Raw genomic sequence first — 56,535 nt, forward strand, 5'->3', positions numbered from 1 at the left:
GTCTTGGCGGTGCGCTCGCCGATGCGGTGAGCTGCAACGCCGTCGTCAAGAGTTTCGGCGCGGAGAAGCGCGAGGAGGCCCGCCTGGCGAAGGTGCTCCGGAAGTGGGAGAACCGCACCCGGCGTACCTGGTCGCGTGCGACGCTGAACGGCACGGCGCAAGGCGCGATGCTGCTGGTGGTCCGCGCAGCCATCATCGGTTCTGCCTTGCTGCTCTGGGCAAAGGGCGAGGCGAGCGCCGGCGACATCACCTTCGTGCTCACCTCCTTCTTCATCCTGCAGGGCTATCTGCGGGAGATCGGCATGGATATCCGTCACCTGCAGCGCTCGGTCAACGACATGGAGGAACTCGTCGCCATCCATGCCCAGCCGCTCGGCGTCGAAGATCGTCCGGGAGCACGGCCGATTCAGATCACCGACGGCAAGATCGAGTTCCGCAACGTGACGTTTCATTACGGAGCCCACCGGGCGCCGCTTTATGACGGATTCTCGGTCACGATCGGCGCCGGTGAGCGCGTCGGCCTCGTCGGACATTCCGGCTCGGGCAAGACGACCTTCGTCAAACTCATCCAGCGGCTGCATGACGTGAAATCGGGCCAGGTTCTGATCGACGGGCAGGACATCGCCGGCAGCATGCAGGCGTCGCTCCGCCAGCAGATTGCCATCGTCCAGCAGGAACCGGTTCTGTTCCACCGCTCGCTCGCCGAGAACATCGCCTACGGGCGGCCCGGTGCGACGCAGCACGAGATCGAGGGAGCAGCGCGTCTGGCGAGCGCGCACGACTTCATCTCCGGGCTGCCGAAGGGCTACGCGACGATGGTCGGCGAGCGGGGCGTCAAGCTGTCCGGCGGCGAGCGCCAGCGCGTTGCCATCGCCCGGGCCTTCCTGGCGGATGCGCCGATCCTGATCCTCGACGAAGCGACGTCGAGCCTCGATTCCGAATCCGAGGTGCTGATCCAGAAGGCGATGGAACGGCTGATGACCGGCCGCACGACGCTGGTGATCGCCCACCGGCTGTCGACCGTCAGAGCGCTCGACCGCCTGCTGGTGTTCGATCGCGGCCGCATCGTGGAGGAGGGCGATCACGACACGCTCATCCGCCTCAAGGGCGGCATCTACCGGAGCCTCTTCGAAAGGCAGGCGCTGGAACTGACGAAGGGCCTCGTCCTCAGCGATGGCTGAGCGGGGGCGTCGCAAGCGTGCCGCCGGCCGGGCAAGGGAAATTTTCTTGCCCGGCCAACGTCGCGAACTCGCGGCTGCCGTTCGGCTCGAAACCAGAGCATATCAATTTGACGCGGCGTCGACCCGGGGCGCCAGGCGGTAGATCAGGATCGTATCGTCGTCGACTACGCGTTCGGCGGTCCTGTCGAGGTGGGCTATCAGCGCTTTGTTGTATTCGATGAGCTTGCGCCGCTGCATGTCGCGCGCGTTCTTGGTGATCCCGAACCACGTGGCGTTTTGGGCGCGCAGCGCCTCCAGCGTCGGGATCGCGTCCTCATCCGCAAGCAGCATCGACCAGTCGTTTTCGCCGCCGCCCGGCGGGAAAACCCAGCCGCGGCGACGGCTGTAATAGATCGCCACCGGATCGCCGATCGTGGGGGTGGCGGTGACGACGAGATCGCCGGGTTGGCTGAGTTCGCTGAGCCGCTCGCCGAGCTTATGGCCGGAATCCGCATAGGGCGTCTTCATCAGCGTGAGCCCGGGTATGCTGCCGCCGACAATGACGACGGCTGTGATCGCCGCCAAACGCAGCGCGCGCGATCGAATACCCCCTGCCCGATCGCCGCCTATACTGCTCAACAGGATCAGCCCGCGCCCGGCAAGTGCGGCCATCGGCACGTTGAAGATGTGAAAGTTCCAGGGATTGGTCTTGATCTCGCGCGCGGCGAAGAAATAGACGAGCGCCGCGCCGGCGAGCCAGACATGGAAGAACCAGGCCGCGCGGCCGGGTGCCGTTTCAGGTGTCGTCGGCGGTGCGGCCAAGAGTGCGACGCCCGCAAGCATCATCACGGGCAGGGTGAAGAGCCAGTTGCTGGCGATCTTCCAAGTGGCGGGAATGTAGAACCCTTCGCTGACGAACTTGGCAACCCCATCGCTCCAGAGATAACCGCTGCCGGCGATGTGATAGGGCGGATAGTTGGTGCCGAGATAGTGGGCCCAGCGGTAGTAGACGAGAATGAGCGCTCCGGCGATGAGCGAGACAGGTAGGATTTGCAGGATACGGCGAAGACTGAGCTTGCCTCGCCGCTGCAGGATGAGAAATGTCGCATAGGTCATCGGCACGACGGCTGCGATACCCGGCAGCTTGGCAAGTACGCCGATGGTGGTGATCAGCCCGGCCGCGAGGAGCAGCGGTATTCGGTCGTTCTGCAGATAGGCCACATAGAGCCAGGCGCCGGTTGTCACCAGCGACAACATCGCCGGATCGGGCAGGAAAGAGCGGTCGATCATCACGGCGCCTGGCATGATCGACAGCAGAAAGGCGCCGGCATGGGCATGGGCAGCGCCCCAGATGCGTTCGATCAGCCGGTGCAGGGCGAAGACGCCCCAGACCCCGAAGGCGATGGCGACGAGCCGCCCGAACATTTCGTCCCAACCGAACACGGCATAAAGCATGGCGGTGATATAGGAGATCACCTGGAGCTCGCGACCCTGGTAGGCGGGTCCCGGCCCCGTCCAGCTCACCTCCGGAAAGAAGATGTTCCAGCTCCGCAGGAAGAAATTGTCAGCCATCATCGCCGTGCTGGCTTCGCGCCAACTGAAGGCGTCGACAAGTGGCTGCTGCACGTCGTGCAAACGGAACAGGGCCGCTAGCACCAGAATCGCGCCAAGAACCACGCCATTGCTGGGCCTGAGACCGAAACCCGACATATACCTTCACCGGCCGAACGATGCAAAACTCTGTATGCGACAGCTGACATTTGCGTGCCTCGCCGATTTGGAGCGGCAGCTTCGGTGTCCACAGTCGCGGACACTATAGTCAAGCAATCTCTGATTGTCGCCAGGGTAGCAGCAGAACGAATTGCCCTGGGGCCGGATCCTGGACCTTGTGTCACTGCGCTCATGGTGGAAGTGAATTTCGCTGAGGCGGTATCGAGCTTCACACACACAGAGAGACCTTTCATTTGGACATAAAAGGCTCTAAAAAACCGGCAGGTAACTCCCCGGTCGCAGCCTACCCGGTCAAAACAAGGACACCTGTCATGAAAACCATCGTAATCTGCTCCGGCGGATTGGATTCCGTTTCGCTTGCGCACGGGATCGCGGCGGAGCACGAACTGCTCGGCCTCCTGTCGTTCGACTACGGCCAGCGGCACCGCAAGGAACTGGACTTCGCCGCCGCCTGCGCCAGGCGCCTCGGCGTGCCGCACCAGATCATCGACATTCGCGAGATCGGCCGCCATCTCACCGGCTCGGCGCTGACCGACGACGTCGACGTGCCGGACGGCCATTATGCGGAAGAGACGATGAAGACGACGATCGTGCCGAACCGCAACGCCATCATGCTGGCGATCGCCTTCGGCGTTGCGGCTGCCCGCAAGGCCGACGCGGTCGCGGCCGCGGTGCACGGCGGCGACCACTTCATCTATCCCGATTGTCGGCCAGGCTTCATCGCTGCCTTCCAGACGATGCAGAACCATGCGCTGGAGGGATATGCCGACATCACGCTCCATACCCCGTATGTCAATGTCTCGAAGGCAGACATCGTCGCCGACGGCGCGAAACATGGAACGCCCTTTGCCGAGACCTGGTCCTGCTACAAGGGCGGCGCGCGCCATTGCGGCCGCTGCGGCACCTGCGTCGAGCGGCGAGAAGCCTTCCATCTCGCCGGCGCCGCCGATCCGACCGAATACGAGGATCCGGATTTCTGGATCGCGGCCACCCGCGCCTTCGCGGCCGAGGAGGTGCGATGATGTTCCGCATCACCAAGGAGTTCCACTTCTCCGCCTCGCACCAGCTGACAAGCCTGCCGCCCGAGCATCAATGCGCAAGGCTGCACGGTCACAACTATGTCGTCGAAGTGGAGCTTTCGGCCGAAACGCTGAACGAGCACGGCTTCGTGCGCGACTATCACGAGCTGGCGCCGCTTAAGCACTATATCGACGAGGCCTTCGACCACCGCCATCTGAACGACGTGCTCGGCCACGACCGGGTGACGGCGGAGTGTCTGGCACAGCATTTCTATGAATGGTGCAAGGCGCGGTTGCCGGAAACGACGGCCGTGCGCGTCAGCGAGACGGAGAAGACCTGGGCGGAATACCGGCCATGACCGTCACGCGACCGGCCGAGATCCGCGTCAGCGAGATCTTCGGCCCGACCATTCAGGGCGAAGGCGCGCTGATTGGCCTCCCGACGGTGTTCGTCCGGACCGGCGGATGTGACTACCGCTGCTCCTGGTGCGATAGCCTGCATGCCGTCGACAGCGCCTATCGCGACGAGTGGCGGGCAATGACGGTCGAGGAGGTCTGGAGCGAGGTCACCCGGCTCTCCGGAGGCGTGCCGGTGATGGTCTCGCTGTCCGGTGGCAATCCGGCGATCCAGCCGCTCGGGCCGCTGATCGACCGGGGGCATCGGGAAGGCTATCGTTTCGCCCTTGAGACGCAGGGTTCGGTTGCCCGCGACTGGTTCGCCAATCTTGACATGCTGGTCTTGAGCCCGAAGCCGCCCTCGAGCGGCATGGAGACGGACTGGGAGGCCTTCGATGCCTGTCTCCGCTCGTCCAGGGGCAAGCCCCAGACGGCCCTTAAGATCGTCGTCTTCGACGAGGTCGACTATGCCTATGCGCGGTCGGCGGCGGCGCGCCATCCGCAGTTGCCGGTCTATCTGCAGCCGGGCAACCACACGCCGCCACCTCCGGATGACGAGGTTGCGCCGATCGACATCGAGGGCGTGATGGAGAGGGTGCGCTGGCTGGTCGACAGGGTGTCCGCCGACAAATGGTTCGAGGTGCGCGTGCTGCCGCAGCTGCATGTGCTCATCTGGGGCAACCGGCGCGGCGTTTAAAGCGCGTCGCCGTCAAGGCGCGCCCTGTGTTGCCAATTCCTTCTCGGGCACGCCCTCAGCGAAGCGCACCGGCTTCAATGCCGGGCCTTCGGCATCCTTGACGAGATGGATGACGCGGGAAAACAGCGCGCCATTGCGCGGCGTGCGGCCGATCTTGATGACCGCCGTTTCCCTGAGGTCGGTTTCGAAGATCGATAGCGCGCGCTTCAGCGCGTCGCTGTCCATCGTCTCCAGTGCTTCATCAATGATCACCCAGCGCGGCCGTTGCAGGAGTATCCGGGCAAAAGCCAGGAGGCGCTGGTCGTCGTCGCTGAGCTCGCGCTCCCACCGGGCTTCCTGGTCGAGGGATGTCGCCAGGTGGTCGAGGCCGACTTTCGTCAGCGCGGCGACGATCTCCGAATCGGCAAAGCCGTTGGAGTGAGGATAGGCAAGCGCATTGCGCAACCGACCCCGCGGGAAATAGGGCGCGCGTGGAATGAAGGCGACGGAATCGTCGACGGGCAAACCGACGCGTCCGCCGCCCCAGGGCCAGAGACCGGCGAGGGCACGGAAGAGCAATGTCTTGCCGGCGCGTGGATCGCCGCTGATGATGACGCGCTGGCCGGCGCCGATCTCGATATGGGGCTCGGCGAGCCTCGTCCGGCCCGACGGGGAAACCACTTCGAGATTGTCGAAGGTCAGGCTGGCTCTGTCGTTCTCGACGAATTCTATCCGCTTTTCCCGGTCGTGCAGCGTGTCCGCCACAATGAGCGCGCGCCGGAATGCGGCAACCCGCAACAGTGTCGCGCGCCAGTCGGCGATCGCACCGATATTGGCCACGAACCATTTGAGCGAAGAGTGCACCTGGTTGAAGGCGCCGACGGCCATCATTAGACCGCCGAAGCTGATATTTCCCGCGAAATAGACGGGTGCGGCGATCAGGATCGGTGCGACGACCGTCACCCAGCCATAGCCGTCCTGCACCCAGGCAAGATTGATCTGGGCGCGATAAATGTTGCGCACGGACCCGAGCACGGAGGAAAGATCGAGTTCCAGACGTCTGCGTTCTCCGTCTTCACCGCCCGCCAGCGATATGGCGTCGATATGCTCGTTGACATGCATCATCGAGAATCGCAGATCCGCCTCTCGGGCATAGCGCTCGCCGTTCAGGCCGACGAGCGGCCGCGCGACCAGCCAGCTCACGCAGGAGGCGGAGCCGGCGTAGAGGATCGCCGCCCAAACCATATAGCCGGGGATCTCCAGTGATCTGTCGCCGATCTGGAAGGCGAATCCGGCTGAGAGCGACCAGAGTACGCCCACGAAGGAGGCGAGCAGGATCGACGATTGCACGAGGCCGAAGCCGAGATCGGTGGTAAGGTCGGCCAGGTGGCCGGCATCCTCCTGCATCCTCTGGTCCGGATTGACGCCAATCGCGCCGCCATTCGCGAGTCGAAAGGCACGGCGCGGCCGCATCCACTGACCGATCAGATCCAATGTCAGTCCTTCACGCAGTTTCAGCCGCACCATCTGGTTGAGCCACTGTTGGGTGACATTGAATATCAAGAGAACGCCGGCGATGACGACGAACAGCAGCAGCTGATAAAAAAAGGCGTTGAGATCGCGCCGCTCGATCGAGTCGAAGAACGGTCGGTACCAGCGGTTGAGAATGATCTGACCGATCGCGGTGACTATGATGACAGCGAGGCTGCCAGTGGTCAGCCACAGGATCGGCTTCAGAAGCGGCGAGGCGACGAAGGCACGCCGCATCATGTCGAACTGCTGCCAGATACTGCTGCCCTCGGGTGGTGCGGCCGGCGATCGGGGCGCGGTCTTCTTGCCGGTCGGTTTCTTCATCGTCAGTTCCTCCCTTCGAAGGGCACAGCCTGTCGGGCCTATCCCGACGGTCGGTACACCGCGCTCATCGGCAAGCACGACGCATCAACAGACGGTTCAGGGTTTTTGCGATCTCGGTCGGTCCTGCAGGAGATGCAGGCTCGCGGCGATACCGAATCAACGAGGTCGATGCCCCGCTCCAGGATCGGCGGCAATTGCTCGTCCTGTAAAAGTCGGAACGGTCGGAGACTGCCGTTGCTAGGACCGCATTCGGGGGCGGGCGGCAGCCCGGGAAAGGCAAGTATACGACTGAATATCCGTAAATGCTGAAATGCAGCCAAATCAGTAACAACCATGTCGCCAGTGTACGGGCAACCGGCCCTCATGGAAACAGATTTTGATATCAATTGGGGACGCGCAAGGCCGCTGCCGTGATCGCCTTACGAGCGCAATCGTCGCGGTGCGGCGTATTTCGGCTTGTTCATGTTACAACATTGACATAAAACGTTACCGCTTGTCCCAAGGCGCGTGTCACCCGCACTCAACCGCGAATTCGCATAGAATTTAATGCCTAGAGAAGGAGACATTTATGTCCATTTCACCCTCCAGCATTGGCCACAAGCACGCCTCTGCCATAGTCGGCGGCGATATCGCCGCTCGCGTCAGGGCCGCTCGTGAGGCCGTCGGCTACAGTATCGAAGATCTTGCCGTCACCTGTGGTCTCGCCAATGCTGAAATCAGCGAAATTGAAAGCGGCATGGATAATAGTCCGGCAAAACTGAAGCGAATCGCCATAGCCCTTCAGGTGCCGATTTCGGACTTCCTGCCCGGCGAAATCTGATTGAACGACCGGCCGGCGAGATGCGTCGGCCGGGTCGCCCTCCGTTCCCCAATTCTTCTGAGATCGCTCATCGCCTCCGGCTAATGCAGGTGCCGGAGCTTGTCGGGGTTGCGCACGACATAGATCGCGGCGACTCTTCCGTTTTCGATTTCGAGTGCGGTCGTCTGGAGTTCGCCGTCGGCTTCGAGCGTGACGAAGCCCGGCAGACCATTGACGAAGCCGGCGCGAACGAGTTTCGAGCCGTTCTTGCGGAACAATCCCGCCAGATATTCGTGCACCTTCATCACCGCATCATACCCGATGATCGGCCGTATGGCCGCCGACCGCTTGCCGCCGCCGTCGGAATGGAGGCTGACATCGGCCGCCAGCATGGTGCCGAGCGCCTTCATGTCGCCGCTGCGCGATGCGTCGAAGAATGCCTTCGCCAGCTCGAGGCCGCGCTCCTTCTCGACCCGAAAGCGCGGCCGCGCCTCGCGGACATGGGTGCGCGCGCGGGCGGCGAGTTGCCGGCAGGCGGCCGGATCGCGCTTTATGGTCGTCGCGACCTCCTCGAAAGCCAGTCCGAACACGTCATGCAGCAAAAAGGCGGCGCGCTCGAGCGGCGAGAGGCGCTCCAGCGCCAGCATCAGCGGCAAGGTGACGTCCTCCTCTTCCTCCTCTTCCACGACAGGATCGGGGAGCCAGGGCCCCACATAGGTCTCGCGCTGGCGCCGGGCCGATTTCAGCTGATCGAGGCACAGCCGCGTCACGGTGCGACGCAGGAACGCCTCGGGCTCCCTGACCGCGGCGCGGTTGGCCCCCATCCAGCGGATGAAGGCCTCCTGCAGCACGTCCTCGGCATCGGCAACGGAGCCCAGCATACGATAGGCAACGCGCATCAGCTTCGGACGCAGCGGGTCGAAACCCGCCGCTGCATCTTCGTGCCCGGTGACGGCCATCAGGCGACCGCCTTGGCAGCGGCCGCTGCCGCGGCCGGATCGACCCATAGGCCGAAGCCGACCGCGAGGCGGTTCCAGCCGTTGATGACATTGACCATCAGCGTGAGCTTCACCTGCTCCTCCTCCGTGAAGTGAGCCTGCAGGGCCTGGTAGGCGCTTTCATGCACATGTCCTTCCGACAGCCGCGTCAGCGCCTCGGTCCAGCCGAGCGCGGCCCGTTCGCGATCCGTATAGCACGGCGCCTCGCGCCAGGCCGACAGCAGATAGATCCGCTGCTCGGTCTCGCCCTTCGCGCGCGCTTCCGCCGTATGCATGTTGATGCAGTTGGCGCAAACATTGATCTGCGATGCGCGGATCTTGACGAGTTCGATCAGGCTGGCCTCGAGGCTCGAAGCGACGGCGAGCGAGGTGCTCATCCAGTTCTTCATGAGGGCGGGGGCGGCGGCGAAAGGATCAAGTTTGGCAGTCATGATGGCTTCCTCTTGTTGGTTACCACATCATGACGAGACGGGACCCTGCAAGTGTGACATGGACGCCGACTTTTTTATCTCCCATTGACGGCCTTAGACGTCGAAAAGCGTTAAGGCCATGGGATCGCTCGGATCCCATGGCCTTTGGCACTGGTTCGACAGGGGCGTCTATTCCGGCATATGGCCGTCGGCCAGCCGTCAAAACTCCTCCCAGTCCTCCGCCGCGGCTGCGGCCGTCGCCTTGCCGCCAAAGGCGCCGGCGATCTTCCGGCCGAGGGCGCGGGCAGGAGACGCGACCGGCTTGCTGTCCGGTGTTGCTGCACGGGCTGTCTGCGCGGGAGCCGAGAGCTGGGCGGCGGCGTCGAGCCGGAACTGACCGACGAGGTCGCGCAGTTTCGACGCTTCCTGCGCCAGCGAGACGGCAGCGGCGCTGGACTGCTCCACCATCGCCGCATTCTGCTGCGTCGTCTGGTCCATCTGGTTGACGGCGGTGTTGATTTCGGCAAGCCCGGTCGACTGTTCCCTGGCCGAGATTGCGATTGCTTCCATATGGGCATTGATCTCTACGATGAAGCCGCCGATCGTTTTCAATGCCTCGCCCGTGTCGCGCACCAGCTTGACGCCGCTCCCGACATCGGCGGAGGAGTTCTGGATCAGGCCCTTGATCTCCTTGGCGGCTTGGGCCGAGCGTTGGGCGAGCTCCCGCACTTCCTGGGCGACGACCGCGAAGCCCTTGCCGGCCTCGCCGGCGCGGGCGGCTTCGACGCCGGCATTCAGCGCCAGGAGGTTGGTCTGGAAGGCGATCTCGTCGATCACCCCGATTATGTTGGAGATCTGCTGCGAGCTCTCCTCGATTTTCTTCATCGCCCCTTCTGCCTGGGAAACGACCTCGGCCGAATGAACCGCCGAGTGATTGGCCCGGCTGGCGACGGTGCGGGCTTCCTCGGTACGCTTGGTCGAGTTGCCGACGTTCGCTGTGATCTGGTCCAGGGCCGCGGCGGTTTCTTCCAGCGAGGCGGCCTGCTGCTCGGTGCGCTTGGAAAGATCGTTCGCACCCGACGAAATCTCCCTCGTGCCATTGTCCATGCTGTGCACCGAGACGGCGACGGCACTGATGGTGCGGCTCAGTTGATCGACCGTCGCGTTGAAATCGGCGCGAAGGGGCTCGTATTCGGCCGCGAAGGCTGCATTGATCCGGCAGGCGAGGTCGCCATGGGCGAGCCGCTTCAATGCGTCGCCAAGCGTCGACGTCGCGAGACGCAATTGCTCCGCCTCGCGAGCGGTCCGCTCCTGCTCCGCCTGACGGTTGCGCTCGGCCGTGGCCCGCATCTCCTCGGACTGGCCCTCCAGTTCGCGAGCCTTGAGGCCATTGTCCTTGAAGACCTGAACGGCCGCGGCCATCTTGCCGATCTCGTCGCGGCGCTCGGTTCCCTCGACGTCAACGTCGAGATTGCCGCCGGCGAGAACCGCCATCAGGTCGCGAAGGGCGTTGATCGGTTTCACGATCCACGAATTTACAGCAAAATAGGAGGCTGTCAGAACAAGGGCGAGCCCACCGAACAGGATCAGGAGCGTATTGTTGCTGGTTGATGTCGAAACGATCGTGAGGTCGTCGCTGGCCTTGAGTGCGGCCTGCTCCAAAGTCCGTGTCTCGGTGACGATTTGCTCGGCCAGTTGTGGAAAGCCGGGTTGGCATTCGGTCGCGAATGTCTTGACCGCCGACATCGTTTCCATGGCATTCGTCGTTTTCGATCCTTGATCGAGGGCTCGTGCGCACTGCTTTTCGAGGACGTCCAGACCAGCCTGCTTGAATTCCGGGATATGTTTGTTCTCGGGACTTGCCTGCGCGGCGACGTCCATCAGTTCCGAGAAAGTCTGCTTGGCCCCGGCCAGTTCGGAGTTGGCTTGCTCGACCGCCTTGGGATCGGTCAGCATGATGCTGTCGGCAATCGCTGCTCGGGCTCGCTGCAAGGCCCGGCCCGCCGAGGCCATGTTTTGCGCTGCGCGAACCTGCTCGACGAGCAAATTCGAATAGCCGCCGTCAATCTTCATGATCTGTATTGAGGCGTAGAAGCCGGTGCCTAACGAAAACAAACCGAAGGCGCCGAGGATGACCAGCATCTTGAGAATAGTCGACCAATTTTTCATTGCCTTGTCCTGAGCACGAATGAGAGAGGTTGGAGAGGCCCCTCAAATCATTCGAGCGGCAGGAGTCGCGAGAGGCTGCCTGAGGCAGCATTGGCGCCACGTTTCTGCATCAAGAGGTTGCGAAGATTAATGAAGCTTCACAGCTTTACCGAGAAGGCAGCGAAACCCTCGCGAATTGGATAGGAATGCGGAAATCGGATAGCTCCCTGTCTTGCCCCGCCGCCTGCAGTGGCGGGGCAGTGTCTCCGAGCGCTCGGGCGGCTCACTGCGATTTTTGCGGGTCGTCAGCCGGATTGACATACTTGATGCCCCACGGACCGTTGGTGGTAATCTGCACCACGGTCTCTTCATCGAAATAGGCAAAATGGGCCATGTTGGGCGGCAAGGCGAAGAAACTGCCTGCCGGCAATGCCTTGGCGGCACTCCGATCGGCCGTTTCGCCCATTCCCAGATTAATGGTCCCTGATATGACCGTGACCACTTCGTCCGCCGGATGCGTGTGCGGTGCGACCACATAGCCGGACGGGGCCTTCAGCCGAAGGGCGAACAAGCCTTCCTTGCTGGGATCGCCGAACAGGACTGCAATTTCTGCTCCGGCGGGCAATATCTTTGGCGCCGGCGCCCACTTGACATCACCGGGAGCGATCATTGTGTGCGCATCCTCTGCCGAGGCAAAGGTGACGATCCCGAAGAATACGGGCAATCCGACTGCACATATCGATGCGATTTTCATGATGGACCTCCCTCTGGCGCAGCCGCCCTGGCTGGGCGCCGGGGCGGGCTCGCGAAACGTTTGAGGGTAAGCCCGCAGGCACCCTCCGGGCAAGCGTTCCCGATCATCGAGGAACCTTGCGCATACGCCAGTCCGTCGCCTAACCTGTAGTAAGCGGCAGGCGTTGTGTTTACAGACACGACAAATAGGGATATCTATTATCCGTAATAGCTGTCGATCAGCATCGACCCGGTAATTTTCGATGTTCCTGAAAAGTCAAGTGGAATGGGCACTGCATTGTTGCGCCATTCTCGCCGGCCTGCCCAAGGGCCGCTATCTGTCGACCAAGGCACTTGCCGAATTCCATGGGGTCCCGAAGGAATACCTATCCAAGGCGCTGCAAAGCCTGTCGCAGGCCGGGCTTGTGCATACGACGCTCGGACCTTCGGGCGGCTACCGTCTGGCCAGGACACCGGACGAGCTGACGTTCCTTGATATCGTCGAGGCGGTGGAGGGCAAGGCACGCACCTTCGTCTGCAACAATATCCGCGCCAACAACCCGTGCCGCCCGCAAGGCTATTGCGAAAGCGCCCCTTGCGCGGTGGCGCGTGTGATGTGGGAGGCAGACGAAGCATGGCGCGAAAAGCTCCGAAGTGTGCAACTGTCGGATCTCATCGACACCTTGGCTAAGGAGGTTCCGGCGGAGCTTTGGAAAAAAAGCTTCGAGTGGGTTCTAGAGCGTGCCGGTTGAGCGCGAACCCATGACGGCCTGCGGTTCTTTGTCCGGCGAAGTGAGCGCGTAGAGATAACTCTGGGGCGGCAGTGCGAAGGAGAGGCCACTTTCCTTGCAGTGACGGTCGACCTGATCGATGACTTCGTTTCTCGCCGCCGTTCGGTTGGCCGGACCAGCTACGCGAAACAGCAGCTCCGCTTCGATCGCCACAGCGTCGATTGCCTTGAGACCGACGCTGGGCGGCGGGTCCTGGACGATCCGCTGGCAGTCTTCGAGCGCGGTTCGCAGCACCTCCTCGACAAAGTGCGGCACATGCGTTGCCGCGATACGGACGGTCACGAAGATCTGATGCGTCTCGTCCGGGCGGCTGAGGTTGGTCAATCCAACCTTCGCCAGTGCGCTGTTCGGCAGGACGATGACATTGTTGGCGAGCGTGAGCAGATGGGTGGAACGCCAATTGTTTTCGACGACACGCCCTTCGGTTCCGTCGTCGAGCTGTATCCAGTCGCCGATGGCGAAGGGACGGCCAAGCGTCAGTGCGACGCCGGAGAACAGGTCGCCAAGCGTATTCTGCAGGGCAAGGCCGAGGATAATGGCGACTACGCCGGAGGTTGCCGTCAGCGTGCCGATCGGCGCACCGAAGACGAAGCCCATGATGGACAGTGCCACACCCAGATAGACGATGCCGATGATCAGGTCCTGAAACAGGCGCGCTTCCCGCGGCCTGCGGTCGAGCACGATGTAGATGCGCACGAATCCGATGGTCGCCCAGGCGAGATGCGTCCACCAGAGAACTCTTGCAGACGTCGCCAGGAATGCAGCGAGCCCGTTCAGATGTGCCTCGTCCACCCGGTGCGGCTGGATCCCGCTGAAGCCGAGTGTGGCGGTCATGGCGGTGAAAAACAGAATCTGGACGATCAACCGCGCGGTCGGACGCCCGCGCCCCTGCAGATGCCACACGACAATGCCGGCAATCCCAAGCAGATTGATCAGCAGGAACGGCAGAGAAAGAGGATCGGCGAACATGGCGGGCTCACTTGCAAGGATGTCCGGATCAAAAGCGGGGCCGGATGCGCCGCATGCGGCCCCACTTCAAGTCATTTCTCGATCGGGAAGGTCAACTCCTTCTGAGCGGTATCGACGACGAAGACCGCCAGCAGTTTGGCCGGCTTCGTCTCGCTGCCGTTTGCGCTCACGTCGTGACGGTCGCCGGGCATCTCAGAAAAACTCTCACCTGCCTGGTAGACCTTGGCCGGTCCGCCATTCACGTGGCTGCGGATGGATCCTTCGAGAACCGTTGCGTAGATGAAGGCGGAGCTCGGATGGGTGTGGGCTTCGGAAAACCCGCCGGGACCATATTCGACCAGAACGCCCCTGATGCTCTTGCCCGGAACGTTCGGCAATTGATGCTCATAGACGAGCGTAGCCTTGTTGGCCTTGCCGGCGGGAGTGTCATGGGCCGCGGCAGACCCGGAAATCACTGCCGTGGCTGCCACGGCGGCGACGATCGACTTCATCATCTCAAAGCTCCTGCATGGGTTGGACAGTGCGCCCGGGGGGGGCACGGCGCACCGGCATCCGGTCATTTCCGTGCCGAGGTTGCGAACCAATGCTCGAAATTGATCCGGCCAAGACGCGGATTGTTGTCGGAAACGAGCGAGCCGTCCTCCAGTCGGGCTCCGAAGTAGCGTGCCTCGGGATCCGGCGTGACCTTACGGGCGTCGCCACTTGCCTTGAGATAGCGACCGACGAGGTCGCTCAGCCGCGACCGCTCGGGGCCGGCAATCTCAATCGTGCCGTTGACCGGCCGAGCAAGGGCAACGTCCGCCATGGCATCGGCGACGTCGTCGGAGGCGATCGGTTGCACATAGGCTGGCGACAGATGCACCGTGTCGCCGACGGTGCCGGACTGGGCGATACCGCCGAGGAACTCCATGAACTGAGTCGAGTGAACGATCGTGTAGGGAACGCCTGAACCCTTGATCAGCCGTTCCTGAGCAAGCTTGGCGCGGAAATAGCCGCTCTCCTGCAGGCGTTCCGTACCGACAACCGAAAGCGCGATGTGGTGCTTGACCCCGGCCGCTTTTTCCGCCGCAAGCAGATTGCGGCTAGACGTCTCGAAGAACTCCATCACCGCCTCGTCTTCGAAAGACGGCGAGTTTGCGAGGTCGATCACCACGTCGGTGCCCGCAAGCGCTTCGGCAAGTCCTTCGCCGGTGATGGTGTTGACGCCCGTGTTTGGAGAGGCGGCGATCACCTCATGACCCTGCTTGCGCAGGCGCTCGACTGTCTTCGAACCGATGAGGCCGGTTCCCCCTATGATGACGATTTTCATAAAAACACCTCCGTTGCGGCAGCATTCGCGCCGCGTTGCTAGACGGGTCAGCGAAGGGCACAGAGTTAGTTCAGGCCGGCCTTGTCGAGACCGTAGAGCTTGTCGGCGGAACCGGGCACGTTCTTGAAGGAGATGCTGGCGCGATTCCATGCATTGATGACCATGATCGAGAACGTCAGGTCCGAGATTTCCTTCTCTGAAAGCTGGCCGCGCACCCGCTCATAGAGTTCGTCGGGGATGCCGCCTTCGGGCAGCCTCGTTACGGCTTCGGTCCAGGCAAGTGCGGCGCGCTCGCGGGGAATGAAAAGGTTCGACTCGCGCCAGATTGCAATGTGGTAAAGACGCAACTCGCTTTCGCCGTGAATTTTAGCTTCCTTCACATGCATGTCGAGGCAAAATCCGCAGCCGTTGATCTGCGATGCGCGGATATTGACGAGACATCGGATCGTCTGATCGATGACGCTGTCTTTCAGGGTTATGCTGAGTTCCGAAAGCTTCTTGAAAAGCTCCGGCGATTGCTGGGCGTAGTTCAGGCGCTGGGTCATTGTTCTCTCCTAAATCAAGGATACCTGATATCCTTATGGATAGAAAATATCCGTAATATCTGGACAGTAAAGCCCTCGCCCCCTAAGCTGCCGACATAAGGCTTATGCGGGAAAGTATGGGGACGAGGATGGACATCGTATCCGCACTGCGAACCTTCCTCCGGGTCGCCGAGACTGGCTCGTTTTCCGCAGCCGCGGTCGACCTTAATCTGACGCAGCCGGCCGTCTCCCGGCAGGTATCGGCACTGGAAGCGCATTTGAACACCCGCCTTCTGCACCGCACGACAAGCGCAGTCGCCCTGACGGCCGAAGGCGAGCAGATCATTCCGATGGCGCTCAAGGTGGTCGAGGCGGTGGACGCGCTCGGCGACACCACCGGTGCCGATGGAACGATGGCTTCTGGCAAGGTACGGCTCACACTACCCGCGCCGCTCGGGCTTTATGTGAGCGACCGCCTCGCGAGCCTTATTGCCGGCCATCCCGGGCTCGCCGTCGAAATGATCTTCCGAGAGGAGCCGTCGGATCTGGTCGGGGAAGGGATTGATCTCGAGGTGCGCCTGGGGCCGGTCACGGACAGCAGCCTGGTGTGCCGCCGGATCGGCTGGACGACTGCCTTCCTCGTCGCAGCGCCCACCTACCTGGAAGGCCGAACGGGACCGCAATCGCCAGGCGATCTCACCGCCCATGAATGCATCTGCTACCGCCGGGCCGGCGACGGTCGTACCTGGTCGTTTTCCAACGGGGCGGACGAGATTGCCGTACGGATTGCACCTCGGTTGATCGCCAACAATGCAGTGGCCGTCCATCGCGCGACGCTGGCCGGCAGCGGCCTTGCGGTGCTTTCCCATATCCTCGCTTGCCCGGACATCGAGGCGGGCAGGTTGGTGAATGTGATGCCGGAGTTCCCACCGACTCGCCTGCCGATCAATGTCGTCTATCCATCGCGCCGCAACATGCCGCTGCGCGTCAGGACCGTCCTCGACTTCCTGATCGAGGCCGTCCGCCAAGATCCGTTGATGGTGTCCTGATTCGCCGCGTGAGTGCGGGCCTCCATCGCCCTGCGTCCAGGCCGAAGACGCGGCAGGGGGCAGGCCAAATGAACGGTGGGAGTGGCGCGCCACACCCACGTTTTCGTGGTCTTCGAGACAGGCTTCGACGGCGCTCTATTGCGCCGCGATGTCGTTCGCTGTCGGCAGGCCATCGTTCGCGCCCGCTTTGACAAGCCCTTCGCGAATGTGCTGCGTGTCGGCTTCCTGAGCGTAGTGCAAGGTGGCGAGGAAGGATTCGAGGCCAAAGTCGGGGGCGAGCGCCTGGACCTTTTTCATATGCGCAGACGCGGCAATGTCGTCGCCGAGCCAGCCGTAGCAGGCGGCAACGAAAGCGTGCTGCACGTGGTCCATTGCCGAAAGGTGCATGAATGCCTCGATTGCTTCGCCATATTGCCGGGCCGCGAAAAACGCCTTTCCGAGGTGGCTCCAGAACCGTTCCGGATGATGGGGATTGAGCCGCATTGCCTTGCGGATCCACTCGACCCCTTCTTCCGGTCGGCCGAGCCAGGTCAAGAGTTCGCCCTGCTGGACCACCACCAGATCGTAGTTGGGGTTGAGCGAAAGGGCGCGCTCCTGGTGATAGCGGGCCGCCGTCAACGCGTTGTTGTTGACGTTCACCGCCGCGAGGATGCGGTGCACGTCGGCGTCGTTGTCGTCAAGCGCCAGCGCGCGTTCGAGTTCGGCCACGATTTCGGTCCAGGTCGCGTCCTTGTCCTCGCACCAGCCGTAAACCCAGGCCTGTCCGAGAATGCAGGCCCGCCAGGCATGGGCATGCGCATAGCCGGGGTCGAGCTCGAGTGCCCTGTCTATCAGGGCTCGGGCCTGCTCATTATCCGCAATCGTGCCGCGGTGATGCAGCACCTTGGCCGTAAGCGCGCATTCATAGGCAGCCATGTTCGCCGGCTTCGTGCGGGCGAGTTGATCTCGCTGGGCCGCCTCGACACGCCCGGGCAGCGTCGCGGCTATTGCCGCCGTCACCTCATCCTGGATGGCGAATATGTCGTCCAGTCTTCGGTCGTATTTGTCGGCCCAGACATGGGCATCGTTGATCGCGTCGATGAGCTGGACCGTAACGCGCACCCTGTCGCCGATCTTGCGGACGCTGCCTTCCACCAGATATTGCGCTCCAAGCTTCTCGGCCACCTCCCGCGCGTTCACAGGCTGGTTCTTGTAGACGAAGCTCGAGTTGCGGGAGATGACGAAAAGCTCGTGGCGGCGCGACAGCTCGGTGATGATGTCCTCCGTCAGACCGTCCGCGAAAAACTCCTGTTCGGGGTCGCCGCTCATATTGTCGAAGGGCAGCACGACGATCGCGGGCTTTGAGACCGCTCGCTTCGTATCCTTCTCTTCCGGCGGGGCCGGCAGGACGGAGCCCTCGATGCCGACCCGAAAGAGATGCACGGGACGAGTGATGTTCTTCAGCGTCTTCTCGCCCAGGTCATCGAGAGAGACTTCGAGGCGGTCGGCAATCTGCGTTGCCACCGCAGCGGTGACGCAGATGCCACCCACATCGGCGAGCTGTTCGATACGGGCGGCGATGTTCACGCCATCGCCGAAGATGTCGTCGTCGTCGAAGATGATATCACCGAGATTGATGCCGATCCTGAATTCGATCCGGCGATCCTGGGGCACGTCCGAATTGCGCCGCTTCATCCGCTGCTGGATTTCCACGGCGCATTTCACCGCGTCGGTCACGCTCTGGAATTCGACCAGCATGCCATCTCCCGTCGTTTTGATGATCCGGCCTTCGTTCTTGGCGATGGCGGGGTCGATCAATTCTATACGGTGCGTCCTGAGGCGGGCGATCGTTCCTGCTTCATCGGCTTCCATCAGCCGACTATAGCCTGCCATATCGGCCGCCAGGATTGCGGCTAGTCTCTGTTTCATCGAGTTGCCACCGATGATCTGCTCGGGGGGCGATTCTAGCGCAGCCCGGTGCGATCGGCTACCTTGAATTAGCGCCTTCTTAAGGTGCCCAGCGAAGAGCCGATCGCGAGTTGCCTGGTTGTCGCCTACATCGCCCTGCCGTCCAGGCCGAAGACGTGACAGCGGGCGGGATCGAAATAGACCGAAAGATTGGCGCCGCGCTCCACCTTTTGCTGACCTTCGAGCGCGATGGTCAGCTGCTGGCTGTCGGGAGTGATGCCGTAGAGCATGGTCTCGCCGCCGAGATTCTCGACAAGCTCGACATTGACGGCCGCAAGCGCGATGCCGCTGTCGCGGGCCGAGAGATGCTCGGGGCGGATGCCGAAAGTGACTTCCTGCCCTTCTGTTGCGCCGTTGAGGCGGCGCGGCAGGCGGATCGTGCCGCCGCAGACTTCGATTGCCGTTTCGTTTTCGCTGACGCCGCCGATCCGCGCCTTGAGGAAATTCATTTTCGGGCTGCCGATGAAGCCGGCAACGAAGCGGTTGACCGGGTTGTTGTAGAGATCGAGCGGCGCGCCGACCTGCTCGATGCGGCCGGAATTCAGGACGACGATCTTGTCGGCCATGGTCATCGCTTCCACCTGGTCGTGGGTCACGTAGATCATCGTGTTGCCGAGATCGCGGTGGAGCCGGGAGATCTCGACGCGCATCTGGACGCGCAGTTCCGCATCGAGGTTGGAAAGCGGCTCGTCGAACAGGAAGATGCGCGGTTCCCGCACGATCGCCCGGCCGATGGCGACGCGCTGGCGCTGGCCGCCCGATAGCGCCTTCGGCTTGCGGTCGAGGAGCTTCTCGATCTGCAGGATCTCGGCGGCCCGGCGCACCTTCGGCTCGATGTCGGCCTTCCTGTAGCCCGCCGTTTCGAGGCCGAAGGCAAGATTCTTGTAGACCGACATATGCGGGTAGAGCGCATAGGACTGGAACACCATGGCGATGCCGCGCTTGGCCGGCGCCACCTCGTTCATCCGGTCGTTGTCGAGCATCAGCGTGCCGCCGGAAATCTCCTCGAGCCCGGCGATCATCCGAAGCAAGGTGGACTTGCCACAGCCGGACGGACCGACGAAAACGGCGAATTCGCTGGGATCGATGGTGAGGTCGATGCCGTGGATCACGTCGAGCGCGCCATAGCGTTTCTCGACCTTCTGAAGAACGACGCTGGTTGCCATTTCCAATTCCTCCCCTGCGCCTATCGCGTATTGGCGCGCCAATCGGCGTATTTCGGGCTGTCCGGGCCGATCGGCAGTGAAATCTCACGCCCGGTATCCGCCGACTGGTAGATCGCCGTCACCAGTTCCAGCGCCCGCCGAGCATCCTTCGTCGTCACCGGCAGCGGGGCCGCTCCGTTCAAATGGGCGTGGAAATGCGCCATCTGGGTGGTGAAGCGCGGCGACACCGGCTGCCAATTGCCGATCACCTCGTCTATCTGAGATTGGACCGCCTCATTGGCCGCGATGATCTTCCAGGGATCCTTGCCCGGCGTATAGGGTTCATGGCTGCTCTCGAAGGTGACATTCTCGAAATGCAGCCTGAGCCGGCTGATCTGCTCCTGCGACCCGAGCGTGCAGGACAGCGACACGAAGGCGCCGTTCTGCATCAGCAGGCTCGCCGAGGCGCAATCCTCGACCTCGATGTCGTTGACGCGGGTCGCGACTCGGCCGAACACCTTGGAGACCGGACCGAGGAGATGCAGCAGCATGTCATGCAAATGCAGCGCATGGGTGACCAGCACGCCGCCGAGCTCGGTCGCCCATTTGCCGCGCCAGGGGACGGAATAATATTCAGGCTTGCGCAGCCAGTACGTCTCGACCGAACCTACATAGGGCTTGCCGGCAATCCCGGCCTCGATGATACGCTTTGCCTTCTCGATGCCGTCGCCATAGCGATACTGGAAGATTGGCATCAGCACGCCCCGGGCGCGTTTTTCCGCTTCGATGATCTTGTCGACGCCGGCGAGCGAGCCGGTCAGCGGTTTCTCGCAGATGACGTGCTTGCCGGCGGCAAGCGCCGCGATCACCTGCTCGAGATGGATGCCGGGCGGCGTGCAGATGTCGACGATGTCGATCGTCTCATCGGCAAGCACGTCCTCGAAGGAGGTGGTGCGGCTCTCGATGCCGAATTCGTTGCCGAATTCGTTGAGGCGCTCTTCGTTGAGATCGCAGATCGCCTGGACGCGGAACTTGTCCGGATGCGGCAGGTAACCCTCGATCATGTGCAACCGGCCGATGCCGCAGCCGATGATGGCGACTGTCTTTACGCTCATGTCAGTTCTTTTCCCGGTTCTGTTCGGCGATCGCCTGGGCGCGAAGCGCAAGTTCCATGGCCTTGAAGCAGCGTTGCTGCGGCATGGCGGTTTCGGTTCGGTCGCGGATGTCGTCGAGCAGCTGGCGGCCGAAGGGAAGCTCGACTGCCGAGCAGTCGATGTGCTCCACACCATAGCGACCTGCGAGGAAGAGGTGGTTGCCGCCTTCGCGACCGGCGATGTCGACAGTCTTGCGCACCTCGATCGTTCCGGTCGTGCCGACGATGAAGAGCCGGCCGTCGCCCCAGGTCGGCATGCCGTCCGGGGTCAGCCAGTTCACATGGATCATGCCGGTGGCCTCGGCGGTCGAAAGATGAATGTTGCCGGTATCCTGCAGCTCGGGCTCGTCGGGGAGGCTTCGGTTGTCGACGCTCGCCGAAAGGATGGCCGCGTCGTCGGCGCCGGTGAAGAACAGGAACTGCTCGCACTGATGCGAGGCGATGTCGGTGAGGATGCCGCCATATTCTGAGCGGCGGAAGAACCAGTCCGGGCGCGTATCGCGCCGCAGCCGGTGCGGTCCGAGGCCGACGAGGTGCACGACATCGCCGATGGCGCCGGCGGCGACCAGCTCGCCGGCCTTGACCGTCGCCGGGCTTTCGAAATGCTCCGAATAGAGGATCGAGTAGATCCGTCCGGTCTCCGCCTGGACCCGGCGCACCTTGGCGAGCTGCTCGAGGCTCGTCATCCCCGGCTTGTCGGTCAGCACGTCCTTGCCGTGCTGCATGGCGCGGATCGCCAGTTCCGCCCGCTCGGCGGAGACCGCCGCCGTGGTGATGAGGCCGATGCTCTCATCCTCGAGGATTTGGGGGAGCGTCGCGATGCGCGGCGCATCCTTGTAGACGCCGGCAAATTCCGCCGCCAGCGCATCGTCCGGCTCGTGGAAGCCGACGAGGCGGGCGCCGGCGCGCAGCAGGCAATTCACCTGGCCGTAGATATGATTGTGATTGAGGCCGACGGCGGCGAAACGCAATTCGATCATGATGGTCTTTGAACTCCGTCGGTCAGCGTTTCATGCCGGTGGTGGCGATGCCTTCGATCAGCAGGCGCTGGAAGAACAGGAAGAAGAAGAACACAGGCACCAGCGACAGCGTCGACATGGCGAAGAGGCCGCCCCAGTCGGAGGTGCTGCTCGAATCGACGAAGGTTCTTAAGCCCAGCTGGATGGTGTAGGTGTTCATGTCGTTCAGATAGATCAGCGGCCCGAAGAAATCGTCCCAGGTCCAGATGAAGGAGAAGATCGCGGCCGTCGCCAGTACGGGAAGCGACAGCGGCAGCATGATCTTCCAGTAGATGCGCCACGGCCCGCAGCCGTCCATCATCGCCGCCTCGTCGAGCTCGCGCGGAATGCCGCGGAAGAACTGCACCATCAGGAAGATGAAGAAGGCGTCGCTCGCCAGGAACTTCGGCACGACCAGCGGCAGGATGGTGTTGACCCAGCCGAGGTCTAGGAACAGCACATATTGCGGGATGAGGGTGACGTGATAGGGGATCATCATCGTCCCGAGCATCATCGCGAACCAGAAATTGCGGCCGGCAAAGCGCAGCCGCGCGAAGGCGTAGGCCGCAAGCGAGCAGGCGATGACATTGCCCATCACCGTCAGAACTGCGATCACCACGGAGTTCCAGGTGAACCGTCCGAAGCTGACGTCGAGCCCGAACCAGCCGCGGACATAGGAGGCAAAATCCACCGACGAGGGCCAGAGCGTCGTCGAGGAGAAGATCTCGTCCTCCGGCCGGACCGATGCCGAGACCATCCACAAGAGCGGATAGAGCATGGCGAAGGAGGCGGCGATCAGTCCGGCATGGATGAGAACAGAACCGAGGGGGCTGCGGCGATTGGCCGTCGGCGGGGGGGGTGCGGTGATCGAGCTCATGGTCGCGTCAGTCATCGTAGTGCACCCAGTAACGAGAGGTCAGGAACGAGAAGGCCGTGAACAGTCCGATGATCAGCACGAGGATCCAGGCGAGCGCCGAGGCATAGCCCATGCGGAAGTTCCCGAAGGCCTCCTGATAGAGATAGAGCGTGTAGAACAGCGTCGAGTTGATCGGCCCGCCGGTGCCGCCGGAGATGATGAAGGCGGGGGTGAAGGCCTTGAAGGCCTCGATCGTCTGCACGACCGCGTTGAAGAAGATGACCGGGGTGAGCAGCGGCAGGGTGATCTTGTAGAACTGCCGGAACTTTGACGCTCCGTCGAGGCTTGCCGCCTCGTACATGTCGGTCGGGATCTGCCGCAGCCCGGCGAGGAAGATGATCATCGGCGAGCCGAACTGCCAGACGCTCAAGACGACGAGCGTCCAGATCGAATAGTCCGGATGCGAGATCCAGCTCGGGCCCTCGATGCCGAACTGGGCGAGCAGACTATTGATCAGGCCGTCGCCGGCAAAGAGCTGCCGCCAGAGCACGGCGATCGCCACGCTGCCGCCGAGCAGCGACGGCAGGTAGAAGATGGCGCGATAGACCGTGAGGCCCTTGACGCCGCGATCGAGAAGGATGGCGACCAAAAGCGCGAAGGCCAGCTTGAAGGGGACCGACAAGACCACATAGAGGAACGTCACCTTCAGCGAGGCCGCAAACTTCGGATCGGCCGTGGCGATGCGGACGTAATTGGCCGTCCCGACCCACTCCGGAGAGCGGATCAGGTCGAAACTGGTGAAGGAGAGATAGAGCGAGGCGACGGCAGGCCCGAGCGTCAGCCCGAAGAAGCCGACGAGCCACGGCAACAGGAACATGTAGCCGGCACCATGTCTTGTCCAGATGGCGGCGAAGCGGCCCTGTCCGGCGGGGCGCCCCCTGGCGCCCGCACCGACGGCTACGGCGGAATCCTGCACGGCAGCCATAGCCCTTACCCTCGCGACAGGATCTGCGTGACCTCGTTCACCAGCGTCTCGCCGCCCTGCTTCACATCGAGCTGGCCGAAGCCCACCTGTTCGGCGACGGTTCGCAAGGCGAACTCGGCCTCGCCGGCGCCGCTGGGCGGAGGCGGTGGCAGGTCGCCGGCAAGTGCGCCGAGGCCGGAGACGTAGTCGAGCATGGCGCGTCCCAACTCGTCGAGTGTCGGCGCGAGCTTCTCACGCACGGCCGCCGACTCCGGTACGCCACGCTCGACGCCGAGGATTTCGGCGGCCTTGGGGTCGGTGACGAAGAAATTGACATACTTCGCGCCGAGCTCCGGGTCCTTCGTCTGGGCCGAGACCGAGAAGAACATCGACGGCTTGCGGTAGTGGCCGCCTTTGGCATCGTTGCCGATCAAGGGAAAGTTGCTGAGCGCCAGCTTGTCCTTGTTGATGCCCTGATAGGTGACGAACTGGTTGGAATGGGCATAGGAGGCGGCAGCCTTGCCGAGCGACAGCGGACTCGTCTCAGGGGTATACTGATCGAGCGCCTGGATATCCGGCGGCACGCAGGCCTTGGCTTCGCGCATGGCCGCCCACATGGCGAACCAGTCGGCGGCGTCGTTCGCGTCATAGGCGATCTTGCCGTCGGCCGTGAAGAGCGCCTTCCCACGCTGGCGCAGCCAGTTTTCCAGGAGCGGTTCAACGCCGCTGCCGTCGGCGATACCGTAGAAGCCCTTGCGCTTGCCGGCCTTGGTGATCTCGGCGCCGATCCTTGCCAGATCGTCCCAGGTGGTCGCCGGCGTCGGTAGATCGATGCCGGCTTCCTCGAAGGCGACGGTGTTGACCATCATCGCCGCCGAATTGGCGCCGAGGCTGATGCCGTAGAGCTTGCCGTCGACGCTGCCGCCCTCGATCTGCACCTTGTCGAAATCCTCGACTTTCAGCACCGAGCCGAGATAATCGTTGAGGGGCGCCAGCGCGCCGCGCCGGGCATACTCGACGATGTAGCGATAGTCCATCTGGATGATATCCGGCGCGTTGCGGCCGGCGACCTGGGTCGCAAGCCGGGGCCAGTAGTCGCTCCAGCCGAGGAACTCGCCGTTAATGGCGACGCCCGAGTTCTGTTCCTGAAAGAGCTGGTTGACCTTGTTGGTGCGGTCGGCGCGGGCCTGCGAGCCCCACCACAGCATTCTCAGCCGCGCTTCCTGAGAAAGCGCACTCGATGCCAGCATGGAATATGAAAGAAGTGCCGCCCCTCCGGCGAGCACGCTGCGTCTGGTCATGCGCATTGTCATTGGTTCCTCCTCCCTCAGGAACGCCTCCACAACGTTCCGTTCCCTGGTTTCGTTACGCCGTCCTCTTGCAACAAATAACTAATTGGTTACAAACTATGGACAAGCGATGAGCCTGTCAAGCAGTTGTGTGCGAAGGTATCATTATCTTGTAATATTTTTTTACAATGTCGCACCGATCGCCACGGCTGGCAAGAGGTGCCGGAGGTGGCGGAATGAACAAGGTGCAGGCGGAAGGGAAAGCGAAAAAGGCAGGCGTTGGCGGCCGGGCGGAGCGGGCCGGAAGCCGCGACCCGGAGCGCACGCGCGCCTCGATCCTCGCCGCCGCGACAGTCGAGTTCGCCGAGAACGGCATCGGCGGCGCCCGGGTCGATGCGATTGCCGAGCGGGCCGGCACCAACAAGCGCATGCTCTATCACTATTTCGGCGACAAGGAGCAGCTCTACCTTGCCGTTCTGGAAGAGGCCTATATCGGCATCCGTACGGCCGAAAGATCGTTGAACTTGAGCGACTTGGCACCGGAGCAGGGGGTGGCGGAGCTTGCCATGTTCACCTGGAAATACTTCCGGGAGCACCCGGAGTTTTTGAGCCTTCTCGGCACCGAGAACCTGCACGGTGCCCGCTGGCTGCGCCAGTCGACGCGACTCAAGGAACTGCATTCGCATTTCATCGACAAGCTCGCCGACCTGCTCGATCGCGGCAAGGCGAAGGGTCTGTTCCGCGTCGATGCCGATCCGTTGAACGTCTATCTGACGATTGCCGCGCTCGGCTATTTCTATCTCTCCAACCGGCACACGCTGACGACGATTTTTGGCCGGGACCTCATGGAGGAGGCCAATCTCGAGGACTGGAGACGTCACATCGTCCAGGTGACTCTGGCCTCCATTCGCCGCTGAATTGCAGTCCTGTCGTTTTTAATGTTGACAAGTGGGATTTTTCTCTGCCACAAAGTAACTGTTTAGTTACTGGCTTTGGGAGGGCTGGTCCACTCCCACGAGGCCTGTCAGGGAGGGAAGCCGCATGCCACGTTTGGGGATAATTCTGCACGGTGTCACGGGCCGGATGGGCTACAACCAGCACCTCGTGCGCTCGATACTGGCCATTCGCGATAAGGGCGGCATCGCGCTCACATCCGGCGAGCGGCTGGAGATCGATCCGATCATCGTCGGGCGCAACCGCGACAAGATGGAGCAACTGGCAAAGCGCCACAACATCGCCCGCTGGACGACCGACCTCGACGCCGCCCTGGCCGATCCGAACGACCAGATCTTCTTCGATGCTGGCACGACGCTGATGCGCGCCGAACTGATCAGCAGGGCGCTCGATGCAGGCAAGCATGTCTATTGCGAGAAGCCAATCTCCGATGACCTGAAGGTGGCGGTAAAACTGGCCCGCAAGGCGCGGGCCTCTGGTCTGAAGCATGGCGTGGTGCAGGACAAACTGTTCCTGCCCGGCCTGCGCAAGCTGGCGCTGCTCAAGGAGTCGGGCTTCTTCGGCAAGATTCTCTCGGTGCGCGGTGAGTTCGGCTATTGGGTTTTCGAGGGAGACTGGGGCGTGCCGGCCCAGCGGCCCTCCTGGAATTACCGGAAGAACGATGGCGGCGGCATCATTCTCGATATGCTCTGCCATTGGCGTTATGTGCTCGACAATCTCTTCGGCGAGGTCAAGGCCGTCTCCTGCCTCGGGGCGACCCATATTCCGCGCCGCGTCGACGAGCAGGGCCGGACCTATGATTGCGATACCGACGACGCGGCCTATGCCACCTTCGAGCTCGAGGGCGGCGTGATCGCGCAGATCAATTCCTCCTGGGCCGTGCGCGTCCGCCGTGATGATCTCGTTACCTTCCAGGTCGACGGGACGCATGGCTCGGCCGTCGCCGGGCTGACGAAGTGCTGGACCCAGCACCGCGTCAACACGCCGAAGCCGGTTTGGAACCCGGACCAGCCGCAGACCATCGATTTTTACAAGACCTGGGACGAGGTGCCGGACACGCAGATCTTCGACAATGGCTTCAAGGCGCAATGGGAAATGTTCCTGCGTCACGTCGCCGAGGATGCGCCCTGGCCCTACGGCCTCGAGGCCGGCGCCAAGGGCGTGCAGCTTGCCGAGCTCGGGCTGAAGTCCTGGGAAGAGCGCCGCTGGCTCGATGTTCCGGAACTGGAGTTCTGAGCCATGGCGAGCATCGATCTTCCCCTCGAAGGCAGGCTCGTCCGCTACGAGCTCAGCGGCCGGCCGGTTCCGCTCAGGAAGCGGGATGCGGCGGCCTTCCCGCGCGTAGCCTTCGCGGCGGCACATGTCGTCGCCGATCCGCTCGCCGACAACGATCCGTGGCTCAATCCGGCAATCGATTGGGAGCGGACGCTCGCCTTCCGCCACCGGCTTTGGGACCTCGGCCTCGGGGTCGCCGAAGCGATGGACACCGCCCAGCGCGGCATGGGGCTTGGCTGGCCGGAGGCCCGCGAGCTCATCCGCCGGGCGCTTGCCGAAGCCCGCGGTCGGCCGGGTGCGCTTATTGCCTGCGGTGCCGGCACAGACCATCTGACGCCCGGCCCGGAGGTGACGATCGACGACATCCTCGAGGCCTATGAGAGCCAAATCGAGACGATCGAAGCCGAAGGCGGGCGGATCATCCTGATGGCTAGCCGTGCGCTCGCCGCGGCCGCCAGGAGCCCGGACGACTATGTCCGTGTCTATGACCGGGTCCTCTCGCAGGTGAAGCAGCCGGTGATCATCCATTGGCTCGGCGAGATGTTCGACCCGGCGCTTCAAGGCTATTGGGGCAATGCGGACCACATGGAGGCGATGAAGACCTGTCTCAAGGTCATCGAGGCGCATGCGGAAAAGGTCGACGGCGTCAAGATCTCGCTGCTTTCCAGGGAGAAGGAGATCGCCATGCGCCGGCAACTGCCGAAGGGCGCGCGCATGTATACCGGCGACGACTTCAACTATGCCGAACTGATCGCCGGCGACGACCAGGGCCATTCCGACGCGCTGCTCGGCATCTTCGACGCGATCGCGCCGGTGGCATCGGCCGCGCTGGAGGCTCTCGGCCACGGCCGGAACGGCGACTTCTTCGAACTGCTCGAGCCGACCGTGCCGCTGTCTCGGCATATCTTCAAGGCGCCGACGCGCTTCTACAAGACCGGGGTCGTGTTCCTCGCCTATCTGAACGGCTTGCAGGATCACTTCGCGATGATCGGCGGTCAGCAGAGTGCCCGCTCGCTTGCTCATCTTGCCGAACTCTTCCGGCTGGCGGACAGGGCAGGCGCTCTCGCCGATCCGGAACTGGCGCTCGCGCGCATGAAGCGCGTACTCGCCGTTCACGGCATTGACTGAGGCGGGCATGAGCGAAGTTCATCGCATCAGGCTCGTCGAAGCGGAAGTCTTCGAGCGGCCGGTCGACTTCCGTTTTCCCTTCCGCTTCGGCGCGGCGCGTGTCGAGAACACGCCGCAGGTTTTCGTTCGGGTGCGGATCGAGGATGAACGCGGCCGCTCGGGCGCCGGCTGGTCGGCCGAGATGATGATGCCGAAATGGTTCGACAAGAACCCGGAATTGTCGCCCGGAGAGAATGTCGAGCAGCTCCGCATGTCGCTTCGCCTGGCGATTGGGGGGTTGCGGTCGCTGAAGGCTGATACGGCATTCGGCTTGCATGCCGCCGCGGAGGCGGACCATCACCGAAATGCGGCGCGGCACGGCCTGCCCGCGTTGGTCGCCTCCTATGGGCTGGCGCTTGTAGACCGCGCCATCATCGATGCAATGTGCCGCATGAACGGCGTCAGCGCCGCAGAGGCAGTCACGCGCAATCTGCTCGGGATATCCGACGCCACCGCGCCCGATCTCGCCGGTTTCGATTTGCCTCGCTTCCTGTCGCGCCTGGCGCCTTCGCCGACGCTGGCCGTCCGCCACACGATCGGCCTTGCGGACGCCTTGGGTACGGCCGACCTGGAACCCGGCCAGCGGCTCGAAGACGGGCTGCCGCAGACGCTCGACGAGGTGATCGCCGCCTACGGCCACCGCTGGTTCAAGATCAAGGTTTCCGGCCGTCCCGCCGAAGATTGCGAGCGGCTCGTCGCGATCGCCGCGGTGCTCGATCACAATGGTGAAGATTATCGCGTGACGCTCGACGGCAACGAGCAGTTCGAACGCGGCGAAATGGTCGCCGACCTTCTCGACCGGATCGAGAAGGAACCCCGCCTGAAAAGGCTGCGGGCATCCGTGCTGTTCTTCGAGCAGCCGATCGCGCGCGCCGAGGCGCTGTCGAAATCGGTGGCGGCGATCGCCGAGCGCCTGCCGCTCGAGATCGACGAGTCCGATGGCGATGTCGGATCCTTTCTGCGGGCCCGCGAGCTTGGCTATGCCGGCATCTCGTCAAAATCCTGCAAAGGCTTTTATCGCTCGCTGATCAATCGCGCCCGCGTCGAGAAATGGAATGGCCATGCCGGCAACAGCCGCTACTTCATGTCCGCCGAGGATCTGACGACGCAGGCCGGTCTTGGCCTTCAACAGGATCTCGTGCTGGCAGCGCTGATAGGCGCCGGGCATATCGAGCGCAACGGCCATCACTATGTCGACGGCATGGGGCGAGCGCCGGCAGCGGAGCAGGGCGCCTATCTTGCCGCTCATGGCGAGCTTTACGAAAGCGCCGCCCGACGGGCGCGTCTCGCCATCCGAAACGGCGAAATCACCTTCGCATCCGTCTTGAGGGCGGCCGGCCTCGGCTCCTCGGTCGAGCCGGACTGGGCGTCGATGACGGGCTGAGAAACCGGGAGGAGAACAGCATGCAGGTCGAGGGTCTTTCCATCAATCTGGCGACGATCCGTCAGCAATGCGGCTTCGCCGAGGCTGTGGATGTCTGCCTGAAGCACGGCATCACGGCAATCGCGCCCTGGCGCGACCAGGTAGCGGCGATCGGTCTTAACGAGGCCGCCCGCATCGTCCGTTCCAACGGGCTGAAGCTGACCGGCCTGTGCCGCGGCGGCTTCTTTCCGGCGGCGGATGCCGCCGGCCGCGAGAAGGCGCTTGACGACAACAGGCGCGCCATCGACGAGGCGGCGGCGCTCGGTGCGGACTGCCTGGTCCTCGTCGTCGGCGGCCTTCCCGACGGATCGAAGGACATCGATCGAGCGCGACGGATGGTCGAGGAGGGCATCGCCGCCGTGCTGCCGCATGCGCGCGCCGCGGGCGTGCCGCTGGCGATCGAGCCGCTCCACCCGATGTATGCGGCCGACCGGGCCTGCGTGAACACGCTCGACCAGGCGCTCGACATCTGCGAGACGCTGGGCGCGGGCGTCGGCATCGCGATCGACGTCTACCATGTCTGGTGGGATCCCAATCTCGCCAACCAGATCGCCCGGGCCGGCCGAATGAGGGCGATCCTCGCGCATCACATCTGCGATTGGCTGGTGCCGACGAAGGACATGCTCACCGATCGCGGCATGATGGGCGACGGCGTCATCGACCTCAAGGAAATCCGCGGCATGATCGAGGCGGCGGATTTCCTTGGAGCCCAGGAGGTCGAGATCTTCTCCGCCGACAACTGGTGGAAACGCCCGGCCGAGGAGGTGATCGCCACCTGCGTCGAACGCTTCCGAAGCTGCTGCTGAGATGGTGAACTCGGATATGCATCTTACAAGTAGAAGGCGGACGTCCGGGTTTATCGGTTGACTTTCGCCGATATCGGCCGCTAACATGTATTCTAAATTTACATGTTGTTCTTTCTGCCGCCGGTCGTGCGGTGCCACTCCAGACAGGATTGCGTGAGAGATGATGGATGACAAACGCCGTTTTGCGCTGGTCGGCACCGGCAACCGCGGCACCACCATGTGGGGCAAGGACCTTCTCGCCGGTTGGCGCGGGTTCGTCGATCTGGTCGCCATAGCCGATACCAATGCGCTGCGGGCGGAGCGTGCCCGCACGATGATCGCCAGCAATGCGCCGATCTATGGCGACGTCGACGCGATGCTGACTGAGACGCGGCCGGACCTGGTGATCGTCTGCACCCCGGACGACACCCATGACGACATCGTCGTCAAGGCGCTCGAATCCGGCGCCGACGTCATCACCGAGAAGCCGATGGCGACGACGGTCGAAAAAATCCGCCGCATTCTCGATGTGGAGGAGCGCACCGGCCAGCGTGTGGATGTCTCCTTCAACTACCGCTTCGCGCCGACGGCGGCGCGCATCAAGGAACTCATCAACGCCGGAGAGATCGGCCGCGTCACCTCGGTCGACTTCCACTGGTATCTCGATACCCGCCACGGGGCCGACTATTTCCGCCGCTGGCATGCCTACACGGACCGCTCCGGCAGCCTCTTCGTGCACAAGGCGACGCACCATTTCGACCTTTTAAACTGGTATCTCGACAGCGACCCGGAAACGGTCAGCGCCTTTGCCGAACTGCAGATGTATGGCCGCAAGGGGCCGTTCCGAGGCCCGCGCTGCAAGCTCTGTCCCCACAAGGCAAGCTGCGACTTCTATCTGGATATCAGTGCCGATCCGTTCCTCGACGCGCTTTACGAGCAGCCTTCGGAGATCGACGGCTATTTCCGCGACGGTTGCGTCTTCCGCGAAGACATCGACATTCCCGACACGATGGTCGCAAACATCCGCTACCGCAACGACGTCCATGTCTCCTATTCGCTGAACACCTTCCAGCCGATCGAGGGCCATCACATCGCCTTCAACGGAACGAAGGGCCGGATCGAGCTGCGCCAATACGAGGACCAGCCCTGGGAGACGCCGCCGGAGGACGTCATCCTGCTGGTTCGCAATTTCCCCAAGGGCCAGCCGCCCGTCGAGCGCATCAAGGTGGCGCATTCTTCCGGCGGGCACTATGGCGGCGACGATCGCATGCGCAACATGATCTTCAAGCCCGGCATCGCCGACCCACTTGGACAACGCGCCGGCGCCCGGGCAGGGGCGCTATCGGTTCTCTGCGGTATCGCCGCGCTGGAAAGCTCGCGCAGCGGAACACAGGTACGGCTGGCCGATCTTATGCCGGATCTCTTCAAGGAGCGGTCCGTGGCGCGGTTTGCGGCGCAGTCCTCGGCCTCCGGCGGACGCCGATAACGTCGGGCTGGAGAGCTTCCGCTTCGTTCCGAGACCGGATTACGCTATCGGTCGGCTCGCACCTCGACCTCGTAAACGGAGCGCTCCGATGCCGATGAAGCGAAGAACGATCATTCTCGGCGGCGGCGCCCTTGTTGCGGGAGCCGGGATCGCCTTCATGGCCCGCAGCCGCAGCGGCGAGCCGATCTCCCTCCAGGGCTTTGATTGGAAGGCGTCGGACTTCCGCGGGGGCGGCACGGCGGGGATCACCGGTGCACTGCCGGAGCCGATCTTCCGCGCCGAGCCGCAATGCATCGCGACGCTTGCCCAGACGCTCGGCCCCTGCCACACGAACGATGTGCCGGTCCGCAGCGATGTCACCGAGGGCGTAACGGGATTGCCGACCCGCATCAGCCTTCGCCTTGTCGAGGCGTCGACCTGCAAGCCTGTCGAGGGAGCGGATGTCGAGATATGGCATGCGGATGCGCGCGGCGTCTATTCGGGCGAGGCGGCGACGATGTGCAATGCCGACGATGCCGAGGCCAGAGCCACCAGCTTCCTGCGCGGCCGGCAGGTCAGCGATGCCAATGGCGTCGTCAGCTTCCTCACCGTTTATCCCGGCTGGTATCCGAGCCGTGCCGTCCATATTCATCTGCGCATTCTGCTCGGCGACCGCGAATTGCTCGTCAGCCAGCTTCTCTTCGACGACGCCTTGAGCAATCTCGTCTATCAGGGGCATCCGGACTATGCGGCGCGGCCGGTGCGCGCCACCATGAACGGCGGTGATACGGTGTTCGCCTCGAGCGATGCCGCTCGGTTCATCTTCGATTTCGAGAAGCTCGATACCGGCGTGCTGCAGGCAAGCTATACGATCGGCGTTGCGGCCTGATCCCGCTGCTCCACCCGCTGAAAGAAGCCCGCGAGCCAAGCTCGGCGAGATCGGGGCGACTGGAACGCTTTTGATCCTTGCTTTGTGCCTGTCGTTGTCCCAAAACGGCTGCACAGTTTGGCGACAAGCATTCGAAAAGGACCTGACGTCGATGAACGATCCCGTCGATATTGTCATCTACCACAATCCAGCCTGCGGCACCTCGCGCAACACGCTGGCGATGATCCGCAATGCCGGCATCGAACCGCAGGTGATCGAATATCTGAAGACGCCGCCAAGCCGTGTCGAGCTTCAGCAGCTGATCGCACGCATGGGCATTTCGACGCGTGAGCTGTTGCGCGAGAAGGGGACACCCTATGTCGAGCTCGGCCTTTCGGATAGGAACCTGACCGACGACCAGCTTCTCGACGCGATGCTCGCGCATCCGATCCTGATCAATCGGCCGATTGTCGTTTCGCCGCTCGGGGTAAAACTGTGTCGCCCGTCGGAATCGGTGCTGGATATCCTGCCTAGCGGGCAGCAGGGCGCCTTCGCGAAGGAGGACGGCGAAGTCGTCGTCGATGCGAGCGGCCGCCGCGTCCAGCCATAAGAAGAGCGCTGCTCGCGCGGCGGGCTTTCTGGCCAGTTTTGCCGGGATCGCTCAAGTTGTAAGTATTTTCTGCACGGCGACTTAAAGCCTCGCCGGTACGGTGCTCCCATCTGATCGGAGGGGAGTGCGAGCCGTGAAAGTGCAAGGGAAGATTTCGTCCGGGTCATTCGGCAGCGGGAACTTGGTGCGTTGCGCGCTCGCCGTGCTTCTGGCCGCGACGCTCACTGGGTGCTCGACCACTGCGGACCAAAGCATCAAGACCGCCTCGCTGACGAAAGAGGTCGGCTATGCCGTGCCGGCCAAGAAGACTGCCAGGATCAAGCCTGTTATCGCAACCCAGCGGGCGGCCAAGGTTGTGCGCACCACCTATCTCGGCCGCGCCCCCTATATCTGCACGCCGAGCGGGTTCGGCAGAACGTCAAGCTGCTTCTTGAGATAGGGGCGGAGTTGCGCGCCGAGGCCGTGGGCTCATCTGCGGAGCCGGATTTTGCGCCGGCTCGGGAATGCGCAACTCCTACTGCATGTCTCCGGTGAGACGCGGACATGCAGATTCTAATCAATTGGATGTCTCTCGAACGACGCGCCAGTCCGGCCGGCCATAACCGTCCGGCCAGTCATAGATTTCACGATCGTTGAAGTAGACGACGGCGGTGAGCGCGGGGAATTCGGTGTGGCGCTTTGCCACGTTTTCGGCCCAGCCGTTGACATAGGAGGCATCGCCTTCATAGCCGAGTTCGGCAACGATGATCGGTTTGCCGTAGGTCTTGACGCGCTCGTAGCCCGGCGCCAGTCGCTCGACGAAGGTCTGATCGCGGCCGGTCTTGTCCTGATCGTATTTCTGATAGCCGAAGACCGAGAGGCCGATGACGTCGACGACGTCGTCACCGGGATAGAAGGCCTCGAGCCCCTCGTTGCCTTTGGGCGACCACATGAACTTCGCATCTTTCAGATGCTCGCGGCAGACCTTGACTATCCGGCGAAAGGCGGCGGCGAATTCCGTGCCCTGCCAGTGCGCCCAGGAGAACTGGTTGTCCGTCTCGTCCATTTCCTGGCCCCAGCGGATGATGAGCGGGCTTTTCAGCATGGCAGCCGTTGAGCAGACCGCAGCCATGTTCTGGTCTCGCTCCCCGCCGAGAATGCTTTTGAGCAGCCCCTGCGACGACAGGCGCCATTTGGGCGACCAGGACCAGGGCTCGATGGTGATCATCAACGTACGTCCGCGCGCGTGGGCGTATTCATCGGCTATGTTCAAGGTTGTGAGATCGACGTCTTCCCAGGGCAGGAAGAGGTGTTCAATCCTGGAAGCCGACTGCTCCTCGAAGTCTCCATGCGGATCATAGGCACCGAAGGTGATCGAGTCTTGGGTGAAGATCGGCCGCTTGTCTATTGTTTCGGCTGCATTTCCGGCACGACCGCCGGGGGAGCTCGCCGCCAGCACGGCCCCTGAGAGCATGAGGCTGGCAAGGGCGAAGCCGATTGTCCTTGATGTCCTGTTCATCCTGTCGCTCCATCTGCGGTCTGTTTCATGGTCCTGGTTCGACGAGCCTTGTGAGGTCGAGCCGAACCGGCGAAGTCGAATTCGTCCTGTCATTACCTGGCCTCCGCATGCGGCTGATCGTCCGGGAGAAAGATCCACCGAGGTCGGAACACGGTCTTGCGCGAGGTCGCTCCGCCCGCACCCGCCACCGAGTAGCGCTCCTCGAAAAGGCGAAGGTGATCCGATCCCCAGGAGAGCGCCTCGAGGCTGTCCTTGCCGTGCTCGGCGGTTGCGATGCCGGGCAGGATGACGAGCGACAAGAGGCCGGCCGCCATCGCCGGACGATAGAAGCGCCGTGCCGAGGCGATCCTGTTTTCCCGCCCATGGTGGAGGACGATGACGATCAGGAGCAGGCTGTAGATCGCCGCATTCATGATCGCCAGCAGGTAAAAACCCTTGGCCTCGCCGACATCCCCGATGCACAGCACCGGAAGGACCGCCGCGAGCGAGAGGACGCCATAGGGTGCGAGAACACGCAGCGGTAGCGGGTCGACTTCCGACGTTCCCTTCGGGGTGACGCGGAAATCGACGAAGGATCCCGTGAGCCAGTCGCGAACGGCAGCCAGCGTGCCGGCCAGCGCCCAGGGCCAGCGGGCAAAGAGGAAGAGCATGCATTCCCAGCTCAGGATCTTCGCGTCGAAGGGCCGGAAGGTTCCGATTGCCCGCCAGCGATGGGCCATCAGGATCAGGACGATCGAAAGCGGTGCGAAATGCGCCAGGAAATCGGGGTAGGTGACGGCGATGAGGCTTTCGCCGCGGGCAAGCGCGATGACCGGCATCGCGAACATAAGCGCCATGAAGAACGCAAAGAGCGGATACCAGAGCTGCGAGAACAGGAACTGGAACTTGAGCCGCAGCGGCAGCTTGCCAACGAGGCGCGGGGAATACTGCAGGAGCAGCATGACCAGGCTGCGCGACCACTGGAACTCCTGGGTGACCAGATCGGCGAAGGTGCGCGGCCCATCGCCGTGGGCGATCGCCTCGAGCGCATGCACGCCGCGCCAGCCGGCCGCATTCATCATCAGCGTCGTCGAATGGTCTTCGGCAAGCTCGGGGCCGAGGCCGCCGATCTGCTTGAGGGCGGCGGTGCGGACGGCGTAGTGCGAGCCGATGCAGAGCGGCGCCAAGCCGCCATTATAGCCGGCCTGCAGCGCCCCGTGCATGCTCGCCTCCGCATGGAGCCTGCCGCGCGCCGCCCAGCTTTCGGCGGCGTTCCTGTCGCAGATGCTCGGAGCCGAAACGTAGCCCACTTTCGGGTCGGCGAAGGGACGCAACATTTCGAAAAGGTAGCCGGGTTCCGGAACATGGTCGGCATCGAGCTGGGCGACGAAGTCGTAGCGGCCGTAGCCGTAATGATCGTAAAAAAATGTGAGATTGCCTTCCTTGCAGCGCGTGCGCCGCGGCCAGGCGGTGCGGTGGTAGTCGGCGCGGCCCTTGCGAGTCGAGACGAACACGCCTTGCCTTCGGCACCAGTCGAGTGTTTCTGGCGAAGGGTCCTCGTCGGCAAGCCAGGTGTCGTGCGGCACATCCTGGGCAAGCATTGCCCTGAGAGTCTCGGCCACAACGGCAAAGGGTTCGGAGGGCGCTTTGGTGACGACCATGGCGACGCGGCTTTCGACCGGCAGCCGCAGCCGGCCGTTCGGCTTCCTCGCGCGATAGAAAATCGCGATGAAGTAGCCCGGCAGAAGGGTGATCCAGGCGAGGGTCGCCGTCGCCATGAGGCTCCCGACGATGTCCCAGTGGTGGCGCGGCTCCAGCCACCAGGCCCACAGATAGGCGAGCGCGGCAAGCCACATCGCCGCCCCGAGAAGGTATTCGGCCCGGCGATATCCGGTCAGCACTGGCACGAGCAGTGGTTCGTCGACCGTGTCCTCAGCGGCCATGCCGCCAGTCTTGACGTGGCGGGTCATTGACGCGCCTCGAGTCCGAAGAACGGGGCGGCGGTCCGCACAATGGTCTTTAGGTCGGAATAGCGCGGCGAGAAGCCCAGCACTTCGCGGGCGAGCTTCGAATCGGCGTAGAGAACCGGCGGATCGCCGGCCCGACGGGGACGGATCGCCACCGGCACGTTTTTTCCGGTAACCTCGCCGATCGCGCTCAGCACTTCCCGGACCGAGAAGCCGCGGCCGGATCCGAGATTGACGGCGAGGCTCCTGCCGCCCCCGGCAAGATGCCGATAGGCGAGCACATGCGCCCGGGCGAGGTCGGCGACGTGGATGTAGTCGCGCACGCAGGTCCCGTCGGTCGTCTCGTAATCATCACCGAAGACCTCGAGCTGGCCGATTCGGCCGGCCGCCGCCATCAGCGCCCTCGGTATGAGATGCGTCTCCGGATCGTGCCACTCGCCGAGATCGCCTTCCGGATCGGCGCCGCAGGCGTTGAAATAGCGCAGCGCCACGTAGGAGAGGCCAAAGGCGCCAGCGTAGTCCGACAGCATGTGCTCGGCGATAAGCTTCGTCCGGCCATAGGGATTGATCGGTCGCTGCGGCGTCGCCTCGTCGATCGGCAGCACGGCCGGCACGCCATAGGTGGCGCAACTCGACGAGAAGATCAGGTTGCCAAGCCCCGTCCGCCGGCAGGCGTCGAGCAGCGACAAGGTTCCGCACACATTGTTGTGGTAGTATTTCGCCGGATCGGCGACAGATTCGCCGACATAGGCGGAAGCGGCGAAATGGATCACCGCATCGGGCGCATAGCGCTCGATGATCTCGATGAGATGGGCCGAGTCGAGGATATCTCCCTCGATGAACGGTCCCCAGCGCACCGACGAGCGGTTGCCGGTCGTCAGATTGTCATAGGTGACGGGCTCGAAACCCTCAAGCCGAAGCAGCTTCGCCGTATGGCTGCCAATATAGCCGGCGCCGCCGGTTACGAGGATGCGGGGGATATCCATCAGGCAACCTCCATGAGTTCGTTCGCCTGGGCGAGGAGTGCATCGAAATGGCTGGTCGTGTGAACGAGGCCCGCTGCAAGTTCCACCTTGGGGCGCCAGCCGAGTTCCCGTTCGGCAAGCGAAATATCCGGCCGTCGTTGGCGGGGGTCGTCGACCGGCAAGGGTCGGTGGATGATCTTCGACCGCGAGCCGGTGAGTTCGATCACCTGTTCGGCGAGCGCGGCGATCGTGAATTCGCTGGGATTGCCGAAATTGATCGGACCGGTGAGCGATGCCGGCGAGGCCATCATGCGAATGAAGCCGTCGATTAGATCGTCTACGAAACAGAAGGAGCGGGTCTGCGAGCCATCGCCGAAGATCGTTATGTCTTCGCCCTTGAGTGCCTGGACGATGAAGTTCGACACGACGCGGCCGTCATCCGGGCGCATCCGCGGACCATAGGTGTTGAAGATGCGGACCACCTTGATCTCGACCTGACGGGTTTTGTGGAAGTCAAAGAATAGGGTTTCGGCGCAGCGCTTACCTTCGTCGTAACAGGAGCGCGGGCCGAAGGGATTGACGTTGCCCCAGTAGCCCTCCACCTGGGGGTGAACTTGCGGATCGCCATAGACTTCCGATGTCGAGGCCTGAAGGATGCGCGCGCCGTTGCGGGCCGCAAGCTCGAGCATGTTGAGGCTGCCGAGCACGCAGGTCTTCGTCGTATGGATGGGATCGGCCTGATAGTGCGGCGGCGAGGCCGGGCAGGCAAGATTGTAGATTTCGTCGACTTCAACATCGATCGGCTCGATGATGTCGTGGTCGACGAGACTGAAACCGTTGAAGCGCGTCAGAGATTCGATGTTCCGGCGCAAACCGGTCGAGAAATTGTCGGCGCAGATTACCTCGTGCCCTGCCTCGAGAAGCAGTTCGCAAAGATGTGACCCGAGGAAACCTGCGCCGCCAGTTACCAGAATCCGTCGCCGGATAGCCGGACTACGCAATACTTTATCCTGTTCGTCAAATTTATCTGAATTTCCACTGATTACATTTTCAAAATATTCCATACGTGTCCCCAAAAACCAATAAACCAACTTTATAATAATTTCACTCGGACAGTATGATTTGGTAATTTAAATTATATACAAGCAATATGGTTTCACCGCTTTTACTCAATACTTAGCGATGACTATGAATGTATGATTACAACCGCTCGGGGCGATTGTCATTATCCTGCAATCCCGATAGTTATCGGGCCGTGCATTTCTACTAAAAATGGCGTAGAACTGGGTTCTGCTAAGTGCTGGGTGGGCCCTGCACGACGCCATACGACGATGCGGCCGTGTAGGTAACTACCCTCAAGACGTGTAATCGCCTGCATTCGAGGGCGGGAGAGTCTGTATGCGTGATCGTCCCACGGGGCCGGGCTCGGAAGAGGATGAAGCTGTCGCGCCTGCAACGCAGCCGCAGCCGGAACGCCGCCGTTGGCCGCGCGACGCTCCCATTGAAGCGTCGCGCTCCGCAGCGTCGCCGGCATTGACGCCTCTGCATTTCTCGACTCGAAACCTGCGACCGGACGAGCAGTTTCAGGCCTGGCGAGCCCACATGGCGCCCTTGGTCGAGGTCAGATTGCCGGACAATATTCCGCCCGAGGACGGGTTTGTCGCGGAACAGACCGCATGGCATTGCGGCAATCTGCTCATCGTCCAACAGCGCGCGCCGGGGCACAGCTACCTCCGCCCGCAGGCGATGTTGCGCGCCAGCCCGATCGACCACTGGTATGTGGAACTGCTTCGCAGCGGCATGACCTGGACGGAGGTTGACCGCCGCGTTGCCGAGAACGGGCCCGGCAGGCTGGTGTTCCGCTCGCTCGGCTACCCGTTCCGCGGCCGGGCGACGGCGGCGGAATCCGTTCTTCTCTTCATGCCCTACGAGCTATTCGCCGACGATGCCGCCGTGTTCGGCGAAACCAACAATCTGGTCTTGTCGGGCAACCTCGCCGATCTGTTGATCAACTACATCAACGGCATCGAGCCGCGCCTCGATCGCTTGACGGCGGAGGAGATACCGCGGATCGTCCAAACGGTGCACGACATGGTCGTCGCCTGCGTCGCTTCGTCGGCGAGACCCGATGCCGGCGGGTTGCAGACCAACAAGGGAATGATGGAGCGGGCCCACCGCTATATTCATCTCAACCTGCACTCCGCCGAGCTTACGCCGGATGCAATTGCCCGGGCGATCGGCGTCTCGCGCACCCGGCTCTACCAGCTCTTCGAAGCGAGCGGTGGCGTTCTCAACTATATCCGCAGGCGCCGGCTGCAGCAGGCGCATGCAGCACTCAGCGATCCGGCCGACAGCCGGCCGATCGCCGAGATTGCCGAGGCCGCCGGATTCGACGTCGCCGCCAATTTCACCCGCGCCTTCAGCCACGAATTCGGGGTGAGCCCGCGGGAAATCAGAAAGGCCGCGGCGACCGAACGCCCAGTCGCGCCAGCTGTTCCGGCCGGGAGACACCGTGGATCGACGATCGGCGATTGGCTGAAGGCGCTCGGCACCTGATCGAATGTGAGTTCGGGCTGGTCCAATGGGCGTGATGCGATCGTGCTGCCCGGTTTCAGCCGAGCCGGAGGTCAATGCCGGGGTGCAATTTCTTGAGGTTCGGCAGGGATTTCGACTGCCAGGGAAACTCCGAACTCCCGCGCACGGTGAACTGGATGTTCGGCCGCTTGCGGGCCTCGATCGTCAGCTTGGCAAGCAGGTTGATGCCGGACGAATTGAGAAACTGCAAGCCGGTGACGTCGACCGTCAGGCGGTCCGGCTCGGTTTCGAGAATGCTCATCACCAAGGAATATATAGGGGCGTAGGCCTCCGTGCTCGGCAGCCGCATGGTGCCGTCGAAGTATATGTCCTTGCCCTCCGACCAAACGCGATACTCTTCTTCCTTGATTTCCATGTTTTTCGTTGCCCATCAATTCGAGGGTTCGGGGACTGTAATCGATGCATAGGTCTCCAGCGGGATACGGCTCCCCTTTTCGCCGGTTCCGAAGACCCAGGCGAAATGAGCGCCATAATCGCTCATGAGCGTCAGAAGGCCAAGTCCGGAGCCGCTCGGGCTATCCCCCGATGCATTCTCTTCAATCCGTTTGATCAGAAGCTCGCCCGGATCCCCCGTGGTGATCTCGGACAGCAGATGCTGAAACCGCTGCGCCGTGTCCTTGTCGACAAAATTGGAGACCTTGGCGCGAAAGGCATTGGACGCCACCGCAGCCTCGACGACGATTTCCCCCGAGGCCCGGAACTTCACCGCATTCTCGATGAGCTCGTTCGTCAGATAGCCGACATTGTGGCGCACCTCCTTGTAGAGGTTGCGGGATGTCCGATAGCGCAAGGCGACGAACTCGGCGACGAAATCCGAGGTCATAGCGCAGTGCTTCCAGCTCAAGTCGAGCGGGCCTTCGAACAGGCGAAGCGTTGTCACGTTTTCGCCCGTACCGATGGCGAGGTCTGCCATTCCATATAAGGTCGTCATCCGCTTACCTGTGTCTCATCACTACGACTGTTATATCGTCGTGGATCTTGTGTGCGCCGATATGCGTCATCAGATCCTCGATAATCCCTGCTTTGACGTCCTCGGCGCTCTGGCCGTGGCGGCGACGCGCACTTTCGCAAAGCCGCTCAATGCCGAAAAACTCTCCGTTCGGCCCCTCCGCCTCGGTCACGCCATCGGTGTGGAGGATGATCATGTCGCCTTTGGCAAAGGCGATCTCCTGCGTTGCCACAAAGGCGGAGATGTCGGGCTCCAGGCCGATCGGCAGACCAAGATCGATCGTGTCGATCCGCTCGACCTTTCCGGCGCCGCGGACGACGATGAGTTCCTCATGCTGGCCCGATAGCATCAGGCTCTTGCCGTCATAGTCCAGGAAGGCAAGCGAGAGGTGCTTGTTGGCGTTGGTCCTGACGATGTTCTTGTAGAGGGCGCGGTTGACCCGATTGAGGAATTGCGACGGATCCATGTCGCCGGCCTCCTGCAAGGCCCGCGCCACCGATTGAACCATCAGCATCAGCACGCCGCTTTCGAGCCCGTGCCCGGTCACGTCGCCGATGCCGATCTTCAGCCGCTCTCCGTCCCTCAGCACGTCATAATAGTCGCCGCCCACCTCGTCGGCGGGGCGCATATAGGCGGCAATTTCCAGGTCGGAAATCTCCTCAAGCTCGCTAGCCCTCGGCAGCACCATCAACTGGATGCGGCGCGCGACGTCAAGTTCGGCGCTCAGGCGCACGTTCTCGCTTCGCAATTGCTCGTTGAGCGCCGAGATCTGCAGGTTCGCCTCTTCGATTTCCTTCGTCCTATCCTCGACGAGCTGCTCCAGGTTCTCGGTGTGGTAGCTGATCTGCTCGGCCATGCGGTTGAAGGCGGCACCCGCTTCGCCGACCTCGTCGCGCGTCGAAATATCGACCCGGACGGAATAGTCCTTGGTCTGGATGCGCCGGGCCGCGTCGGCGAGCGCGCTGATGCCGCCGGTGATGCGCTTCGATATGGCGAACACCGCCGAGGTGACGAAGAGCAGCGACACGAGCAGCGCCAGGACCTGATAGATCAGGATCCGGTTGGTCGCTTCGGTGATGCCGGCCTGCGCGGCGAAGAGCGAGGCGTAGATCTCCCGCTCGGGCACGACAATGCCGAGCAGCATGGATTCGCGCCGGACGGGGCCGGAAAACCAGAGATTGGTCGGCTGCAGCTGTTTCAGAACGACGAGATAGGGCACCTTCTCGCCGTTCTCGTCGAGCAGGACGTGCTGCAGCAGGCCATCCTGGTTCAGCGGCAGCTTGGCGATCGCGGCTTGCGCGCTGTTTCGCAACGAGCGATCGAGACCGGTCACCCCCTGGCTGCTGGTGTCGCTCGACGACTGAAGGCCGATCACCTTTTCGCCGACCGGATTGATGGCGACGACATTGCCGTCCGACATGGTGAGGAAGCCGAAGCCGTTGTCGGCGACCCGAACGTTCTCGACGATCTCCGCCAGCTGGTCGAGGGTAATATCGGCGCCGGCGGCACCCGCGACTTGGTCGCGGTCGCGTGACCAGAGAGGCTGGAAGAAGCTGACGATCAGCTTGCCGGTGATCGCATCCGTATAGGGCGCCGTCTGGGTGATGTCGCTGTTCACCGGCCGGGATGCGGGGTTCTTTGCCCATTGCTCCCACGATTCGTAGAGGCCCGGGAAGAAAAACGGCCAGAACTCGGCCTGGTTATGGCCAGGATACAGCCGGTCGAAGGTCTGGGCCTGTTCCGTATAAGGGGCCGTGCGGAAGATCGGCCGCTCCTTCGGGCCGATATAATACATCTGCAGCTTCGATTGACCGTTGGCGAGGAGGCTCGGAGCGACCAGGTCGAGGACGGCGCTGTTTTCGATATCCGTCTGCACCTCCGGCAGGGGGACGTGGTTGGCGTCGAGCAGGTATCCCCAGACGCTGACGACCGACAGCGGCCCCGGCAGGTTCTGGGCCCATCCGCCTTTCGCATCATAGGTGACCGTCACGGCGCCGGGGGCGCCGCGGGACATCGCCTCGCCGATCTGCGACTTTCTGACCGGGCGGTCGATCTGCGCCTGGAGCACGCCGGCGAGCGTGCCGACGTCGGAATGAACCTGGTTAAGAAGCAGGTTGACGCGTGCGGCAGTCGTTTCCGCATAGGAACGAATATAGTCCTGATTGGCCTTCTCCAGACCCTGGCCGACCTCGGTCGTCGCATCGCGCGACAGGCGCTGCACGTTGAAGAGCGCAAGTCCCCCGGTGACGAGCAGGTCGAACAGCACAGCGCCGCCGACCACGAGGATGAATTTGGCGCGGAACGAACGCAAACCGAAGCGGCTGATTTTGAACTGGTTCATAGCGGCTTGCGCCCTGATGCTGCCCAGATCGGCCAGCCAGCGTAGCCCTTGGGATGCTGGGCCGCAAAGATATGGTCGCGGAAGCCCTGGCGGAAGCGCTCGATGAACTCCGGAGGATCGCCGCGCTTCACGGCCATCTCGCCGGCATAGACGTTCTCCCAAGCGGTGATGATGTCGGCGAAGTCCTGCGGGTCGCCGTCCTGGTTGGTGACCATGAAGGACTCGACGAGAATGTCGTCGAAGCCGGCATCGGCGAGATAGCGGCGGCTCTTCGGTCCGAGCTCCACGTCCATCTCGAAATGGGCGAACAGCTTGGCGACCTCGTTATAGGTCCACTGGATGCTCTGCGCCCGCGGTTCGCCGAGGCAGTGCGAATTCTTCTCATTGGTGATGTAGACGCGTCCGCCCGGCTTGCAGATTCGGTAGAGCTCCTTCAGCAGGAGGTCCGGTTGATTGAAGATCTGCAGCGAATGGCGACAGGTCACCAGGTCGAACTGGTTGTCCTCGAGCAGCATTTCGGACGCGTCGCCATAGGAATATTCGATATCCGAGATGCCGAAATTCGACGCCACGTCGCGGGCATAGGCGAGGCTTGCCTTCGAGTGGTCGAGTGCCACGATACGTGCCGGCTGGAACTCCTTGCGCACCAGCACCGCGAAGTCGCCGATGCCGCAGCAGATGTCGGCCATGGTGATCCCCGGGCGCATGCCGTGCCGCGGCAGGATCTTGCGCTCGTGGCGCCACGTCATCTTGGTTTGCGTGCGCAGGATCGGAATGAAGCTGGTGTCTTCGACGAAGGCCTGGCCCGGATAGAATTTCGAATCATAGACCTCGACGCTGATCTGCGGCTCGATCTTGCCGAGATGGCGGAACATCCGTTCGGTCCAGCCGACGACGCTCGAGGTGACGACGACGAAGCGGATGTCCGAGCGCGTGCGGCAGGCGTCCAGAACCACGCGCGAAAAGGCGTGGAAGGCCGTATTGTTCATCTGCGCGAGGCGCTTCACATTGATGTAAAGGACGCCGCGGGCCTCTTCGATGGCGTTCCTGAACATCGAAATGCTTTGAGCAATCTCGTCGACCGAGCGCGGCCGGACGACGCCGGCAAAGGAGAACTCCTGGCTGTTGGCATCGAATTCTGCCTGGAAGGGCGCTGCGAGCATTGCCGTACTCAACTGACAATTCCTTCAAGGGGGAGATCCACAACGATGGTAATCGACGGCGGGTCCTGTTCCTCGAGACGAATCTCGGCATCGAAATTGATCGCCAGGTCCAGGAGCACCACCTCCCGGCTTGGTGCGAGATCGGTTGAAAGAGCGTCCAGATAACGGGCGTATGCGTCGTTCCCGTTAGTTCTGGCGACCGCCTCGCGGAAGAACTGCCGCTGGCCCGGCGGGCACGGAAAGGAGAGTTTCACACGCTCCTTCGGGCCTTGCCGATAGACTGCGCAGCCGATGCGGCCCTCCGGCGAGCCGCCGCGAAACGACACTTCCAGGAGTTCGTTGAGCGCGGAGGAGAAGAAGTTCGAATGTCGCAGCGGGTCGGTACGGTTGTGGCTGATCATCCGTGCCATGTAGGTCGACAACTGATCGCAATGGTGCCAATCGGACAGGAAGGTCCCCATCTCCATCTCGAACTGAAGCAGGGGCTCGAACTTCGTTTCCGTTGGCTGCCTGTGGGCTGCGTTCATGCTGCTTTCTCCGACTGCATGAGCGAATCCTGATTCGCTCACTCTCCCATGACTATAACGGACGGGCGTCGATCGCCAGAATACTCCAGGTTGCGTCGAGCCCCGTCAGGTCCTGAGAGCGCCTGCCAGGGGGATCGCCCCCGACTTGCGCAGGAAATCGCCGATAGCCGCTGCAGGGAGCGGGAAGCCGAGGAAATAGCCCTGCAGCCGGTCGCAGCCCTCCTTCTGAAGCCAGGCGGCCTGGCCTTCCGTCTCCACGCCCTCGGCCGTCACATCCATGCCAAGGCCGTGGGCCAGCGCGATAATCGAGCGGACGATCGTCTGGCTCTTCTCGTCGTGCTCAAGATCCTTGATGAAATACTGGTCGATCTTGATCGTGTCGAAGGGGAAGTTTTTAAGATAGCTCAGCGAAGAGTAGTAGGTGCCGAAGTCATCGAGTGAAATCTGAACGCCGAGCAAGCTCAAGGTGTTGAGCGTATCGAGATTGTTGATGGTGCGTTCGAGCAGCACCGATTCGGTGATTTCCAGTTCGAGGCGGTCGGCGCGGATCCCCGTCAGATCGAGGATCTGGGCGACGCGATCGGTAAGGCCCTCGTGCAGGAATTCCGCCGGCGACAAGTTGACCGCAACCGTGAAATGCGACGGCCAGGTCATCGCGGCCCGGCAGGCCTGCTCCAGCATCCACTGGCCGATTTCGCTCATCAGCCCATCGGCTTCCGCCATCGGAATGAAGACGCTCGGCGGGATGATGCCGACCAGCGGATGACGCCACCGCAACAGCGCCTCGAAGCCGACGACAGAGGCGCGCGGCTTCACAAAGGGCTGGAATTCGATGAAGAACTGCCCCTCCTGGAGGGCGGTGCGCAGACTGCGGCGCAGCATTTCGCGCTGTTCGAGCACGATCAGCATCGATCGCGTGAATGTCCTTGCCCGGCCGCGGCCATCTTTCTTCGCCGCATAGAGCGCGATGTCGGCGGCCTTCATCAACTGTTCGATTTCGTTTCCGTCCGCCGGGGCGATCGCGATGCCGACGCTCGCTCCAACGAACAGGTTGATGCCGTCGACGGCGAACGGCTCCCTGAAAGCGTTGACGATCGCCTCGGCGAGCCGCTCGGCCTCCCTCGGCTGCTCCAGTTTCCACTGGATGACGGCGAACTCATCGCCGGCCAGCCGATAGGCACGCTCACGATCTCCGAGCACGCCCTTGATCCGTTCCGCCGCCATCTTCAGGACCGTGTCCCCGGCGCCGTGCCCGAGCGTGTCGTTGATCGGTTTGAAGTCGTCGAGGTCGATCTGCATGAGCGCCAGTTTCGCGCCGCTTGGCACCGGCAGGGCATCCCGCAATTGGTCACTGAACTGCCGGCGGTTGGGCAGTCCGGTCAGAACATCGTGGGTCGCCTGGTGGAGCAGCAGCGCGCGATCGCTTTCGCTCGGGCTGGAGGTCTCGCGGCAGGTGGAGTCGCTTTTCGCTTCCACGACACCAATGCCGCGATCGGTACGAAAGACGACCAGGGTGCGGTGGACGCGGCCCTTGGCATCGGTAATCTCGACGCTGCGCGGAATACCGTTCGTGACGACGAAATCGACCGCGGCCTTAGGCCTCGGCGCCAGGAGCTCGGGATAGACATGCCACAGGGTCGCCTCAACCAGGGAGTCGACCGAGGAGGCGTTCCGTTGCGGCATCGAGCAATCGAGGAGCTGGAAGCTATCGTCGTAAAAGGAGATGAGCTCGTCGGTGTGGGCTAGGAAGTCGCTCTCGACGGAAGATGAGGCAGACTTCGTCGCATCCGCGTCAGGCATGCTGGCCTCCGTTCCCTTTCCACTGCACTCGCGTGAATTGTGCCGCTCTGGTGGCCGACGACGATATTGCCCTTGACCGAACGCAATCCTGTCACTCGATGCAACCCTTCGTTCAGAAATTATCGCGGTCATTTTCCTGGTCAATGCCGCGTGCTCGACGAGCCACCGTTTTCTGAAGGTGCTTGCGCCGGCGGCATCGGTCGGAAACGTCGAGCTTGCGCGGCCAAACATTGGTTTTTTTATGTTCTCACTACCAAAACCTGCAATTTTTGAGGGTTGTTCAACGCTGAATGACGCTAAATGCTGACGAGTGACAGCAGCCGAAATCGTGCCGGCGACGTGCGCCTAAGTCGACCGATGGAGCGTACCGGCTGCGTGGGAACTGGTCTGGGCATTGAGTAAGGGCGGCCAAGGTGATCCTGAACCATCGTGTTACGCGTGTTTCGGTCGGCATTCTGCTCCTGGCGGTCGCCATTGCCGTGCTGCTCCCCGACTTGACCGGCTATACCAGCCTGGACGGCACGGTCAACGCCCGCTTCGCGATCATCAATGCGCCCATCGATGGCGAGATTTCCAAGCCTCCGCCGAGGATCGGCACGCCTGTCACGGAAGGCGAATCCCTCGCCGTCATCCGCAACGATCGCGTCAACCGCGCCATTCTTGCGTCGCTTCGCGCCGAGCATGGCACGGCGGTCGAGCGTGTCACGGCACTGCGTCGCGAGCGCGACGCGCTCGCCCTGCTGCGAGACGAACTCGGCCAGCGGATGGGTGTCTTTCAGAGCGCGACCATCGCCAGCCTGGAGCGGGAGCTCGAAATTCTGCAGAAGCGCGTCGAGGTATCGCGTGCCCAGGACGTGGTGGCGAAAGTCGACCTCGATCGTCGCCAGGAGCTGGAGTCGAAGGGGATATTCACGCGCAAGATGGTGGAGGCGGCCGAGGCCGCCGGCGCAGCAACGGGAGGCGAGGTCGAGATCAGCAACCTGACTGTCGATTTGCTGCAGCAACGCCTCGAGGCAGTCCGACAGGGCATTTTTGTCCTGGGAGACGGTCAGAACGACGTGCCCTATTCACGGCAGCGCCAGGACGAGGTGATCGTTCGCATCAACGATCTCGACACCCGCATTGCCGAGAATGAGACGCGGGCAAGTCAGGCGGCGCAGCAGATGACTGAGGAGGAGAAGCGCGTCCGCAGCCTTGAGTCGGCAACCGTCCCTTCTCCGTTCAGCGGTGTCGTCTGGAGCAGGAACGTTGTCAGCGGTTCCAACGTCGTTCTGAACAACGAGATGATGCGCATTCTCGACTGCCGCGAATTGTTCGTCGATATTCTCGTACCGGAGGTTGACTACGACGAGATCTATCCCGGCCGCGAAGCGGAGGTCCGGTTGTTCGGCCGCGGAGATGTCTTCAAGGGCAAGGTACAGGCCGTCAAGGGCAGTTCCGCGGTCGTGGAAAAAGACTCGCTTGCCGCCAACGAGCCGGAAACCGAAGAGCGCAGTGCACGGATCCGCGTCGCGCTGACGCCGTCGGCGCTCAACACCGATTTTGCCAATTTTTGCCAGGTGGGACGCACGGCGCAGGTGCGGTTCTCCAAACGCAACATCCGTCTGACGCGTTGGTTTGAAAGCCTGTGGTTCAATCTCTTCTAGCGCTCGCGCCGACCTTGTTGGTCATCGCCTTCTTCCTGCTCGGGCCATCCAATTGGTCGCGTCATCAAAGCCGGGCGAGGGCGATTACCTGTGCGTTCGTCGCGGCCGTGGCATTGCGCTACATGATCTGGCGTTTCACCGAAACGGTTCTCCCCTATCCGAATGACGGCGCGAATTTCTATTGGGTCTGGTTCGTGTTCATCGTCGAGCTGCTCGCCTTTTCCGAGGTCGTGCTGTTCCTCATCCTGATGAGCCGCTATATCGACCGCAGCGTCGAGGCGGACGAGCTTGCGCGGCCGTTCTTCGCGCGGCCGGAGAGCGAGCTGCCAAGCGCCGACATCTTCATTCCCACCTACAACGAACCGCTCGACGTGCTGGAACGAACGATCGTCGGTGCGCTGGCGCTTGACTATCCGAAAGACAAGCTCGCGGTCTATGTGCTCGACGACGGGCGGCGCGATTGGCTCAGGACCTTTTGCGAAGGGCGGGGCGCCATTCACGTGACGCGCAACGACAACGCCCATGCCAAGGCCGGCAACATGAACAATGGCTTGCGGGTCAGCTCCGGCGACTTCATTGCCGTCTTTGATGCGGACTTCGTCCCCTATCGCCGCTTTCTGCGGAGGACATTGCCATTCTTTTTGGACGAGACCATCGGCATCGTGCAGACGCCGCAGCATTTCTTCAACGTCGATCCGGTGCAATCGAACCTCGGTCTCGAAAATATATGGCCGGATGAACAGCGACTGTTTTTCGACGAGATCGCGCCGAGCCGGGACGGCTGGGACGTGAGTTTCTGCTGTGGTTCCTGTTCGATCGCGCGCCGCACGGCGGTCGATATGATCGGCGGCTTCCCGACCGAGTCGATCACCGAAGATCTGCTGACGACGCTTTCGATGCTCAACAAGGGCTACAAGACCCGCTATCTCAACGAACGGCTGTCGATGGGCCTCGCGGCTGAGAACCTCACCGGCTACTTCGTCCAGCGCGAACGCTGGTGCCAGGGCGGAATCCAGACGCTCTACCTGCATAACGGTCCCCTGCGTGGGCCGGGCCTCTCGCTCTTCCAGCGCATCATGTTCCTGCCGATGTCCTGGCTGGTGCAATATCTGGTCCGTTTCGCCGTGCTTCTCGTACCGATCGTCTATCTCTGGTTCGGCGCCCTGCCGCTCTATTTCACCGATGTTGCCGACTACGTTTCGAACCAGATACCGCTGCTGACCGCCTATTTCCTGCTGATGCTCTGGCTGGCGCCGACCCGCTACCTGCCGCTGGTCTCCACCGCCGTCGGCACGTTCGCCACCTTTCGCATGCTGCCGACGGTGCTTTCGAGTCTGGTGCGGCCGTTCGGCAAGCCTTTCAAGGTGACCCCGAAGGGCAGCGGCAACGAGGAAAACCAGTTCGATGCCTATACCTTTACCTGGATCGCAGCCTTCATCGTCGTCACGGCGGCAGGGCTACTGATCAACATCGTTCCGGAGACGGCACATATCGAGGGGTCCTTCTCGACGATTGCGGCGCTCTGGTCGGGCCTCAACGTCGTCGTCCTCGTGATCGCCTCGCTGATCTGCTTCGAGAAGCCGCGCCGGCTTCTCCAGGCCTTCAAGCTCGACGAAGCCGCGGATGTCGACGGCAGCGCCGGGCGCCTGGTGAGCCTTTCGCTCGATAAGGCAGTTGTAGCGGTTCCCACCGAAACAAGGTTCAAGTCGACCCGCGTTACGTTGAACCTCGAAGGTTTCGCGCCGCTTCAGGCGGAGCTCAAACAGGTGACCCAGCGGCGCGGCGACATCAGCCGTTCCGGTGACCAGCGGCGCTATTACCTGCATCTCCACTTCGATCTGCGTGGCTTCGAGCGCGACAAGATGATCATCAAGCTCTATACCGGCAACTATTCCCAGGAGGTTCCGGATATCGACAAGGTGGCAGTTTCCGTAAATCTGATGCTGCGCGCCTTCGGCCGAACGCGCACCGCTTAATCACAGGACCTAGCTCGCCGCCGTGCCACGGCGCTGCCGCCCTTCGTCGAGTTCCAGTGAAAGCTGCATGCCGTGCTTGAGCGTGGGCAGCGGAAGTCCGAGCTGGATACGTCCGAATGCCTGTCTTCGCCGCTCCTGATCACGCTCCCGCTGCCTGCGGACCGCGGCGACTGCCGCCATTGCGCGCTCGATGACTTCTTCCGCATGGGTCATGGAAGCCTCCGGTTTGTTCATGATATGTTCTCATTTGCGGGTGGGCGTGTCAACCCTTCGGAAGTTTCGCGCTGGTCCGGCTTCATCGCGTGAAGGGGCGTCGCAGCATATCGGCGTCGTTGGGGATCGGGCTGCGCATCGCATTGGCGCCGAGGCCTTAAGGCTTGCGGATTGCCGCGCTGGTATGGTTTGAGTGGATGCACAGGCGGCTCGCCCGCCTGCCTTGGACCGGGGCATTGCGCTGCAGCAGCGGAACGGGATCGGATCGTGGAACGGAAAACCAATCTCAAGGACGTGGCGCGCGAGGCGGGGGTCTCGCTCAGCACGGCCTCGCACGCGCTGAACGGCACGGCGCCGCTGACCGTCGAGGTGCGCGAGCGGGTGCTCGAATCCGCGCGCAAGCTCGGCTATCTCGAGAGCCGGCGAAAAAAGGCGACGATCGCCACAGTGCGTGTCGTTCTGCTCGCCCTGACGAGTGACGCGGCGCCGCAGAGCGACCTCAACATGGTGAGCTGGACGATCCTCAACGGTGTGCGGCGCGAATGCGAGCGGCGCGGAATCCGCATCGTCCCCTTCGTCAGCGCCAACACCCGCCTCGATCCCGCCGAGGTGCGCACCGCGGCGGAGGAGGAGAATGTCGACGGCATCTTGGTGCTCAATGATGACAGGCCGGAGCTCATCCGGGCGTTTTCGACGCTTGCCAAGCCGATGGTCATCCTCAACGGCGAGGATCCGTCGATGCTGGTCGATACCGTCACGGTCGAAAACCGGTTCGGAGCGCGGCTCGGCACCGAGCATCTGCTCTCGCTCGGCCACCGCCGCATCCTGCACCTGACTTGGCAGGGCCGCACGACGATCCGCCGGCGCTATGACGGCTATGTCGATGCGCATCTGGTTGCCGGCCTGCCGGCCCCGGAGAACATGGTCGTGGTCGCCGAGAGCTATGTGCCGCGCCACGGCGAGCAGGTGATCCGCGCTCTCCTGCAAGCGGATGGCAAACTCAGGGGCGCCACGGCGGTCTTCTGCGCTGCCGACAACCTGGCGCTCGGCTGCCTGGACGCGCTCGCCGGGGCCGGTATCCGGGTGCCGGAGGATATGTCGGTGCTCGGCTTCGACGACATCGTGCCGGGCGAGTTCAGCGCGCCGCCGCTCAGCACCATCCAGATGCCGGCCGATCGCCTGGGCGCCGCGGCGCTTTCGCTGCTCGAGCAAAGATTGATCGCCAACGATCCGTTGCGCCCGGCGCATCGGCTCGAACTCGGTTGCCGCCTGATCCTGAGGGGCAGCATCGCGCCGCCCCCGAGATCGGCGAAATAGTCCCTACTTCATGCCGGTTCCGGCGATGCCGGTGGTGATGTAGCGCTGCAGGAAGAGGAACACCAGCGTCACAGGTATGAGGCTCAGGAAGGTCATGGCGAGGATATAGTGCCATTGCACCGAGAACTCGCCCTGGAAGGCGTTGAGCCCGACCTGGAGGGTGAAGTTCTCGCGGCTGCTCAAGACGATCAGGGGCCAGAGGAAGTCGTTCCACCGCCAGAGCACCGAGAAGATCGCCAGAACCGCGAGCGCTGGGGCCGTCAGCGGCAGGACGATGCGCCAGAAGATTCGGAACTCGCTTGCCGCATCGACCCGCGCCGCCTCGATCAGCTCGTCCGGAATAGTCAGCATATATTGCCGGAGCAGGAAAACCCCGGTCGGCGAGGCGACCGTCGGGATGATGACGCCCCAAAGATTGTCGACGAGGCCGACGCCGACGATGACGAGATAGGCCGGCACCATCACCACGGTGAGCGGGATCATCAGCGTCGAGATGATCAGCACGAAGATCGCCTTGTCGCCGCGGAAGCGATATTTCGAGAGCGCGAAGGCGGCGAGTGCATTGACGATCAGCGTCAGGAGCGTCGCGACGAAGGTGACGAAGACCGAATTCTTGAGGAAGGTCAGGAAGTTGAAGCGGGTCAGCGGATCCGTATAGTTCTCCGTCGCGACCGTCAGCCGCTGCACCGGTGAAATGCTCCTCGTATCGACGCTGACGGGATCACCCGGATTGTCAGGATCGACCATCTGCGCCTTGAGGCCGATGCGGCGGACCATCGCCATTTCCCGGACCTCGCCGTCGACCGTGACGTTCCAGAGGCTCAAGGGCTTGTCGAACCCCTGAACCTCCACCTGCACGGCGGCGCGCGGCAGCAGTGTCGGCGGAAAGCGAGTGATTTCCGCCTCGGGTTTGAGCGACGACATGCCCGCCCAGAGCACCGGCACGAGCACGGCGAGCGTCCCGCCGATCAGCCACAGCCAGGAGAGAATGTCGGTAATGTCGATTCGGCCGGCGCGCCGGGTGCGGGTGAAAAAGCCGATGGCACTGACATTGGCGGACATGATCAGGACTCCACCTTCTTGCCGAGGCGCAACTGCACCAGGGTGAGCACCAGAAGCACCAGCCCCATGAGGACGGAGGCAGCCGAGGCAAGGCCGTAGAGCCTCAGGTCGCCGGCAAACGCCATCTGGTAGATGTACTGGACGATGAACGTGTTCGCCGTGCCCGGGCCGCCGCCATTGGTCAGCACCCAGGCCTCGTCGAAGATCTGCACCGAACGGATCATCAGCAGGATCAGCACGACGAGCAGGTTCGGGCCGAGGAGCGGCAGCGTGATGCGGAAAAGGGTGCGCGACGGCGTGGCGGCGTCGATTGCCGCTGCCTCATAGAGATCCTTGGGGATCGCCTGGAGGCCGGCGAGCAGGATCAGCGTATAGAAGCCCATGTGGAACCAGACCGAGACGACGACAACGAAGAAGCGCGACCAGCCGACGTCGAGGAGAAAGATTTCCGGCGGCACGCCGAGCATCTGCAGGAAGGCGTTGAGCAGCCCGTTGCGGTCGAGGAACCATTTCCAGATCAGCCCGATGACCACGGGCGACAGGAGAACCGGATAGAAGAACATCGCCCGGAAGAAACCACGCGCCGCAATTGCCCGGTTGAGGATCAGCGCCGTGACGAGGGCGACCAGAAGCGTTGCGGCGACATTGAAGCCGACGAACCAGAGCGTGTTCCAGATCGCCGTCCAGAAGAGCGATTCCTCGCAGCTTCCCGGCACCAGATAGCTGTCGCAGGTCAGCAGCTTGCGGAAATTGTCGAGGCCGACGAAGGGCCGGTTGGAGATCAGCAGATCGGCACCGCCGGTGAAGGCGTAGCCGATGGCGATGGCGATCGGCAGAAAGGTGAAGATTCCGAAGAGCACCAGGTTCGGCGCAAGGAAGAGATAGGGCATCCGCGCCTTGCCGATCACGCGCTCGACGGCGTTGATCGGTGCCTCGAAGAGCGCCATGACGAGGTCGAGCCCGCGGTCGGCGAGTCCTGCTGCTCTCGCCATGGTCAGGCCCTCCCGCTGATGCGGCCGAGGGCGAGCTCGCTTGCCGGATCGAAGACATGCAGGCGGCCATCCTGCGGCATGATCTTCAGAACGGCACCTTGCGGCGGGGCGAAGTGGCCGGGCCGGTGGACGATGACCTGCTCCGACTGTCCCTGGAGGTTGCCGTAGACATAGGTCTCCGTCCCGAGGCTCTCGTGATATTGCACCTCGAAAGGCAGGCCTTCGCTGTCGCAAAGGGCGAAATGCGCCGGCCGGATACCGGCAAGGACGTCCTGCCCGGCGGTGACGGTGGCGGGCTCCACATCGCTCTTGAGCAGGGTCGGGTAGCCGACGTCGATGGCGACGCTGCGATCGTCGCCGATCACGATCCGGCCCTTCAAGATATTCATGCGCGGCGAGCCGAGGAAGCCGGCGACGAAGAGATTGCGCGGATGATCGAAGAGCTCGAGCGGTGATCCGACCTGCTCGATGCGTCCGGCCCGAAGCACGACGATCTTGTCGGCCATGGTCATCGCCTCGACCTGGTCGTGGGTGACATAGATCATTGTCGTCTGCATGTCGCGATGCAGCTTGGTGATTTCGGCGCGCGTCTGGACGCGCAGCGCCGCATCGAGATTGGAGAGCGGCTCGTCGAAGAGAAAGATGTCCGGTTCGCGGACGATCGCCCGGCCGATCGCGACGCGCTGGCGCTGCCCGCCCGAAAGCTGCTTCGGCCGGCGCTCGAGATAGGGTTCGATCGCCAGCATGCGGGCCGCCTCGGCGATCCGCGCGTCGATCTCGGTCCGTTTGAACTTCAGGTTCTCGAGGCCGAAGGCGAGATTCTTACGCACGCTCATATGCGGATAGAGTGCGTAGGACTGGAAGACCATGGCGATCTTTCGTTCGGCCGGCGAGAGCGCCCCGACATCGCGGCCGCCGATCGCGATCGCGCCGGAGGTGACGTCCTCAAGACCGGCGATGATGCGCAGCAGGGTCGACTTGCCGCAGCCCGACGGGCCGACGAAGACGACGAATTCGCCATCGTCGATCTGAAGGTTCACGTCGTGCAGGACGTGAACGGTGCCGAACGCCTTGTTGAGGTTCGTAAGGTTGAGATCTCCCATCGCCTGCTCCCGGTATATCGCCATGCTTCGGGTCGCTTCGCCCCGAAATCATGGATGTGATCGAGTCTGATAAATTCGAGCGGGATGCGGACATCCCGCTCGGTCATCTCGTCTCTTCGACGATATCCTGTGCATTCCAGCCTTCCGGCAGACGCACAGGACGCTTCACCGCCACGTCCTCCGCGAACAGCCCGTCGACGCCTTTTAGAAAGATCGCGGGCATGCCGCCCGGGTAGTCGAGGAGCCCGATGATCCGGCCGTCGGCGCCGCGTGTCCAGGCATTGGCCCGCCCCGCCGCCTCGGCACTTGGAGCGATGTCCGCAAAGGTTGGCCGCAGGTCGTAGCGCAGGCCGCTGCCGAGCCGTCCGGGCTGCTGCGCAAGCGTGATCCGGTTGAGCTCGACATTGCGGATGCCGGCGTCGGAGGTGGAAACGAGGTTGATCGCTCCCTCCATCCGGCCGCTGATCTCTTCGACAAGAAGGTTTTCGACGGTACCGGCCCGGCGCTCCGGGCGCCGGTCGACCACCGTCACCGTCAGGGCTTCGCCCGAGCCCCAGAAACCGTCGAGGGTTTCGTGGCAATCGACCTCGATCCGCGAAAAACGGATGTTTCGCATGTGGCCACCGTCGCGCGAGAACAGGCCGAGGCCGCGATTGGACTCGCTGACAGTGCAGTCCTCGAAGGCGATATTGCAGAAATCGCCGAAGGACTCTGTCCCGAGCTTGAGCGCGCAGCTCAGGCTCGAGACGGTGCAGCGGCGGACCGTCACGTCCTCGCAGGTCCCGATCGCCTTGCCGTCCGGCCCGGCACTCGTCTTCAGGCAGATGCCGTCGTCGGCGGTGGAAATGATGCAACCCTCGATCAGCACGCGACGGCAGGCGTCGAGAACGATGCCGTCGGTGTTCGGTAGCCGCCGGTCGTTGGTGATCGTGACGGCGCGGATGACGACGTCGTCGCAATCGGCGAGGTGCAGGGTCC

The 56,535-nt window shown here is 62.8% G+C and carries 52 protein-coding genes (2 of these 52 only partly in view); 20 read left to right on the forward strand and 32 right to left on the reverse strand.

What is annotated here, in order from left to right; all coding sequences use genetic code 11:
- Positions 1-1,181, forward strand: the 3' portion of a protein-coding gene (locus SS05631_RS22255; protein WP_037419406.1) for an ABC transporter ATP-binding protein. Its footprint begins 634 nt before the window's first position; 1,181 of the gene's 1,815 nt are visible here — the last part of the coding sequence; the start codon falls outside the window, past its left edge; it ends in the stop codon at positions 1,179-1,181.
- A gap of 102 nt (positions 1,182-1,283) precedes the next feature.
- On the opposite strand, the gene SS05631_RS22260 is transcribed toward SS05631_RS22255, so the two are convergent.
- The gene (locus SS05631_RS22260; RefSeq protein ID WP_037419409.1) at positions 1,284-2,870 is read right to left on the reverse strand and encodes a glycosyltransferase family 39 protein; all 1,587 of its coding nucleotides are present in this window, start codon (positions 2,868-2,870) and stop codon (positions 1,284-1,286) included.
- A gap of 332 nt (positions 2,871-3,202) precedes the next feature.
- On the opposite strand from SS05631_RS22260, the gene queC reads away from it, so the two are divergent.
- The 3 genes from queC to queE are packed head-to-tail and all read left to right on the forward strand — an operon-like array spanning position 3,203 to position 5,003.
- A complete protein-coding gene (queC, locus tag SS05631_RS22265; RefSeq protein ID WP_037419412.1) occupies positions 3,203-3,913 on the forward strand; it encodes a 7-cyano-7-deazaguanine synthase QueC in 711 nt (236 codons plus the stop codon).
- Positions 3,913-4,269, forward strand: coding sequence for a 6-carboxytetrahydropterin synthase QueD (gene queD / locus SS05631_RS22270; RefSeq protein ID WP_037419525.1), 357 nt, complete (start codon positions 3,913-3,915; stop codon positions 4,267-4,269). The genes queC and queD overlap by 1 nt, the downstream gene beginning before the upstream one ends.
- A complete protein-coding gene (gene queE / locus SS05631_RS22275; protein ID WP_037419414.1) occupies positions 4,266-5,003 on the forward strand; it encodes a 7-carboxy-7-deazaguanine synthase QueE in 738 nt (245 codons plus the stop codon). Before queD ends, queE begins: the two co-directional genes overlap by 4 nt.
- 12 nt (positions 5,004-5,015) lie before the next feature.
- Here queE and SS05631_RS22280 read toward each other — a convergent pair whose 3' ends face one another.
- On the reverse strand, positions 5,016-6,836 hold the full coding sequence (locus tag SS05631_RS22280; RefSeq protein WP_037419417.1) for an ABC transporter ATP-binding protein/permease: 1,821 nt from the start codon (positions 6,834-6,836) through the stop codon (positions 5,016-5,018).
- A 568-nt stretch (positions 6,837-7,404) separates the two neighbouring features.
- Here SS05631_RS22280 and SS05631_RS22285 point away from each other — a divergent pair.
- Positions 7,405-7,656 carry a helix-turn-helix transcriptional regulator gene (locus SS05631_RS22285; protein ID WP_037419419.1) on the forward strand — a complete coding sequence of 84 codons (252 nt, stop codon included), beginning with the start codon at positions 7,405-7,407 and terminating at the stop codon, positions 7,654-7,656.
- An 80-nt stretch (positions 7,657-7,736) separates the two neighbouring features.
- On the opposite strand, the gene SS05631_RS22290 is transcribed toward SS05631_RS22285, so the two are convergent.
- From SS05631_RS22290 to SS05631_RS22305, 4 genes are all read right to left on the reverse strand, one after another.
- Complete coding sequence (locus tag SS05631_RS22290) at positions 7,737-8,594, reverse strand: sigma-70 family RNA polymerase sigma factor (RefSeq protein WP_037419423.1); 858 nt, start codon at positions 8,592-8,594, stop codon at positions 7,737-7,739.
- The gene (locus SS05631_RS22295; RefSeq protein ID WP_037419425.1) at positions 8,594-9,064 is read right to left on the reverse strand and encodes a carboxymuconolactone decarboxylase family protein; all 471 of its coding nucleotides are present in this window, start codon (positions 9,062-9,064) and stop codon (positions 8,594-8,596) included. Before SS05631_RS22295 ends, SS05631_RS22290 begins: the two co-directional genes overlap by 1 nt.
- 198 nt (positions 9,065-9,262) lie before the next feature.
- Positions 9,263-11,212 (reverse strand): methyl-accepting chemotaxis protein, encoded by a 1,950-nt coding sequence (locus tag SS05631_RS22300; RefSeq protein WP_037419428.1) that lies wholly within the window; start codon positions 11,210-11,212, stop codon positions 9,263-9,265.
- Positions 11,213-11,474: 262 nt separating this feature from the next.
- Positions 11,475-11,945 (reverse strand): cupin domain-containing protein, encoded by a 471-nt coding sequence (locus tag SS05631_RS22305; RefSeq protein ID WP_037419431.1) that lies wholly within the window; start codon positions 11,943-11,945, stop codon positions 11,475-11,477.
- A gap of 241 nt (positions 11,946-12,186) precedes the next feature.
- Here SS05631_RS22305 and SS05631_RS22310 point away from each other — a divergent pair, with 241 nt between their 5' ends.
- Positions 12,187-12,675: an Rrf2 family transcriptional regulator gene (locus SS05631_RS22310; RefSeq protein ID WP_037419434.1), complete on the forward strand. Its 489-nt coding sequence runs from the start codon at positions 12,187-12,189 to the stop codon at positions 12,673-12,675.
- On the opposite strand, the gene SS05631_RS22315 is transcribed toward SS05631_RS22310, so the two are convergent.
- The 4 genes from SS05631_RS22315 to SS05631_RS22330 all read right to left on the reverse strand — a co-directional run bounded on the left by SS05631_RS22315 (position 12,658) and on the right by SS05631_RS22330 (position 15,537).
- A complete protein-coding gene (locus SS05631_RS22315; protein WP_037419437.1) occupies positions 12,658-13,683 on the reverse strand; it encodes a mechanosensitive ion channel family protein in 1,026 nt (341 codons plus the stop codon). The genes SS05631_RS22310 and SS05631_RS22315 overlap by 18 nt on opposite strands.
- 71 nt (positions 13,684-13,754) lie before the next feature.
- The gene (locus tag SS05631_RS22320) at positions 13,755-14,177 is read right to left on the reverse strand and encodes a cupin domain-containing protein (protein ID WP_037419440.1); all 423 of its coding nucleotides are present in this window, start codon (positions 14,175-14,177) and stop codon (positions 13,755-13,757) included.
- A 62-nt stretch (positions 14,178-14,239) separates the two neighbouring features.
- The gene (locus SS05631_RS22325; RefSeq protein WP_037419443.1) at positions 14,240-14,992 is read right to left on the reverse strand and encodes an SDR family oxidoreductase; all 753 of its coding nucleotides are present in this window, start codon (positions 14,990-14,992) and stop codon (positions 14,240-14,242) included.
- A gap of 65 nt (positions 14,993-15,057) precedes the next feature.
- Positions 15,058-15,537 carry a carboxymuconolactone decarboxylase family protein gene (locus SS05631_RS22330; protein WP_037419446.1) on the reverse strand — a complete coding sequence of 160 codons (480 nt, stop codon included), beginning with the start codon at positions 15,535-15,537 and terminating at the stop codon, positions 15,058-15,060.
- A 128-nt stretch (positions 15,538-15,665) separates the two neighbouring features.
- On the opposite strand from SS05631_RS22330, the gene SS05631_RS22335 reads away from it, so the two are divergent.
- A complete protein-coding gene (locus tag SS05631_RS22335; RefSeq protein WP_037419449.1) occupies positions 15,666-16,565 on the forward strand; it encodes a LysR family transcriptional regulator in 900 nt (299 codons plus the stop codon).
- Positions 16,566-16,700: 135 nt separating this feature from the next.
- On the opposite strand, the gene SS05631_RS22340 is transcribed toward SS05631_RS22335, so the two are convergent.
- The 7 genes from SS05631_RS22340 to SS05631_RS22370 all read right to left on the reverse strand — a co-directional run bounded on the left by SS05631_RS22340 (position 16,701) and on the right by SS05631_RS22370 (position 24,941).
- A complete protein-coding gene (locus tag SS05631_RS22340; RefSeq protein ID WP_037419452.1) occupies positions 16,701-18,473 on the reverse strand; it encodes an adenylate/guanylate cyclase domain-containing protein in 1,773 nt (590 codons plus the stop codon).
- Positions 18,474-18,598: 125 nt separating this feature from the next.
- The gene (gene ugpC / locus SS05631_RS22345; protein ID WP_037419455.1) at positions 18,599-19,678 is read right to left on the reverse strand and encodes a sn-glycerol-3-phosphate ABC transporter ATP-binding protein UgpC; all 1,080 of its coding nucleotides are present in this window, start codon (positions 19,676-19,678) and stop codon (positions 18,599-18,601) included.
- A gap of 20 nt (positions 19,679-19,698) precedes the next feature.
- Positions 19,699-20,772: a Gfo/Idh/MocA family oxidoreductase gene (locus SS05631_RS22350; protein ID WP_037419457.1), complete on the reverse strand. Its 1,074-nt coding sequence runs from the start codon at positions 20,770-20,772 to the stop codon at positions 19,699-19,701.
- Position 20,773: 1 nt separating this feature from the next.
- A complete protein-coding gene (locus tag SS05631_RS22355) occupies positions 20,774-21,790 on the reverse strand; it encodes a Gfo/Idh/MocA family oxidoreductase (RefSeq protein ID WP_037419460.1) in 1,017 nt (338 codons plus the stop codon).
- A 22-nt stretch (positions 21,791-21,812) separates the two neighbouring features.
- The gene (locus SS05631_RS22360; RefSeq protein WP_037419463.1) at positions 21,813-22,700 is read right to left on the reverse strand and encodes a carbohydrate ABC transporter permease; all 888 of its coding nucleotides are present in this window, start codon (positions 22,698-22,700) and stop codon (positions 21,813-21,815) included.
- Entirely contained in the window at positions 22,693-23,649 is a 957-nt protein-coding gene (locus SS05631_RS22365; protein WP_037419468.1) for a sugar ABC transporter permease, read from the reverse strand. The genes SS05631_RS22360 and SS05631_RS22365 overlap by 8 nt, the downstream gene beginning before the upstream one ends.
- A 5-nt stretch (positions 23,650-23,654) precedes the next feature.
- Positions 23,655-24,941 carry an ABC transporter substrate-binding protein gene (locus SS05631_RS22370; RefSeq protein ID WP_037419471.1) on the reverse strand — a complete coding sequence of 429 codons (1,287 nt, stop codon included), beginning with the start codon at positions 24,939-24,941 and terminating at the stop codon, positions 23,655-23,657.
- A gap of 212 nt (positions 24,942-25,153) precedes the next feature.
- Between SS05631_RS22370 and SS05631_RS22375 the strand changes: the two genes are divergently transcribed.
- The 9 genes from SS05631_RS22375 to SS05631_RS22415 all read left to right on the forward strand — a co-directional run bounded on the left by SS05631_RS22375 (position 25,154) and on the right by SS05631_RS22415 (position 33,903).
- Complete coding sequence (locus tag SS05631_RS22375; RefSeq protein ID WP_037419473.1) at positions 25,154-25,834, forward strand: TetR/AcrR family transcriptional regulator; 681 nt, start codon at positions 25,154-25,156, stop codon at positions 25,832-25,834.
- Positions 25,835-25,958: 124 nt separating this feature from the next.
- A complete protein-coding gene (locus tag SS05631_RS22380; RefSeq protein ID WP_037419476.1) occupies positions 25,959-27,107 on the forward strand; it encodes a Gfo/Idh/MocA family oxidoreductase in 1,149 nt (382 codons plus the stop codon).
- 3 nt (positions 27,108-27,110) lie between these two features.
- Positions 27,111-28,274 (forward strand): dihydrodipicolinate synthase family protein, encoded by a 1,164-nt coding sequence (locus SS05631_RS22385; protein ID WP_037419479.1) that lies wholly within the window; start codon positions 27,111-27,113, stop codon positions 28,272-28,274.
- A gap of 7 nt (positions 28,275-28,281) precedes the next feature.
- Positions 28,282-29,697, forward strand: a complete 1,416-nt coding sequence (locus tag SS05631_RS22390) for an enolase C-terminal domain-like protein (RefSeq protein ID WP_095678067.1) — start codon at positions 28,282-28,284, stop codon at positions 29,695-29,697.
- Between the two features lie 20 nt (positions 29,698-29,717).
- A complete protein-coding gene (locus SS05631_RS22395) occupies positions 29,718-30,542 on the forward strand; it encodes a sugar phosphate isomerase/epimerase family protein (protein WP_037419537.1) in 825 nt (274 codons plus the stop codon).
- Between the two features lie 160 nt (positions 30,543-30,702).
- Positions 30,703-32,007 carry a Gfo/Idh/MocA family oxidoreductase gene (locus SS05631_RS22400; RefSeq protein ID WP_083854058.1) on the forward strand — a complete coding sequence of 435 codons (1,305 nt, stop codon included), beginning with the start codon at positions 30,703-30,705 and terminating at the stop codon, positions 32,005-32,007.
- Positions 32,008-32,101: 94 nt separating this feature from the next.
- The gene (locus tag SS05631_RS22405) at positions 32,102-32,875 is read left to right on the forward strand and encodes an intradiol ring-cleavage dioxygenase (protein ID WP_037419735.1); all 774 of its coding nucleotides are present in this window, start codon (positions 32,102-32,104) and stop codon (positions 32,873-32,875) included.
- Positions 32,876-33,026: 151 nt separating this feature from the next.
- Positions 33,027-33,464, forward strand: coding sequence for an arsenate reductase (glutaredoxin) (gene arsC / locus SS05631_RS22410; RefSeq protein ID WP_037419541.1), 438 nt, complete (start codon positions 33,027-33,029; stop codon positions 33,462-33,464).
- Between the two features lie 139 nt (positions 33,465-33,603).
- Positions 33,604-33,903, forward strand: a complete 300-nt coding sequence (locus tag SS05631_RS22415) for a hypothetical protein (protein WP_234819760.1) — start codon at positions 33,604-33,606, stop codon at positions 33,901-33,903.
- Positions 33,904-34,020: 117 nt separating this feature from the next.
- On the opposite strand, the gene SS05631_RS22420 is transcribed toward SS05631_RS22415, so the two are convergent.
- The 4 genes from SS05631_RS22420 to SS05631_RS22435 all read right to left on the reverse strand — a co-directional run bounded on the left by SS05631_RS22420 (position 34,021) and on the right by SS05631_RS22435 (position 38,937).
- A complete protein-coding gene (locus SS05631_RS22420) occupies positions 34,021-34,962 on the reverse strand; it encodes a glycoside hydrolase family 26 protein (RefSeq protein ID WP_037419547.1) in 942 nt (313 codons plus the stop codon).
- Positions 34,963-35,054: 92 nt separating this feature from the next.
- Positions 35,055-36,911 (reverse strand): glycosyltransferase family 2 protein, encoded by a 1,857-nt coding sequence (locus tag SS05631_RS22425; protein ID WP_050988261.1) that lies wholly within the window; start codon positions 36,909-36,911, stop codon positions 35,055-35,057.
- Positions 36,908-37,894: a UDP-glucose 4-epimerase GalE gene (gene galE, locus SS05631_RS22430; RefSeq protein ID WP_037419550.1), complete on the reverse strand. Its 987-nt coding sequence runs from the start codon at positions 37,892-37,894 to the stop codon at positions 36,908-36,910. Before galE ends, SS05631_RS22425 begins: the two co-directional genes overlap by 4 nt.
- Positions 37,894-38,937, reverse strand: coding sequence for a UDP-glucuronic acid decarboxylase family protein (locus SS05631_RS22435; RefSeq protein WP_050988262.1), 1,044 nt, complete (start codon positions 38,935-38,937; stop codon positions 37,894-37,896). Before SS05631_RS22435 ends, galE begins: the two co-directional genes overlap by 1 nt.
- A 334-nt stretch (positions 38,938-39,271) precedes the next feature.
- Between SS05631_RS22435 and SS05631_RS22440 the strand changes: the two genes are divergently transcribed.
- A complete protein-coding gene (locus SS05631_RS22440) occupies positions 39,272-40,429 on the forward strand; it encodes an AraC family transcriptional regulator (protein ID WP_037419556.1) in 1,158 nt (385 codons plus the stop codon).
- Between the two features lie 55 nt (positions 40,430-40,484).
- On the opposite strand, the gene SS05631_RS22445 is transcribed toward SS05631_RS22440, so the two are convergent.
- From SS05631_RS22445 to SS05631_RS22470, 6 genes are all read right to left on the reverse strand, one after another.
- Positions 40,485-40,823, reverse strand: a complete 339-nt coding sequence (locus SS05631_RS22445; RefSeq protein ID WP_037419559.1) for a hypothetical protein — start codon at positions 40,821-40,823, stop codon at positions 40,485-40,487.
- A 15-nt stretch (positions 40,824-40,838) separates the two neighbouring features.
- Positions 40,839-41,399, reverse strand: a complete 561-nt coding sequence (locus SS05631_RS22450) for an ATP-binding protein (RefSeq protein ID WP_037419562.1) — start codon at positions 41,397-41,399, stop codon at positions 40,839-40,841.
- Positions 41,400-41,403: 4 nt separating this feature from the next.
- Positions 41,404-43,758 (reverse strand): SpoIIE family protein phosphatase, encoded by a 2,355-nt coding sequence (locus SS05631_RS22455; protein ID WP_037419564.1) that lies wholly within the window; start codon positions 43,756-43,758, stop codon positions 41,404-41,406.
- A complete protein-coding gene (locus SS05631_RS22460; protein WP_037419566.1) occupies positions 43,755-44,933 on the reverse strand; it encodes a class I SAM-dependent methyltransferase in 1,179 nt (392 codons plus the stop codon). The genes SS05631_RS22455 and SS05631_RS22460 overlap by 4 nt, the downstream gene beginning before the upstream one ends.
- On the reverse strand, positions 44,930-45,448 hold the full coding sequence (locus SS05631_RS22465; RefSeq protein WP_037419567.1) for a hypothetical protein: 519 nt from the start codon (positions 45,446-45,448) through the stop codon (positions 44,930-44,932). The genes SS05631_RS22460 and SS05631_RS22465 overlap by 4 nt, the downstream gene beginning before the upstream one ends.
- 105 nt (positions 45,449-45,553) lie before the next feature.
- Positions 45,554-47,248 (reverse strand): EAL domain-containing protein, encoded by a 1,695-nt coding sequence (locus SS05631_RS22470; RefSeq protein ID WP_037419571.1) that lies wholly within the window; start codon positions 47,246-47,248, stop codon positions 45,554-45,556.
- 413 nt (positions 47,249-47,661) lie between these two features.
- Here SS05631_RS22470 and SS05631_RS22475 point away from each other — a divergent pair, with 413 nt between their 5' ends.
- Both SS05631_RS22475 and SS05631_RS22480 read left to right on the forward strand, forming a co-directional pair.
- Complete coding sequence (locus tag SS05631_RS22475; protein ID WP_037419575.1) at positions 47,662-48,894, forward strand: efflux RND transporter periplasmic adaptor subunit; 1,233 nt, start codon at positions 47,662-47,664, stop codon at positions 48,892-48,894.
- On the forward strand, positions 48,876-50,870 hold the full coding sequence (locus SS05631_RS22480) for a cellulose synthase catalytic subunit (protein WP_037419578.1): 1,995 nt from the start codon (positions 48,876-48,878) through the stop codon (positions 50,868-50,870). The genes SS05631_RS22475 and SS05631_RS22480 overlap by 19 nt, the downstream gene beginning before the upstream one ends.
- A gap of 9 nt (positions 50,871-50,879) precedes the next feature.
- Here SS05631_RS22480 and SS05631_RS22485 read toward each other — a convergent pair whose 3' ends face one another.
- Entirely contained in the window at positions 50,880-51,083 is a 204-nt protein-coding gene (locus SS05631_RS22485; RefSeq protein ID WP_037419741.1) for a hypothetical protein, read from the reverse strand.
- A gap of 267 nt (positions 51,084-51,350) precedes the next feature.
- On the opposite strand from SS05631_RS22485, the gene SS05631_RS22490 reads away from it, so the two are divergent.
- Complete coding sequence (locus SS05631_RS22490; protein ID WP_037419581.1) at positions 51,351-52,400, forward strand: LacI family DNA-binding transcriptional regulator; 1,050 nt, start codon at positions 51,351-51,353, stop codon at positions 52,398-52,400.
- Between the two features lie 3 nt (positions 52,401-52,403).
- On the opposite strand, the gene SS05631_RS22495 is transcribed toward SS05631_RS22490, so the two are convergent.
- From SS05631_RS22495 to SS05631_RS22510, 4 genes are all read right to left on the reverse strand, one after another.
- On the reverse strand, positions 52,404-53,462 hold the full coding sequence (locus SS05631_RS22495; RefSeq protein ID WP_037419584.1) for a carbohydrate ABC transporter permease: 1,059 nt from the start codon (positions 53,460-53,462) through the stop codon (positions 52,404-52,406).
- A 2-nt stretch (positions 53,463-53,464) separates the two neighbouring features.
- Positions 53,465-54,454 carry a sugar ABC transporter permease gene (locus tag SS05631_RS22500; protein WP_037419587.1) on the reverse strand — a complete coding sequence of 330 codons (990 nt, stop codon included), beginning with the start codon at positions 54,452-54,454 and terminating at the stop codon, positions 53,465-53,467.
- A gap of 2 nt (positions 54,455-54,456) precedes the next feature.
- Positions 54,457-55,557 (reverse strand): sn-glycerol-3-phosphate ABC transporter ATP-binding protein UgpC, encoded by a 1,101-nt coding sequence (ugpC, locus tag SS05631_RS22505; RefSeq protein ID WP_037419590.1) that lies wholly within the window; start codon positions 55,555-55,557, stop codon positions 54,457-54,459.
- Positions 55,558-55,660: 103 nt separating this feature from the next.
- Positions 55,661-56,535, reverse strand: partial view of a glycoside hydrolase family 28 protein gene (locus SS05631_RS22510; RefSeq protein ID WP_037419592.1) — the 3' portion only. It continues 460 nt past the right edge of the window; the window shows 875 of its 1,335 coding nt (coding positions 461-1,335); its start codon lies beyond the right edge, outside the window — the gene reads right to left on this strand; it ends in the stop codon at positions 55,661-55,663.

It is taken from the genome of Sinorhizobium sp. CCBAU 05631 (assembly GCF_002288505.1).
In the GTDB taxonomy this organism is placed as follows: Bacteria; Pseudomonadota; Alphaproteobacteria; order Rhizobiales; family Rhizobiaceae; genus Sinorhizobium; species Sinorhizobium fredii_C.

Excerpts from the sequence above, each read along its gene's own strand:
- SS05631_RS22260 (WP_037419409.1), bottom strand. The coding sequence starts at position 2,870 with ATGTCGGGTTTCGGTCTCAGGCCCAGCAATGGCGTGGTTCTTGGCGCG.
- queC (WP_037419412.1), top strand. The coding sequence starts at position 3,203 with ATGAAAACCATCGTAATCTGCTCCGGCGGATTGGATTCCGTTTCGCTT.
- queD (WP_037419525.1), top strand. The coding sequence starts at position 3,913 with ATGTTCCGCATCACCAAGGAGTTCCACTTCTCCGCCTCGCACCAGCTG.
- queE (WP_037419414.1), top strand. The coding sequence starts at position 4,266 with ATGACCGTCACGCGACCGGCCGAGATCCGCGTCAGCGAGATCTTCGGC.
- SS05631_RS22280 (WP_037419417.1), bottom strand. The coding sequence starts at position 6,836 with ATGAAGAAACCGACCGGCAAGAAGACCGCGCCCCGATCGCCGGCCGCA.
- SS05631_RS22285 (WP_037419419.1), top strand. The coding sequence starts at position 7,405 with ATGTCCATTTCACCCTCCAGCATTGGCCACAAGCACGCCTCTGCCATA.
- SS05631_RS22290 (WP_037419423.1), bottom strand. The coding sequence starts at position 8,594 with ATGGCCGTCACCGGGCACGAAGATGCAGCGGCGGGTTTCGACCCGCTG.
- SS05631_RS22295 (WP_037419425.1), bottom strand. The coding sequence starts at position 9,064 with ATGACTGCCAAACTTGATCCTTTCGCCGCCGCCCCCGCCCTCATGAAG.
- SS05631_RS22300 (WP_037419428.1), bottom strand. The coding sequence starts at position 11,212 with ATGAAAAATTGGTCGACTATTCTCAAGATGCTGGTCATCCTCGGCGCC.
- SS05631_RS22305 (WP_037419431.1), bottom strand. The coding sequence starts at position 11,945 with ATGAAAATCGCATCGATATGTGCAGTCGGATTGCCCGTATTCTTCGGG.
- SS05631_RS22310 (WP_037419434.1), top strand. The coding sequence starts at position 12,187 with ATGTTCCTGAAAAGTCAAGTGGAATGGGCACTGCATTGTTGCGCCATT.
- SS05631_RS22315 (WP_037419437.1), bottom strand. The coding sequence starts at position 13,683 with ATGTTCGCCGATCCTCTTTCTCTGCCGTTCCTGCTGATCAATCTGCTT.
- SS05631_RS22320 (WP_037419440.1), bottom strand. The coding sequence starts at position 14,177 with ATGATGAAGTCGATCGTCGCCGCCGTGGCAGCCACGGCAGTGATTTCC.
- SS05631_RS22325 (WP_037419443.1), bottom strand. The coding sequence starts at position 14,992 with ATGAAAATCGTCATCATAGGGGGAACCGGCCTCATCGGTTCGAAGACA.
- SS05631_RS22330 (WP_037419446.1), bottom strand. The coding sequence starts at position 15,537 with ATGACCCAGCGCCTGAACTACGCCCAGCAATCGCCGGAGCTTTTCAAG.
- SS05631_RS22335 (WP_037419449.1), top strand. The coding sequence starts at position 15,666 with ATGGACATCGTATCCGCACTGCGAACCTTCCTCCGGGTCGCCGAGACT.
- SS05631_RS22340 (WP_037419452.1), bottom strand. The coding sequence starts at position 18,473 with ATGAAACAGAGACTAGCCGCAATCCTGGCGGCCGATATGGCAGGCTAT.
- ugpC (WP_037419455.1), bottom strand. The coding sequence starts at position 19,678 with ATGGCAACCAGCGTCGTTCTTCAGAAGGTCGAGAAACGCTATGGCGCG.
- SS05631_RS22350 (WP_037419457.1), bottom strand. The coding sequence starts at position 20,772 with ATGAGCGTAAAGACAGTCGCCATCATCGGCTGCGGCATCGGCCGGTTG.
- SS05631_RS22355 (WP_037419460.1), bottom strand. The coding sequence starts at position 21,790 with ATGATCGAATTGCGTTTCGCCGCCGTCGGCCTCAATCACAATCATATC.
- SS05631_RS22360 (WP_037419463.1), bottom strand. The coding sequence starts at position 22,700 with ATGACTGACGCGACCATGAGCTCGATCACCGCACCCCCCCCGCCGACG.
- SS05631_RS22365 (WP_037419468.1), bottom strand. The coding sequence starts at position 23,649 with ATGGCTGCCGTGCAGGATTCCGCCGTAGCCGTCGGTGCGGGCGCCAGG.
- SS05631_RS22370 (WP_037419471.1), bottom strand. The coding sequence starts at position 24,941 with ATGACAATGCGCATGACCAGACGCAGCGTGCTCGCCGGAGGGGCGGCA.
- SS05631_RS22375 (WP_037419473.1), top strand. The coding sequence starts at position 25,154 with ATGAACAAGGTGCAGGCGGAAGGGAAAGCGAAAAAGGCAGGCGTTGGC.
- SS05631_RS22380 (WP_037419476.1), top strand. The coding sequence starts at position 25,959 with ATGCCACGTTTGGGGATAATTCTGCACGGTGTCACGGGCCGGATGGGC.
- SS05631_RS22385 (WP_037419479.1), top strand. The coding sequence starts at position 27,111 with ATGGCGAGCATCGATCTTCCCCTCGAAGGCAGGCTCGTCCGCTACGAG.
- SS05631_RS22390 (WP_095678067.1), top strand. The coding sequence starts at position 28,282 with ATGAGCGAAGTTCATCGCATCAGGCTCGTCGAAGCGGAAGTCTTCGAG.
- SS05631_RS22395 (WP_037419537.1), top strand. The coding sequence starts at position 29,718 with ATGCAGGTCGAGGGTCTTTCCATCAATCTGGCGACGATCCGTCAGCAA.
- SS05631_RS22400 (WP_083854058.1), top strand. The coding sequence starts at position 30,703 with ATGATGGATGACAAACGCCGTTTTGCGCTGGTCGGCACCGGCAACCGC.
- SS05631_RS22405 (WP_037419735.1), top strand. The coding sequence starts at position 32,102 with ATGAAGCGAAGAACGATCATTCTCGGCGGCGGCGCCCTTGTTGCGGGA.
- arsC (WP_037419541.1), top strand. The coding sequence starts at position 33,027 with ATGAACGATCCCGTCGATATTGTCATCTACCACAATCCAGCCTGCGGC.
- SS05631_RS22420 (WP_037419547.1), bottom strand. The coding sequence starts at position 34,962 with ATGAACAGGACATCAAGGACAATCGGCTTCGCCCTTGCCAGCCTCATG.
- SS05631_RS22425 (WP_050988261.1), bottom strand. The coding sequence starts at position 36,911 with ATGACCCGCCACGTCAAGACTGGCGGCATGGCCGCTGAGGACACGGTC.
- galE (WP_037419550.1), bottom strand. The coding sequence starts at position 37,894 with ATGGATATCCCCCGCATCCTCGTAACCGGCGGCGCCGGCTATATTGGC.
- SS05631_RS22435 (WP_050988262.1), bottom strand. The coding sequence starts at position 38,937 with ATGGAATATTTTGAAAATGTAATCAGTGGAAATTCAGATAAATTTGAC.
- SS05631_RS22440 (WP_037419556.1), top strand. The coding sequence starts at position 39,272 with ATGCGTGATCGTCCCACGGGGCCGGGCTCGGAAGAGGATGAAGCTGTC.
- SS05631_RS22445 (WP_037419559.1), bottom strand. The coding sequence starts at position 40,823 with ATGGAAATCAAGGAAGAAGAGTATCGCGTTTGGTCGGAGGGCAAGGAC.
- SS05631_RS22450 (WP_037419562.1), bottom strand. The coding sequence starts at position 41,399 with ATGACGACCTTATATGGAATGGCAGACCTCGCCATCGGTACGGGCGAA.
- SS05631_RS22455 (WP_037419564.1), bottom strand. The coding sequence starts at position 43,758 with ATGAACCAGTTCAAAATCAGCCGCTTCGGTTTGCGTTCGTTCCGCGCC.
- SS05631_RS22465 (WP_037419567.1), bottom strand. The coding sequence starts at position 45,448 with ATGAACGCAGCCCACAGGCAGCCAACGGAAACGAAGTTCGAGCCCCTG.
- SS05631_RS22470 (WP_037419571.1), bottom strand. The coding sequence starts at position 47,248 with ATGCCTGACGCGGATGCGACGAAGTCTGCCTCATCTTCCGTCGAGAGC.
- SS05631_RS22485 (WP_037419741.1), bottom strand. The coding sequence starts at position 51,083 with ATGACCCATGCGGAAGAAGTCATCGAGCGCGCAATGGCGGCAGTCGCC.
- SS05631_RS22495 (WP_037419584.1), bottom strand. The coding sequence starts at position 53,462 with ATGTCCGCCAATGTCAGTGCCATCGGCTTTTTCACCCGCACCCGGCGC.
- SS05631_RS22500 (WP_037419587.1), bottom strand. The coding sequence starts at position 54,454 with ATGGCGAGAGCAGCAGGACTCGCCGACCGCGGGCTCGACCTCGTCATG.
- ugpC (WP_037419590.1), bottom strand. The coding sequence starts at position 55,557 with ATGGGAGATCTCAACCTTACGAACCTCAACAAGGCGTTCGGCACCGTT.